This is a genomic window from Pseudoalteromonas haloplanktis ATCC 14393 (assembly GCF_000238355.1).
GTDB classification, from domain to species: Bacteria; Pseudomonadota; Gammaproteobacteria; order Enterobacterales; family Alteromonadaceae; genus Pseudoalteromonas; species Pseudoalteromonas haloplanktis.
The window spans coordinates 459,860-517,530 of record NZ_AHCA01000002.1; the positions used below are offsets into that span (position 1 = coordinate 459,860).

57 protein-coding genes and 1 other RNA gene (1 of these 58 cut by a window edge) are annotated in these 57,671 nt (G+C 40.4%); 31 read left to right on the forward strand and 27 right to left on the reverse strand.

Features of this window, described 5'->3' with window-relative positions; translation table 11 throughout:
• The first annotated feature begins 457 nt into the window (after window positions 1-457).
• A complete protein-coding gene (locus PHAL_RS0106180) occupies window positions 458-2,440 on the forward strand; it encodes a pectate lyase family protein (protein ID WP_016707555.1) in 1,983 nt (660 codons plus the stop codon).
• A 38-nt stretch (window positions 2,441-2,478) separates the two neighbouring features.
• On the opposite strand, the gene PHAL_RS0106185 is transcribed toward PHAL_RS0106180, so the two are convergent.
• From PHAL_RS0106185 to PHAL_RS0106205, 5 genes are all read right to left on the reverse strand, one after another.
• Window positions 2,479-3,042, reverse strand: coding sequence for a YgjV family protein (locus PHAL_RS0106185; RefSeq protein WP_016707556.1), 564 nt, complete (start codon window positions 3,040-3,042; stop codon window positions 2,479-2,481).
• Window positions 3,043-3,044: 2 nt separating this feature from the next.
• Window positions 3,045-3,263, reverse strand: a complete 219-nt coding sequence (locus PHAL_RS0106190) for a DUF6500 family protein (RefSeq protein ID WP_016707557.1) — start codon at window positions 3,261-3,263, stop codon at window positions 3,045-3,047.
• Between the two features lie 16 nt (window positions 3,264-3,279).
• Entirely contained in the window at window positions 3,280-3,711 is a 432-nt protein-coding gene (locus PHAL_RS0106195) for a GNAT family N-acetyltransferase (protein WP_016707558.1), read from the reverse strand.
• A 34-nt stretch (window positions 3,712-3,745) separates the two neighbouring features.
• Window positions 3,746-4,162, reverse strand: coding sequence for a hypothetical protein (locus PHAL_RS0106200; protein WP_016707559.1), 417 nt, complete (start codon window positions 4,160-4,162; stop codon window positions 3,746-3,748).
• Window positions 4,163-4,428: 266 nt separating this feature from the next.
• Window positions 4,429-4,617 carry a hypothetical protein gene (locus PHAL_RS0106205; protein ID WP_016707560.1) on the reverse strand — a complete coding sequence of 63 codons (189 nt, stop codon included), beginning with the start codon at window positions 4,615-4,617 and terminating at the stop codon, window positions 4,429-4,431.
• Window positions 4,618-4,774: 157 nt separating this feature from the next.
• Between PHAL_RS0106205 and PHAL_RS0106210 the strand changes: the two genes are divergently transcribed.
• A complete protein-coding gene (locus PHAL_RS0106210; RefSeq protein WP_029216053.1) occupies window positions 4,775-5,173 on the forward strand; it encodes a YkgJ family cysteine cluster protein in 399 nt (132 codons plus the stop codon).
• A 330-nt stretch (window positions 5,174-5,503) separates the two neighbouring features.
• A complete protein-coding gene (locus PHAL_RS0106215) occupies window positions 5,504-7,021 on the forward strand; it encodes a DUF3360 family protein (RefSeq protein WP_016707562.1) in 1,518 nt (505 codons plus the stop codon).
• Between the two features lie 74 nt (window positions 7,022-7,095).
• Here the strand turns inward: PHAL_RS0106215 and PHAL_RS0106220 are convergent, their stop codons facing one another.
• Together PHAL_RS0106220 and PHAL_RS0106225 are read right to left on the reverse strand one after the other, a co-directional pair.
• The gene (locus tag PHAL_RS0106220; protein ID WP_016707563.1) at window positions 7,096-7,968 is read right to left on the reverse strand and encodes an MYG1 family protein; all 873 of its coding nucleotides are present in this window, start codon (window positions 7,966-7,968) and stop codon (window positions 7,096-7,098) included.
• Between the two features lie 166 nt (window positions 7,969-8,134).
• Window positions 8,135-9,226, reverse strand: a complete 1,092-nt coding sequence (locus tag PHAL_RS0106225) for a mechanosensitive ion channel family protein (RefSeq protein WP_029216054.1) — start codon at window positions 9,224-9,226, stop codon at window positions 8,135-8,137.
• A gap of 187 nt (window positions 9,227-9,413) precedes the next feature.
• On the opposite strand from PHAL_RS0106225, the gene PHAL_RS0106230 reads away from it, so the two are divergent.
• The 3 genes from PHAL_RS0106230 to PHAL_RS0106240 all read left to right on the forward strand — a co-directional run bounded on the left by PHAL_RS0106230 (window position 9,414) and on the right by PHAL_RS0106240 (window position 12,297).
• The gene (locus PHAL_RS0106230; protein ID WP_016707565.1) at window positions 9,414-10,391 is read left to right on the forward strand and encodes a YihY/virulence factor BrkB family protein; all 978 of its coding nucleotides are present in this window, start codon (window positions 9,414-9,416) and stop codon (window positions 10,389-10,391) included.
• Between the two features lie 71 nt (window positions 10,392-10,462).
• The gene (locus PHAL_RS0106235) at window positions 10,463-11,305 is read left to right on the forward strand and encodes a pirin family protein (protein ID WP_016707566.1); all 843 of its coding nucleotides are present in this window, start codon (window positions 10,463-10,465) and stop codon (window positions 11,303-11,305) included.
• Between the two features lie 20 nt (window positions 11,306-11,325).
• Window positions 11,326-12,297, forward strand: a complete 972-nt coding sequence (locus tag PHAL_RS0106240; RefSeq protein ID WP_016707567.1) for a glutathione S-transferase family protein — start codon at window positions 11,326-11,328, stop codon at window positions 12,295-12,297.
• Window positions 12,298-12,364: 67 nt separating this feature from the next.
• On the opposite strand, the gene PHAL_RS0106245 is transcribed toward PHAL_RS0106240, so the two are convergent.
• Entirely contained in the window at window positions 12,365-12,940 is a 576-nt protein-coding gene (locus PHAL_RS0106245) for a hypothetical protein (protein ID WP_016707568.1), read from the reverse strand.
• A 97-nt stretch (window positions 12,941-13,037) separates the two neighbouring features.
• Complete coding sequence (locus PHAL_RS0106250; RefSeq protein WP_016707569.1) at window positions 13,038-13,748, reverse strand: enoyl-CoA hydratase/isomerase family protein; 711 nt, start codon at window positions 13,746-13,748, stop codon at window positions 13,038-13,040.
• A 212-nt stretch (window positions 13,749-13,960) separates the two neighbouring features.
• Here PHAL_RS0106250 and PHAL_RS0106255 point away from each other — a divergent pair, with 212 nt between their 5' ends.
• Window positions 13,961-14,611: an NAD(P)H-binding protein gene (locus PHAL_RS0106255; protein ID WP_016707570.1), complete on the forward strand. Its 651-nt coding sequence runs from the start codon at window positions 13,961-13,963 to the stop codon at window positions 14,609-14,611.
• A gap of 85 nt (window positions 14,612-14,696) precedes the next feature.
• On the opposite strand, the gene PHAL_RS0106260 is transcribed toward PHAL_RS0106255, so the two are convergent.
• The 5 genes from PHAL_RS0106260 to PHAL_RS0106280 all read right to left on the reverse strand — a co-directional run bounded on the left by PHAL_RS0106260 (window position 14,697) and on the right by PHAL_RS0106280 (window position 22,142).
• Window positions 14,697-17,936, reverse strand: coding sequence for a S41 family peptidase (locus tag PHAL_RS0106260; protein WP_016707571.1), 3,240 nt, complete (start codon window positions 17,934-17,936; stop codon window positions 14,697-14,699).
• A 129-nt stretch (window positions 17,937-18,065) separates the two neighbouring features.
• Complete coding sequence (locus tag PHAL_RS0106265) at window positions 18,066-18,590, reverse strand: hypothetical protein (RefSeq protein ID WP_016707572.1); 525 nt, start codon at window positions 18,588-18,590, stop codon at window positions 18,066-18,068.
• Between the two features lie 126 nt (window positions 18,591-18,716).
• On the reverse strand, window positions 18,717-19,193 hold the full coding sequence (locus PHAL_RS0106270) for an FKBP-type peptidyl-prolyl cis-trans isomerase (RefSeq protein ID WP_016707573.1): 477 nt from the start codon (window positions 19,191-19,193) through the stop codon (window positions 18,717-18,719).
• Between the two features lie 2 nt (window positions 19,194-19,195).
• Window positions 19,196-21,604 (reverse strand): Lon protease family protein, encoded by a 2,409-nt coding sequence (locus PHAL_RS0106275; RefSeq protein ID WP_016707574.1) that lies wholly within the window; start codon window positions 21,602-21,604, stop codon window positions 19,196-19,198.
• Between the two features lie 79 nt (window positions 21,605-21,683).
• Window positions 21,684-22,142 carry a zinc ribbon-containing protein gene (locus tag PHAL_RS0106280; protein WP_016707575.1) on the reverse strand — a complete coding sequence of 153 codons (459 nt, stop codon included), beginning with the start codon at window positions 22,140-22,142 and terminating at the stop codon, window positions 21,684-21,686.
• Window positions 22,143-22,327: 185 nt separating this feature from the next.
• Here PHAL_RS0106280 and leuS point away from each other — a divergent pair, with 185 nt between their 5' ends.
• From leuS to lipA, 13 genes are all read left to right on the forward strand, one after another.
• Window positions 22,328-24,916: a leucine--tRNA ligase gene (gene leuS / locus PHAL_RS0106285; RefSeq protein ID WP_016707576.1), complete on the forward strand. Its 2,589-nt coding sequence runs from the start codon at window positions 22,328-22,330 to the stop codon at window positions 24,914-24,916.
• A gap of 2 nt (window positions 24,917-24,918) precedes the next feature.
• Window positions 24,919-25,413: an LPS-assembly lipoprotein LptE gene (locus tag PHAL_RS0106290; protein WP_016707577.1), complete on the forward strand. Its 495-nt coding sequence runs from the start codon at window positions 24,919-24,921 to the stop codon at window positions 25,411-25,413.
• A complete protein-coding gene (holA, locus tag PHAL_RS0106295) occupies window positions 25,413-26,450 on the forward strand; it encodes a DNA polymerase III subunit delta (RefSeq protein ID WP_016707578.1) in 1,038 nt (345 codons plus the stop codon). Before PHAL_RS0106290 ends, holA begins: the two co-directional genes overlap by 1 nt.
• A 16-nt stretch (window positions 26,451-26,466) precedes the next feature.
• Window positions 26,467-27,102, forward strand: coding sequence for a nicotinate-nucleotide adenylyltransferase (gene nadD / locus PHAL_RS0106300; RefSeq protein WP_016707579.1), 636 nt, complete (start codon window positions 26,467-26,469; stop codon window positions 27,100-27,102).
• Window positions 27,103-27,155: 53 nt separating this feature from the next.
• Window positions 27,156-27,473 (forward strand): ribosome silencing factor, encoded by a 318-nt coding sequence (gene rsfS / locus PHAL_RS0106305; protein ID WP_016707580.1) that lies wholly within the window; start codon window positions 27,156-27,158, stop codon window positions 27,471-27,473.
• Between the two features lie 41 nt (window positions 27,474-27,514).
• Window positions 27,515-27,985, forward strand: a complete 471-nt coding sequence (rlmH, locus tag PHAL_RS0106310) for a 23S rRNA (pseudouridine(1915)-N(3))-methyltransferase RlmH (RefSeq protein ID WP_016707581.1) — start codon at window positions 27,515-27,517, stop codon at window positions 27,983-27,985.
• A 9-nt stretch (window positions 27,986-27,994) separates the two neighbouring features.
• Window positions 27,995-29,875, forward strand: coding sequence for a penicillin-binding protein 2 (gene mrdA, locus PHAL_RS0106315; RefSeq protein WP_016707582.1), 1,881 nt, complete (start codon window positions 27,995-27,997; stop codon window positions 29,873-29,875).
• Complete coding sequence (gene rodA / locus PHAL_RS0106320) at window positions 29,872-30,978, forward strand: rod shape-determining protein RodA (protein ID WP_085999740.1); 1,107 nt, start codon at window positions 29,872-29,874, stop codon at window positions 30,976-30,978. The genes mrdA and rodA overlap by 4 nt, the downstream gene beginning before the upstream one ends.
• Window positions 30,978-31,757, forward strand: coding sequence for a septal ring lytic transglycosylase RlpA family protein (locus PHAL_RS0106325; RefSeq protein ID WP_016707584.1), 780 nt, complete (start codon window positions 30,978-30,980; stop codon window positions 31,755-31,757). Before rodA ends, PHAL_RS0106325 begins: the two co-directional genes overlap by 1 nt.
• A 117-nt stretch (window positions 31,758-31,874) precedes the next feature.
• Window positions 31,875-33,035 carry a serine hydrolase gene (locus PHAL_RS0106330; protein ID WP_029216057.1) on the forward strand — a complete coding sequence of 387 codons (1,161 nt, stop codon included), beginning with the start codon at window positions 31,875-31,877 and terminating at the stop codon, window positions 33,033-33,035.
• A 341-nt stretch (window positions 33,036-33,376) separates the two neighbouring features.
• Window positions 33,377-33,655: a DUF493 family protein YbeD gene (gene ybeD, locus PHAL_RS0106340; protein ID WP_016707587.1), complete on the forward strand. Its 279-nt coding sequence runs from the start codon at window positions 33,377-33,379 to the stop codon at window positions 33,653-33,655.
• Between the two features lie 19 nt (window positions 33,656-33,674).
• On the forward strand, window positions 33,675-34,328 hold the full coding sequence (lipB, locus tag PHAL_RS0106345) for a lipoyl(octanoyl) transferase LipB (RefSeq protein WP_029216058.1): 654 nt from the start codon (window positions 33,675-33,677) through the stop codon (window positions 34,326-34,328).
• Window positions 34,325-35,290, forward strand: coding sequence for a lipoyl synthase (gene lipA, locus PHAL_RS0106350; RefSeq protein ID WP_016707589.1), 966 nt, complete (start codon window positions 34,325-34,327; stop codon window positions 35,288-35,290). Before lipB ends, lipA begins: the two co-directional genes overlap by 4 nt.
• A 164-nt stretch (window positions 35,291-35,454) precedes the next feature.
• Here lipA and PHAL_RS0106355 read toward each other — a convergent pair whose 3' ends face one another.
• From PHAL_RS0106355 to PHAL_RS0106370, 4 genes are all read right to left on the reverse strand, one after another.
• The gene (locus PHAL_RS0106355) at window positions 35,455-36,708 is read right to left on the reverse strand and encodes a VCBS domain-containing protein (protein ID WP_016707590.1); all 1,254 of its coding nucleotides are present in this window, start codon (window positions 36,706-36,708) and stop codon (window positions 35,455-35,457) included.
• 179 nt (window positions 36,709-36,887) lie between these two features.
• Entirely contained in the window at window positions 36,888-37,400 is a 513-nt protein-coding gene (locus PHAL_RS0106360; RefSeq protein WP_016707591.1) for a YdcF family protein, read from the reverse strand.
• A 112-nt stretch (window positions 37,401-37,512) separates the two neighbouring features.
• Window positions 37,513-38,331: a 2,5-didehydrogluconate reductase DkgB gene (gene dkgB, locus PHAL_RS0106365; protein ID WP_016707592.1), complete on the reverse strand. Its 819-nt coding sequence runs from the start codon at window positions 38,329-38,331 to the stop codon at window positions 37,513-37,515.
• 168 nt (window positions 38,332-38,499) lie between these two features.
• Window positions 38,500-39,672: an MFS transporter gene (locus PHAL_RS0106370; RefSeq protein WP_016707593.1), complete on the reverse strand. Its 1,173-nt coding sequence runs from the start codon at window positions 39,670-39,672 to the stop codon at window positions 38,500-38,502.
• Between the two features lie 116 nt (window positions 39,673-39,788).
• On the opposite strand from PHAL_RS0106370, the gene PHAL_RS0106375 reads away from it, so the two are divergent.
• The 3 genes from PHAL_RS0106375 (at window position 39,789) to tyrS (ending at window position 42,953) form a co-directional block, all read left to right on the forward strand.
• On the forward strand, window positions 39,789-40,676 hold the full coding sequence (locus tag PHAL_RS0106375; protein ID WP_016707594.1) for a LysR family transcriptional regulator: 888 nt from the start codon (window positions 39,789-39,791) through the stop codon (window positions 40,674-40,676).
• A 140-nt stretch (window positions 40,677-40,816) separates the two neighbouring features.
• Window positions 40,817-41,620: a LuxR C-terminal-related transcriptional regulator gene (locus tag PHAL_RS0106385; protein WP_016707596.1), complete on the forward strand. Its 804-nt coding sequence runs from the start codon at window positions 40,817-40,819 to the stop codon at window positions 41,618-41,620.
• Between the two features lie 76 nt (window positions 41,621-41,696).
• Window positions 41,697-42,953 carry a tyrosine--tRNA ligase gene (gene tyrS / locus PHAL_RS0106390; RefSeq protein ID WP_016707597.1) on the forward strand — a complete coding sequence of 419 codons (1,257 nt, stop codon included), beginning with the start codon at window positions 41,697-41,699 and terminating at the stop codon, window positions 42,951-42,953.
• 372 nt (window positions 42,954-43,325) lie between these two features.
• Here the strand turns inward: tyrS and PHAL_RS0106395 are convergent, their stop codons facing one another.
• On the reverse strand, window positions 43,326-44,330 hold the full coding sequence (locus PHAL_RS0106395; protein WP_016707598.1) for a transposase: 1,005 nt from the start codon (window positions 44,328-44,330) through the stop codon (window positions 43,326-43,328).
• 326 nt (window positions 44,331-44,656) lie between these two features.
• On the opposite strand from PHAL_RS0106395, the gene PHAL_RS0106400 reads away from it, so the two are divergent.
• From PHAL_RS0106400 to PHAL_RS0106425, 6 genes are all read left to right on the forward strand, one after another.
• Complete coding sequence (locus PHAL_RS0106400) at window positions 44,657-45,286, forward strand: ANTAR domain-containing response regulator (protein WP_036980574.1); 630 nt, start codon at window positions 44,657-44,659, stop codon at window positions 45,284-45,286.
• A gap of 9 nt (window positions 45,287-45,295) precedes the next feature.
• Entirely contained in the window at window positions 45,296-46,357 is a 1,062-nt protein-coding gene (locus PHAL_RS0106405) for a CmpA/NrtA family ABC transporter substrate-binding protein (RefSeq protein WP_016707600.1), read from the forward strand.
• Window positions 46,358-46,777: 420 nt separating this feature from the next.
• Entirely contained in the window at window positions 46,778-48,175 is a 1,398-nt protein-coding gene (locus tag PHAL_RS0106410) for a CmpA/NrtA family ABC transporter substrate-binding protein (RefSeq protein WP_016707601.1), read from the forward strand.
• A 100-nt stretch (window positions 48,176-48,275) separates the two neighbouring features.
• Window positions 48,276-49,232, forward strand: a complete 957-nt coding sequence (locus PHAL_RS0106415) for an ABC transporter permease (protein WP_050901569.1) — start codon at window positions 48,276-48,278, stop codon at window positions 49,230-49,232.
• A gap of 23 nt (window positions 49,233-49,255) precedes the next feature.
• Window positions 49,256-50,095 carry an ABC transporter ATP-binding protein gene (locus tag PHAL_RS0106420; protein ID WP_016707603.1) on the forward strand — a complete coding sequence of 280 codons (840 nt, stop codon included), beginning with the start codon at window positions 49,256-49,258 and terminating at the stop codon, window positions 50,093-50,095.
• A 39-nt stretch (window positions 50,096-50,134) separates the two neighbouring features.
• On the forward strand, window positions 50,135-51,313 hold the full coding sequence (locus PHAL_RS0106425; protein ID WP_016707604.1) for an alginate export family protein: 1,179 nt from the start codon (window positions 50,135-50,137) through the stop codon (window positions 51,311-51,313).
• A gap of 264 nt (window positions 51,314-51,577) precedes the next feature.
• On the opposite strand, the gene PHAL_RS0106430 is transcribed toward PHAL_RS0106425, so the two are convergent.
• On the reverse strand, window positions 51,578-52,045 hold the full coding sequence (locus PHAL_RS0106430; protein ID WP_016707605.1) for a nuclear transport factor 2 family protein: 468 nt from the start codon (window positions 52,043-52,045) through the stop codon (window positions 51,578-51,580).
• Between the two features lie 375 nt (window positions 52,046-52,420).
• Window positions 52,421-52,822 carry a hypothetical protein gene (locus PHAL_RS0106435; protein ID WP_016707606.1) on the reverse strand — a complete coding sequence of 134 codons (402 nt, stop codon included), beginning with the start codon at window positions 52,820-52,822 and terminating at the stop codon, window positions 52,421-52,423.
• A 404-nt stretch (window positions 52,823-53,226) separates the two neighbouring features.
• On the opposite strand from PHAL_RS0106435, the gene PHAL_RS24725 reads away from it, so the two are divergent.
• Window positions 53,227-53,433, forward strand: a complete 207-nt coding sequence (locus PHAL_RS24725; protein ID WP_232321850.1) for a hypothetical protein — start codon at window positions 53,227-53,229, stop codon at window positions 53,431-53,433.
• Here PHAL_RS24725 and PHAL_RS24730 read toward each other — a convergent pair.
• The 6 genes from PHAL_RS24730 to PHAL_RS0106465 all read right to left on the reverse strand — a co-directional run bounded on the left by PHAL_RS24730 (window position 53,397) and on the right by PHAL_RS0106465 (window position 57,174).
• Window positions 53,397-53,873, reverse strand: coding sequence for a hypothetical protein (locus tag PHAL_RS24730; RefSeq protein WP_016707607.1), 477 nt, complete (start codon window positions 53,871-53,873; stop codon window positions 53,397-53,399). The genes PHAL_RS24725 and PHAL_RS24730 overlap by 37 nt on opposite strands.
• Before the next feature lie 19 nt (window positions 53,874-53,892).
• Complete coding sequence (locus PHAL_RS0106445; RefSeq protein ID WP_036980515.1) at window positions 53,893-54,750, reverse strand: hypothetical protein; 858 nt, start codon at window positions 54,748-54,750, stop codon at window positions 53,893-53,895.
• A 21-nt stretch (window positions 54,751-54,771) separates the two neighbouring features.
• Complete coding sequence (locus tag PHAL_RS24735; protein ID WP_080571515.1) at window positions 54,772-54,993, reverse strand: hypothetical protein; 222 nt, start codon at window positions 54,991-54,993, stop codon at window positions 54,772-54,774.
• Window positions 54,978-55,274, reverse strand: a complete 297-nt coding sequence (locus PHAL_RS23795; RefSeq protein ID WP_080571516.1) for a DDE-type integrase/transposase/recombinase — start codon at window positions 55,272-55,274, stop codon at window positions 54,978-54,980. Before PHAL_RS23795 ends, PHAL_RS24735 begins: the two co-directional genes overlap by 16 nt.
• Window positions 55,275-56,079: 805 nt before the next feature.
• Window positions 56,080-56,176: signal recognition particle sRNA small type (gene ffs / locus PHAL_RS23805), an RNA gene on the reverse strand.
• A 131-nt stretch (window positions 56,177-56,307) separates the two neighbouring features.
• Complete coding sequence (locus PHAL_RS0106465; protein WP_016707613.1) at window positions 56,308-57,174, reverse strand: DUF3014 domain-containing protein; 867 nt, start codon at window positions 57,172-57,174, stop codon at window positions 56,308-56,310.
• Window positions 57,175-57,345: 171 nt separating this feature from the next.
• On the opposite strand from PHAL_RS0106465, the gene PHAL_RS0106470 reads away from it, so the two are divergent.
• A protein-coding gene (locus PHAL_RS0106470; protein WP_016707614.1) for a patatin-like phospholipase family protein crosses the window boundary here: on the forward strand, window positions 57,346-57,671 show its 5' end (the start). 820 nt of this gene lie beyond the right edge of the window; only the first 326 of its 1,146 coding nucleotides appear in the window; the start codon lies at window positions 57,346-57,348; the stop codon falls past the right edge of the window.

The window sequence follows — 57,671 nt, forward strand, 5'->3', positions numbered from 1 at the left end:
AACTTAGCTTTAAGAACAAACAACACTGTTATTTGTTATCTAAATACAGGATTTATATTAAATAGCTCGAGTATTATTCGCATAAAATCTAACGCCTCACCTTTCTGATCTTAAGAACACAAAAGGTACAAATGTTAATTAAAAAAACCACAGAGCTTAACCACCTTAAATGAACATACAAAAATAGATTGTTATTATTTTTATTTGTTTTAAATAATAACAAAAAACTTAAACCATTGATTTTAAATTATAAAAATAATTTAAATGTAATTTAAGTAAACCAAAATGGTGAACTTAAAACTAAAAATTCAGTAATTAGCGTTGCGTAATAAAGTATTTAGCGCAATAATGCCACCGGTAGCACTGATGTACAAGCATTAAAAACCTTGATTGTGTTAACACTTTTAACAATTTATTTAATTGTTTTGATCTGAACATACAATAATTAGGAACTACAATGAAGAAAAGTACTCTTTTTAACTACTGTGCACGGGCATTAGCCATTACAGCCGCAATCTATGGTAACGCAGCCATTGCAAACGCTTCAGGCTTTGCAGCAATAAATGGTGGAACTACGGGAGGAGCTGGCGGTGATACCGTGTATGCCACAACTGGCACACAAATTCATCAAGCTCTGTGTAATCGTCCATCAAGTGATACGCCGATAATTATTCACGTTGAAGGCACAATAAATCATGGTAATACCAGTAAAGTTTCAGGGGACAGCTGTAACACTGGACCGGATCTAATTGAACTAAAAGAAATCAGTAATGTGTCAATTATTGGGGTGGGAAGCGGCGCTCTATTTGATCAACTGGGTATTCATATTCGCTCCTCTTCAAATATTATTATTCAAAACGTCCACGTCAGAAATGTCAAAAAGTCAGGCTCTCCAACTTCTAATGGTGGAGATGCAATTGGTATGGAGTCAAATGTCAGTAATATCTGGGTTGACCACGTCACACTGGAAGCTAGCGGTGGTGAAAGTTCAGGCTATGACGCTTTATTCGACATGAAAAGTAACACAAAGTACGTGACATTATCGTACAGTATTTTACGTAACTCAGGACGCGGTGGTTTGGTTGGTTCAAGTGATAGTGACGATTCTAACGGCCCTGTGACCTTTCATCACAATTACTATGAAAACATCAATTCGCGTACACCTTTATTGAGACACGCCACAGCACATGCTTACAATAACTATTACAATGGACTTGTTTCATCAGGTATGAACCCTCGCATTGGCGGTAAAATGCGCGCCGAAAATAACTACTTTAAAAACTCCAAAGACCCACTTGGTACTTTCTATACAAATGATATGGGTTACTGGCAAGTCAGTGGCAATATCTGGGATAACATCGATTGGTCTGACGATGAAAGTAAACTGCATCCTGCAGGTCCCAACCCAACATCGACGACAACAATCACTATCCCTTATAGCTATCAATTAGATAATGCTCAGTGTATTCCCAGCATTATTACCGCAACAGCAGGAGCAAATAAGGGCTTACAAACATCTAACGGCCAATGTGGTACTACGCCGCCTACCGATCCAACGCCAGATCCGACACCAGATCCAACACCAACCCCTGAGCCGACTCCTTCTAGCGAAAACTTAGCACTCAACGCTGGTGTTGATGGTAGCTCAAAAGCCAGTGGCTCAAGCTATGGTAATGTGAATGATGGCGATTTTTCTACATACTGGTCGCCTTCGTCTACAACAGGTAGCATAAATATTAAAAACCTCAACACGACAATAAATGCCGTGAGAGTTATCGAAACAGCAGCGACTAAAGGACAGATCACGGCTTGGTCATTAGTAAATTATGACACTGGCGTAACACTGGCAAATGGTGGAGCAGTGCCTAATGTGATCAGCTTCTCAAATACTAACTTATCCAAAGTCAGTTTTGTGGTGCATTCTGCCAATGGTGTTCCTCAAATTGCAGAATTCGAAGTCTACAATGGCTACAGTGATGGGGCCAATAGCAATGTGACTAATACATTAGTTAATGGTACTTATCGTATTACACCAAAACACAGTGGTACTTCTTTAGATATTGCTAATTGCCAAACGGCAGATGGAAGCAATGTAAGGCAATGGTCATGGTTGAATAATGACTGTCAAAAGTTTGCAATTACAACTGTTGATGGTGTTTGGCATCGAATCTCGCCTGTAAATGCTCCATCAAAAGGCTTAGAGGTATATTCTCATTCAACTACACCAGGTGAGAATATCAATATCTGGAACTATACAGGAAGTTATAATCAGCAATTTCGTTTCCAAAGTGCAGGTGCTGGCAAATGGCGTATTATCAATCGAAATAGCGAGTTATGTTTAGATGTAGATGGTAATAAAGCAAGCGATGGGACAAATATACTGCAATGGACATGTATAGCAGGCGCTGAAAATCAAATGTTTGAGTTAATCAGACAATAATCAATTAGCAATGGAGGACTTGTATTAAGTCCTTCATTTTACACTGACTCCTTTAGCGTAGATCGTTGTTCATTCAGCCTATAGATAGTCATTAAGTTAATAACAATAACCATTGCCTCTAACAGCACACCACCAATTGAACCGACAATAATATTGTTTATCAACCATAAACATGAACCTGATAATAAAACCCAGCGCATGGTGATCCCAGTTAAGCAAAACAAAGCGTAACTGCCTAGGCATGCACCTAACACAGCAATATATTCAGTCCACTGCTGCGCTGTAAAATAGCCAATCAAAGCAGTTAATGTAACAAATATACACGCCAGCCAAGTTGCCTTAGATTTTATCGAAACCGCAGTTCGTGCTGCTGAAAATAAGCAGCATAAAGAAGATGTTACTGCATTTAATAAGTAAAAATGTAATGCATGATTCAAATTCATCACAATCATGATCAGTTTAAGACGGCGATCATCTTTTTGCATAAAACACAGCATCGCCAATAAAAAACTTAAAAAACCAAAACCTTGAGCAATAAATGCATCTGCCACCAGCAAAATACCCCTATGAAAGATATCTAAATCACCTGCAAAAAGCTGCACACTTACATATCATTTTCAATCATCATTTTAATCGTTTGTGCTTTAACAAAATGATCTAATTGATGAGTATGTATCCACCAAGTCGCGGCTTCCATTAATAACTCAGGGTCATCATTTTTATTTGCAAAAAAAGCATAAAAAGACAACCCCACATTGTCGCCTTTCGCCGCTATTTTTTTTGAGCACACAGTATGAATTTTATCTCTTAGTTCTTGGCGCATGTATACATTTACTCCGTTAATGGTTTAAACAGTAGTGCATTTCAATTAATTGGTGCTCGCCCACCACTTCGACATCTTTAACGTAATGAAAACCAAAGTGTTGGTAATAATCGCGTAAATAAGCGTGGGCATGAATTTCAATCACAGTAAGGCCAATCTTTGTTGCATGTGATAACAGCGCATTGATAACCCGCTTTGCCACCCCCGCTCCACGGTATTGTTTTAACACCGCAATTCTGGCCATAACAGCACACGACTTATCACGTTGGAGTAATCGTGCTGTTGCAACTAAAGAGCCGGCATCAGTCACTACAACATGAACTGCTTCAGTATCTAAGCCATCTAAATCTAATTGCTGTGGAATATTTTGTTCGACCACAAATACCTGATGACGTATAGCATGCGCTTGGGCAATTAATTCAGGGCTATTGCCTAACGTCACTTCCATTTATTTCCGCCTCTTAGATAACCCATTAAACACCCTATTTTAAGCTGCCTAATAACTCAGCTATTTCAGCTTTCAGCGCTTTATCAGGAATTTTATTTGCGCTAACTTGCGCAGCTTGTAAACTGGCAATCGCAGCTTCGGTTTGCCCAAGTTCGACATGCATAGTTGCCATAGCGTAACCTATAGACGACATATAATCTTTTGCATTAATAGCTGTTGCTTTGGCTAACGCTTTTTCATAGATCAACAAGGCATCTGCAAATTCATCGGTAAAATCAGCCAGTGTTTCCCACTGAACAGGATGATCTTTCTCAGTATTTTCATGTTCGATACACAGTGCTTTTAACTGCTCGTAAAGTGAATCAAAGCTCGCTTGCTGTTGCTGTTGCGCTGCATTCATTAGCTCTCCTGCGAGCTCCAACACTGATTTATACAGTTTTGTATTCATCATTTTATCATTACCTTTTGTTATAAATTACAGTTCAATAAATAGAGGGTTCTGAATTTAGCAATCTATTTAAGGCCAATAACTGGTTATTCTAATACACTCTACGCTGAAATGATTCACCCTAAGCGTCTTTAATAGAAACAACACAGACAAGCACAGTTGCTTTTGTAGACAGTATTTAAAATCCGAGGTAAGTTAATATACTGAACTGGTATTATTTGACTGTAGTAAACCTTATGCTCCCGACTACACACCAGTGTATCCCTCAGCTAGTGCTCACTAAAACCAATAAATAAAAACAATACGATAAAACCTAAGGTCGCCCCCGTCACAAATAGCAGGCCGCTTCTTGCCCCAAAGCGAGCGCTGCAACTTAGTGAAAGTAGGTTTACTGGCCCTGGCGTAATAGAGGCTGCTAAGGCAAATAATGCCATTGAGATGATCACAGAAAAAGTCATAAATGTACTTAAGTAATTAATTTACAGAGGAGTATTCATTTTCATCGGTGTGCCGTATTGAACAAAATTGACCTCATGTAATAATAATCGGCTGGTTTATCTGCCTTGAGCAACAATTACTGTATAGTGAGCACACAAACTTGTAGAAATGTTCATTATGAAAGAATGTAATCAGTGTGGTAAATGCTGTATTAAATACGGCGATGGCGATCTCAGTGCGACACAAGAGGAAATAGATCTGTGGGAAATTTTTAATCCGGATATTTTCGCATTTATTAAAAATAAGCAAATATGGCACGACCCACACACTGGGGAAAAACTAAGCCGATGCCCTTTTCTTGAACTTACCCCCAAAGCAACCCCCCATGAAGCAAATAAATACACCTGCAGTATTTACTTAGATAGACCAGAAGATTGTCGTCACTACCCTAGCCTGATCAGCGAAATGCTAAGGGACGAATGTGAAATGATCGAAATCATTGATTTAGAGAACTACAAAAAAGCACAAGCCAAGTTAGATTTAATAATGCAAGACAGCCGTCCTGCTGGTTATTGATTATTAACACTTTACTGCGCTTATTAGACTAAAGGTTTAGAGCCAATTGATTAGCCAGCAATTGCGCTATCAAACAGTCTCTTTCAACTTTTGACGCTAAAAACACACTTAAAACCATGATTTAAAACAACAATAATAATTCTCTCTCGACAGTTTTTAACTTAACACATACATCATTTGCAGCACTATGCTCGACCTTTGCCTAATCGTAATTCTTACGCGGCTACTTTACTGTGACAGTTCAATATATAGCATTTAAATCATCTCAATGAGTTGCTTTAAAAGCTGCTTTTTTATTTTGAGTAAGCAACTTATGTTGCAGGAGAAGTAATGACAACAACGCAAAAAGATGACTCTTCATCCCAAGCTGAGCAGGTAAGCGATACTCAAACCGTTTCCGATAGCTATAAAAATCTTCATAAACCCAGTTCTGAGTTTGCCAGTCGAGATGACTACCTTGAGCATGAACTGCAAATTATGCAGCCCAAGCGCTGGCGTCCTAATTTGCCTTTTCGCGACTACCGTTTCGAATTTGAAGACACAATCCCCGCGATGGCAGGTACCATAGGCAAAGTTGTAATGGTAGGTGCAATTGCCGCCACATTTGCAGCACCGCTTGGCTTAAGTGATGCCTTTGTGTTAGAAAACGTGCGCTATGAGCTGCTCATAGTGGCTATTTTTATCATCTTATTTTCTGGCTTTATTTTGCCCACTGCAAACTTAGCAGGAACGCACGGGCCATTGATCCCACTCATTCCTATTGTGGTCGCAGCGGGCGGTCACCCTATGGCATTCGGGCTGCTCATTGGCGCATTAGGATTGCTACTTGCCATCAGTAAAGGAGGTAGTTTACTCGCACGGCTCACTAGTAAAGGGGTATGCGGCGGGTTATTACTGTATTTGGGTTTTATTGGCACCGTATCACAGGTGAAAAAACTGTTTGCATGGGCAGAAGAAATTCAAATGACCCACATTGCTTTCATTGTTATTTTGGCCACTATATTACTGTATGCGTTACTCGAACATTTTAAAAAACGTTGGCTAGCTGTACCACTGAGTTGCTTGATTGGGGGCTTAACAGCTTTTGCTTTAGGCGCGCCGTTTGAATTTAAAACCGCGCCAGGTTTACCCAATATGAACCCAATGTATTGGTGGGGTGAAAACACCGGTTGGATGTTAGGTTTACCCACCCTTGAAAGCTTTGTGGTGGTATTACCGTTTGCAATACTTGCGGTAGCCATGTGGTCACCAGACTTTTTAGGGCACCAAGTGTTCCAAAAGATCAGCTACCCAAAACGTACTGAAAAAGTGCAAATGAATATCGACGATACGATGCTCAGTGCCTCGGTCAGACAAACGTTTGGTTCTATTTTAGGTGGCTCTAATTTCACCTCATCTTGGGGGACCTATATTGTGCCAGCTGCAATTGCTAAGCGCCCTATTCCAGCTGGTGCAATTTTAACTGCATTATTTTGTGTGATTGCTGGGGTATGGGGTTATCCAATGGATCTCGCGATTTGGCAGCCAGTATTGTGTGTGGCGTTAATTGTGGGGGTTTTTATCCCGTTATTGGAAGCTGGCATGGAAATGACTCGCGAAGGTAAAACCACGCAATCAGCTGCCATCGTGGTCTTTGCATCTACATTAGTAAATCCCGCGTTTGGCTGGTCGCTAACCATGTTGCTCGATAACTTAGGTTTGATTGGTTGTAAAGAGCGCAGCTCAGAACTTACTCATATGAGCCGCTGGATCATTCCACTGATCATGTTTGTGTTACTTACCAGCGTAATGGCCATGGTCGGCATGCTACCAGGTATTCCAGCCTTATTAGAAAACTTTAGGCATTAATACAAATAATATAAAAAGGGGAAACGTGTAAATACGCTTCCCTTTTTTATAATTATTTTAGGTACAACTATTTATTACTGATCGCTTAAGGCCATCGCTGCTAATTTCATGGTACTTGTAAATGATTCTGCCCCTGCGATAAACAAGCCATTATGGCAAAACATTGCATCATCAATACCCGTTTCAGTTTGAAACTCTTTATCGGATAAACCCGCCCATGCTTTTGGCAATGATTTTCGATCTTCGAATGAGCCAGGCTCCACTGGGACTGTTTGCAAAATCCATTTACCTGAGTGCGATGGATAAACCATATACAGCGCTTGTTGCGATAACGCATGCACTGTTTTTTTCCAAGGTGTATATTGCTCTAACACAATAACGCGAGGATCGTCTGCGTTTTCAATCGCTTTTGCAACAATTGCTTTGGCATTGATACTGCCACTGGCCGAGGCTATAAAGCGCGATAAAATACGCATTGCAAACTCAACCGCTTCATCAAAACAACGATCAAACTCACTTTCCTCTTGCCACGTTGGATTAAACATAGAAATAGTTTGGCTTAGACTGATCCCTTGCGACACACCTTCAACATGACCACAATCAATGGCATCAATAGTCGATACTAAAGAGGAATCAACAGCTTTAACGATATTTTCATCGCCATGGCACAGTTGTAAGCCATATTTTTGCCAAATTAAACCGAATGACGAGTATGGAATACCGTTTTCACGTTCACCTGCGCCACCACGCTGATGATGATCGAAGCGCCCTGTTTCTGGATCATATTCACCTCCCACATCAATCACTATATCAGCGTGTGCTATCAACTGCGCATCACGCGTACGTACGAGCTTAAAGTCAGGAAAAACATGCCTTAGTACTGCGATACTAAACACATCATCTGCATGAAAATTACCATTGTGGGTTACTACTGTTAAATCATTCATTATTTAGTGTCATTTTTAGAAAAGGGAAAAGAAGACGGTGTAATTTAAACAGATCCATTTAAGCACTTTGAGCAAGTTAAAATTACAAGCACAGCAGTATACGCTATCTGCACTGCGGCCACAAAGTAACGTACTATTTTTACAAATAAGTGAATAACAATAAGAACTAGATTATGTTATTACCTTGCTCCGGATCACGTGAGCTATCGGCCTGCTCTCGAATTTCATCAGCATCACTGCTCACATCATCAATATCAGTGTGCTTGTGAGCGGTTATCTTGGCTTTTTTCTCTGGAACTGCAGGCTGTGGCGGTTGCTTTTGTGGCTGCTCACTCGTTGGTGTATTTAAAATAATTCGCTCTCGAGCATCATCAGGCATGCTAATACCGTGCTCAATAAAGCTGTTAACCATCTCTCGCATTAACTGTGATGCCACTTTAACTGTGCTGTGTTGCTCACTGTTAACCCAAAAGTATATGGTTAAGTTGATAGTGGCAGAGCCCAGTTCATCAAGTAACACTTGCGGGGCTGGATCGTTTAGCACCGCCTCTTGTTGATTCATTAGGCTAACAGCAAATTGTTGAGTTGCGCGTATGTCGTTGTCATAGCCTATACCTAACTTAAAATGGCCACGCATTTTGGGATTTGCAGTCAGATTTTTAATCACATTTTTATACACTGTCGCATTAGGAATTTGAATGTGGTTGCCATCAAAATCAACTAAGGTAGTCGCACGTGCAGTAACTTTTTTAACCACGCCTAAACGACCATCAACTTCAATCACATCATCTATACGAAAAGGCCGCTGTACGCTCAACAGCATACTTGATATAAAATTCTCAGCAATATCTCTAAATGCAAAACCTAAGATCAGACCCACTAAGCCAGTACCACTCATCACCGCCACGGCAAACTCACTTAAGCCTGCTAGCCGTAAAAACAGATAAACACCAAACAAAATAATCACAATGCTGATGAAGCGACGAGTGACAACATGCAGTAGCCGGCTTTCACTCACATAACTGATGGGCTTAACAAATAAATAAGACAGCGGCCTCGCAAGTAAATAACACACGACTATCGCGACAACACCCAAGGTAAGCGCAGGTAACATTTGCCAAGCGCTTTGTAAAAAATGCGCGATCTGTACATTGATTGCTTGCCAAGATACAGGATCGATAGCAACGGGTTCGGCAGTAACCTTAAGTGAAGGTAAAAAAATAAATAATTGATTTTTAATAACATTAATGATTTCCATATGCATACCTAAGTGTTGTGCGGCTAAAAGTATTAACACTAATATTGAATGAATATAGCAAATAAAGCGCCAATTTAAGCTGGCAAGCACTTTGCACTAATCTCTAACGTCTAACGTCTAACGTCTAATGATCTTAATAAATAACGTTTAATAAATAGTGACTAAAAAATCTAAGCAAGGAAAGAATATGACACAGAAACAGCGCGGCTTTACAGCCGATAAGCCAACAGATATTCCATTGCTTGGCTGGTGGGATATCTGCAAACGGGTTTATCACAGTATGTCGCAAGATAACTTATCGTTTGTTGCCGCAGGCGTCGCTTTTTATGCATTATTGGCTATTTTCCCTGCTCTGGCTGCCTGTGTCTCCGTGTATGCTTATTTCACTTCGACTGCGGATATCAGTGAACATATTAGTAAATTTATTACCCTATTACCGCCAAGCAGCCGCGAAATTCTTATGCAGCAAGTATCAGAGGTCACTCAACAATCACAAAAAGTGCTAAGTATTAGTGCAATAGGTACGCTGTTACTAACAGTTTGGAGTAGCAGTAAAGGCTGCCAAGCGTTGATCACTGCTTGCAACATTACCTACCATGAACATAACAAAAGGCAGTTCTTCAAAGCACTATTAATCCGTTTTCTATTTTCTCTTGGCGCTATCTTTGTTGCAGTGGTCGCATTGTTGATCATTGGTATTTTACCTATTGTGCTCAATATTGTTGGCCTAAAAGACAGTATTGATACAGTAATCAAGCTACTCACTTGGCCATTACTGGCTGCAACCTTTCATTTCGCATTGGCGTTCGTATATCGTTATGCCCCCCATAGAAAACCCGCCAAATGGCGCTGGGTTACAACAGGATCAATCATAGCAACAGGACTTTGGATAATTGCATCACTCGGATTTTCATATTATGTATCGCAATTTGCTTCATACAATGAGACATATGGTTCGCTTGGTGGTGTAGTGATCATGTTGATGTGGCTGTATATCAGCGCTTATATTATTATTTTCGGCGCAGCCATCAATGCCAGTACTGAACAACAAACCATGCTTGATAGCACTATTGGCCCTGATCGTGAGTCTGGCCAACGTGGTGCCTTTGTAGCCGATCACTTAACCAAACAACAGCACGAACATTCTTCTAAAGCGAATGAATAGTGCTATTTTTACCCATGGTTGTTTAATTTTAATATGTTTAAATGGGCATATACACAATTCGGAGCAAAGCAATGAAAGTAATTAAACAACTCAATAGTCATGCCACCCAAGATGGTGATGGCGTAAGCATCAGCCGAATTCCAGGGTTTGACGGTAAACATTTAGATCCTTTTTTAATGATCGACGAATTAAAATCCGACGACCACAGTGATTTTATGGGGGGCTTTCCGGCGCATCCACATAGAGGGATCGAAACCTTTACTTATATTATTAAAGGTGGCTTTGAACACCAAGATCAAATGGGCAACAAAAAAGCTATTCGCGCCGGTGATGTGCAATGGATGAGTACCGGCTTTGGCGTTATTCACAGCGAAATGCCGCTTGCTGACGCGATAGAAGGCATGCATGGTTTTCAAATTTGGCTCAATATGCCAAGCACTGAAAAACTCAGAGCACCGAAATATCAAGATACTACCGAGCACCCTGCACCTGTGCATAAAAATGCTCAAGGTGTTGAACTAAAAGCACTGGCTGGCAGTTGGCAGTTTAACCAGCGCACTCAGGTTTCTAGCTTACAGGAGCTGGCTGCCAATGGCATGTTAGCGGATGTTACTGTGCCTGGCGGCGCTGAATTTACTCACCCACCGCTTACTCAAACCAAGGTGATGATTTATATTCACAGCGGCTCAATCAACACTGAGCAAGGTGGCCCTGTAATGGCGGGGAGTTTACTGATTTTAGAGCCTGGCAGTGATATTAAATTTAATTCTCAAACCGGCGCAGGGGTGCTTATTTTAGCCGGTGATCCACTTAATGAACCGATTGCCCACATGGGCCCGTTTGTAATGAATACGCAAGCACAACTCAAAGAAGCAATCAGTGATTATCAAAGCGGTAAATTTGGTAGCTTTTAAAATATGATAAGGAGTCAATAATGGGATTACTAGTCAAGGGTAACTGGCAAGACAAGTGGTACGACACCGACAAAAGCGATGGTGAGTTCAAACGTGAATCTGCGCAATTACGCAACTGGGTAACCAAAGATGGCAGCGCAGGCGCAACGGGAGAAGCTGGTTTTAAAGCTGAAAAAAGCCGATATCACTTGTATGTGTCATTAGCCTGCCCGTGGGCGCATCGCACCTTAATTTTTAGAAAGTTAAAAGGCCTTGAAGACTATATTGACGTGTCTGTAGTCAGCCCAGATATGCTCGATAACGGTTGGACATTTGATAAAAATAATCACAGCACAGGGGATGCGTTATTTGATAAGCAATTTATGCATCAAATTTACACGCAAAATAAAGCGGATTATTCTGGACGAGTTACCATACCGGTACTTTGGGATAAGCAGCAAAATAAAATTGTGAGCAATGAATCCGCAGAAATCATTCGCATGTTTAATAGCGCGTTTAATCATTTAACAGGCAATGAACTCGACTTTTACCCCGCTCACTTGCAGCCTCAAATTGATGAAATAAATGAGCTGGTATACAACAACATTAACAATGGCGTATACCGTACCGGCTTTGCAACCACGCAAAAAGCCTATGAAGAGGCATTTAATGACTTGTTCAGCGCGCTGGATAAAATAGAAAGTATTTTACTCAAGCAGCGTTACTTAGTGGCTGACACATTAACTGAAGCAGATTGGCGACTGTTTACCACCTTGATCCGCTTTGATAGCGTGTATGTTGGGCATTTTAAATGTAACCTGCGTACCATCGAAAGTTACCCTGCACTCAGTGAATATTTGCGTGAGCTTTATCAAGTCGCAGGAGTAAAAGAAACGGTTGATTTTTATCATATTAAACGGCACTACTATTTTAGCCACACCATGATAAACCCCACCCAAGTGGTGCCAAAAGGTCCCAATATAGATTTTTCGCGTCAACATAAGCGCGGCTAACTTAACCCATAAAATTAACCCCTGTAAAATGGCAGGGGTTAATCAAACGTGTTGTTTTTAAAACAACTCACCATTGTATTTCATTGATAATAAAGCCAAAATAACTTTGCTCTCCGACCAGGTTTACTCTTTTGTTCTTGAGCGTTAATAATTCGGCTTTATCTAAATACCATCGTACTGAATATGTTTCTTCATTTGCTAAATTAGCAAACCTGAGCTTTACACAATGCGCCTCATAGTCACTACTACATGTTGTTGCCTCTACTAATAAATATTCTTGCGACCAATACTCTGCTAAACGGTACTGTGCCCACAACTGTATTGGGATATTAATAAACGTCCAAAAATAGAAGTAAATAAATACTGGCGAAAAAAGCAGCGTAAAATACTTAACTAAGCGCCCCTGAGCAATAAAATGCGCATCTAGGCTTTTTTTCACTTCAGAAAAGTTTTTAAAACGACTAAAAAAGTAACCAAGCGTCAGCACTGTAAGCGAGGGCAAAACCCACTTAAGAATAAAATTATAATTAGCGTTAGGAATAAATGCGGGATCAACACTTTCATACCAGATAAAAAAACCTAAGGGCAAAAAACAGGTGAGCAATAGTATTAAAATAATCCAAAAAGGCTGAGGCTTTGCCATAGAAATTTAAAATCCTTATAAATTATAACCTGATGTGGTGTAAATAGTGTTTAATATACAATCTGGTGCAGTGTAATTTGAGTAAAACTTACCTCATTCAAACCATTAAAGCTAAATTCTCTATAAAAGGTTTATTTTCTTCATCGATGATTTGAACGATCTCTTTGTGTAAGCGTTTTTTATGCTCGGCAAAAATAGCGCGCTTTTTATCGAACGTCGCGGCAAACGCCATTGCATCGGTAAATAAGCTGTGATGATCTGCTGAGGCTTTTTCAATAACATGATCGGTTGCAAGTTCAGTCCCTGTAACGCGTCGACCGGTTAACTTCATTTCATTAAAACGGTAATAAGGAATGGCTTTTTTTACAAAGGCGATCATACCCGGTAAAAATGGAATTGATAAATCCACTTCAGGAAAGCAAAAGAAACCACGATCGCCGCGCATAAATCTAAAGTCACACGCGCACGCTAAAATAGCGCCATTACCAAACGCATGGCCATTAATCGCTGCTATTACTGGCATAGGAAACAGTAATAAGGTTTTAAATACATCGTCCATGTCATACATAAAAGTGCGTATTTCATCGGCTTTTTTAGCTTTCATCGCAGGTACCAACCACTCGGTATCAATGCCTAAGCTCCAGCATTTTTCATCACTTGAGGTGATCACTAAGGCTTTATGGTGTTGATCTGCAACAACCTCTACCAGTGTTTGCTTTAATTGCTTTGCAAACTGTGGGTTATGGCGATTCTCACCGTTTGTGAGGGTTAACACAGCAACTGTATCATGAGTGGTTAATGTCATCATCGTCAAACGCCCGCCTATAATTATCGATTATCACGTTACTGCCATAGTTACAACGCAGTAAACACAGTAATACATAATGCCATGCTTAATATAGATGTTGTAGCTTCGTTTTTTAATTATTCCCCACTCGGTCTTTTTCGCAATAACGACCCAAAACGTGTTATAACAAAGGCGCTTATTAAATAGAGTGTAGTGCAACCAATGGGGAAAATGTGAACAAAACCGCAATTGTTATTGGCGCAACAGGCTTAGTCGGCAGTCAATTAGTTAAGCAGCTTGTAGAGCATGTACATATCAGCCAAGTCATTACGCTCACTCGCCGCCCAGCCCCATGCAAAAATAAAAAAGTAACGAACCATGTGGTTGACTTTGACCATTTAGCCCAGCACGCACTATTATTTAAAGGCGATGTATTATTTTCATGTTTGGGCACCACAAAAAAAACCGCGGGCTCTATTACTGCGCAGCGTAAGGTTGATTTTGACTACCAATTTCAAGTTGCTGAACTCGCGGTAAATATGGGTGTTACGCATTACTTATTGGTGTCATCCAGTGGTGCAAATGCACACAGTAGTAACGCATATTTGAAAATGAAAGGTGAGCTTGAAAATGCAGTGAAGAAACTACCGTTCAAACGCATCAGCATTATTCAACCTTCTTTGTTACTTGGCCAACGCGATGGTGATTTTCGTATCGGTGAAAAAATAGGGAGTGTACTTTTACCCGTTTTGTCTATGCTGCCAGGACTTAAAAAGTTTAAGCCGATTACGGGCGAACAAGTCGCTGTAAAGATGTGTAACGTATGCACACAAGAAGGTGTGGGGGTTGAATATTTCACATTAAATGAGTTGTTTGAGAGTTAAACTGACACACGCGTATTTAAATACAAAACTTAGCGTAAAAAATCGATAAAAAAGCCAGCAAACGCTGGCTTTTAAATAATACGATTTACTTACCAAACTCGGTTGGTGCCGGTGGCACAACCAACGGTTTTTTCGGATTTGCTTTAAGCTCTTTTAACAGCTCTTCAACGGCACGTTCAACCGACGGATCTTGCCCCGCTTGAATAAGCTCTGGACGGTCTATCACTTCGATATCTGGGCTTACACCTTCGTTTTCGATGATCCAGTTACCGTCGTTGTCAAGTATTCTAAAGGTGGCAGCAATCACTGAGCCACCATCAACTAAGCTTGGATTACCAGAGATACCAATTAAGCCACCCCAAGTACGGGTACCAATGAGTTTACCTAAGCCCGCTTGGCGGAAATAATACGGCAATGCGTCACCACCTGAACTTGAATAACCATTGATCAGCATGGCTTTTGGTCCATCATGGGCAAACTGCGGAGTTTTAGTCGGTTCAACACCACGACGCTTCCAATAGTTAAGCGGCTTACGCGCAAGCCAAGTGATCATGTGCTCAGGAATAAACCCACCGCCGTTGTAACGATCATCAATGATCATTGCTTCTTTTGTTGTTTGCGGTAAAAAGTTTTTAAACAATGCACGGTTACCTTCGTAATGGGTATTAGGTAAGTGAACATACCCTATGCGCCCATCAGAAAGCTTATCTACATACTCAGCACGGCTTTGCGTCCACTGTAAGTAACGTAAACCAGTTTCACTGGCAATCGGTTTAACAGACACTTTCCAGCTGCTTTTAACACTTGGCGACTTACTCAGTAATAACTCAACCGGTTTGCCTTGGGTGTTTTCAAGTAACTCATAAAAGTTAACGACGTCTTTTACTGAGCGACCATTCACCGCAATAATATAGTCGCCTACGCTTGCGTTAACGCCCGTTTCGTTTAGTGGTGAACGGAAGTTTTCGTGCCAGTTCTCACCTTTAAAGATGTTCTCAATTTTTACATAACCAGATTTATGCGCGCTAATTTCAGCACCAAGTAAACCATGTTGCAAACGTTCAGAACGCGGCATATCACCAGAATTTACATAGATATGTCCTGAGTTAATCTCACCGGCGATTTCACTTAACACGTAATCGAGATCAGCGCGATGTGCGATTGCATCCGCCATCGGCTGATAACGTTTTAAAATCGCATCCCAATCTTGACCATGATGATTTTCGTCATAAAACCAATCACGCAGAGTACGCCAGCCTTCACGGTACATTTGTGCCCACTCGGTTTGCGGGTCAATTTTTAGCATCATGTCATTAAGGTTCAGTTGCGTGGCTTTTAAATCTTGTTTTGCAGCAGGCTTAATAACACTGTAGTTATCGCCAGCACGGGCAATGATATGCTCGCTATTGGCTGATACTTTATAGCGACTAACACCACCAGCAACAGTGACTATCTCACCATCCACAGCACTGGGGATAAGCTTGAGTTCACCACCTGATAAAGTTAATACCCCACCTTTAACACCGCTTAATGCACCGTAGTTGCCAGCGGGTGCATTGAGGGCCACCGCACGCTGCATAAAACCTTTGCTATCAATACGATTGCTTGGCGCTTTAGACGAGGTATCATCGTCATCTTCCTTATTATCAACAATGCTGATTTCATCGGTCAAAGGGCTATTTAGCGGTTTGATTTTATTGTTTACCGCCACCGCGTAAATTCGCGTGGCATTATTAAACATATAGTCAAACTCATAACTACTAAACGTTAAATTAAAATCACGCTCAGAGGTAAAATACAATTGTTGACCATCTGGCGAAAACGTTGGATTTCTCTCACTGCTCATATCGTCAGTCAAACGCGTTAAATCTTTTTCTTTGATATTGTAATGCCAAAGTGACGCATAACGGTTTTCGTTGTTTTTAACAAACACAATATCTTCACTATTTGGTGACCAAATATACGTGATTAAGCCATCTTCTTCATACTTTGCGGTATCAATTTTATGTTGCTTGCCCGTTTTTATATCAAGCCACCAAAGCGTATGGTTTTGATCAGCAAACAAGAGCTTTTTATTATCCGGCGACCAAACTGGGTCAAAACGCCAAATAGTGCCATTACTCGTTAGCTGTTTAACCTGATTATTATTTGCGCGGTCTTGTAAGTAAATCTCGTATTCACCGCTTTCATCACTCATATAGGCAACATAACGGCCATTCGGTGACCACGATGCTGCAATTTCTCGCCCTTTTGGCGTGTAACTGAGATTACGGGTTGGGCCATGTTTAACAGGCACTGAAAACAACTCACCACGAGCACTAAATAACACGCGTTTACCATCGTGGGATATATCCATTGAATCAATAAAACCAGCTACATTTTTGCTGTATGGCATAGTGTATTCACGGTTACCCTGCACATTGATAGTCAGTTTTTGTGTCTGTCCAGAGGCGTCATCAAAGCGATATAAATAACCACCATTTTCATAGACGACAGCATCAGGCCCAGCTGATGGCCAAAGTACATCAAACTCACTGTGATTAGTGACTTTTACAGGCGCTTTGCCGTCTTGGTGCTTATATAAGTTTAGGGTATAGTCTTTATCAGAAACATAGTAAATGTTGTCATGCACCCAGATCGGTTGCTGCTCAGTTGCAGGATCATTGGTTAGTTGTTTTGACGTATTATTTTCTAAGTTATAAATCCATACGTCTTGCGCGCGACCACCGCGGCTGCGTTTCCAAGTACGAAACTCGCGATCAATGGGGGTATATAAATACTGTTTGCCATCAGGCGATAACATGCCGCCACCGGTTTCAGGGATTGCTAATGGCTGCTCCAACCCGCCATCAACTGGTACCATATAAGGGCGGCCAACGCGTTTACCATAGGGCGTACGATTAGCTCTAAATACAATATGCTTGCCGTCAGGCGTCCAATCAAGCACACGATAATCGAATCCACCACGTGGTGGCATCACCCCCACATCATTATAATAAGTTAACTGTTTCAACTGAGAGCCGTCACGGTTCATCACATACACTTGGCGGCTGCCATTATATTGCGCTGAAAAAGCTATTTTATTGCCATCAGGGGAAAACTTAGGAAAGGTTTCAAAACCAATATGATCAGTTAAGCGTGTGCTTTCGCCCGTTTTTATATTAGCGATGTAAATATCACCTGCATAAACAAAGGTGACTGATTCTTTATGAATATCCGGGAAACGCAATAAGCGCGTATCGTGCGTTTCATAGGCGAGCGCAACTGATGAGATTGCAGGCGTAACTGCAACAGCGAGTGCCGTTAGTAAAGTACGTAATTTCAACGAGACCATCCTTTTATGCCCAACTATTGAGCGGTTGTTATTTTATATCATCATAACAACTTAAGGATGGATTGCAGCTTTGTGCGATAAATTACTGTAACAGAGTGTAAATAACGTTATATACACTGTTTAAAGTTTATATTCTTCGTTATCTCGCTTTTTAAGTTCTGTAATGACCATATCCATCATCTGTTGCTTAACTTCTGCTTGCTTAGATTGCAGTTCATTAAGCTGCTGCATCAAGATATCTATTTGTTCTTGTTGCTGGGATTCTCTGTAGCGCTTAACGCCCGTATGCTCAGGTGCTATTTTTAAACTTTGCTGTTCTTCGCTTTGTTCAGATTTAACCACCTCTGCAGTGGCACTTTCTAGCTGCAGGTGGCGTTGGATTGGGTCTTGTTTGAGTTTACTAATTTGCGCTTGCAGTACATTAATCTTTTGCTCTAAATCGTCGTATACTTGTTCTAAGTTTTCATATTGTCCCGCAAAGCTGGCATCTTCATCGCTGTATTGTTGCGCCTTGGCATCTAAAAACTCAGACAGCGTATATTGAGGCTCATCATCTTCTTGCACACGCTTTTCTGCTAAATGTTTCTCGTAGTTACTTTGAAAGCTTTTAGCTTCGGGAAGGTTAAATACCGGTGATATCTTCATTATTTCATCCTGAAATGGTCTTAATAAAGGTATCGGCATAAAATAACAAAACTTTAAGACAACTACTTTGCCACTAAGCAATAAAATTAAAGGCAATGATTTAAATCGCCGCCTTTAAAAATCCTGTTAAGATTCTATTTTTAGCAACTCTACCTCAAATATCAATAATGATGCGGGTGGAATACTGCCAACACGCTTTTCGCCGTAGGCAAGTTGATGAGGAATATAAAAAGTAAATTTGTCGCCTTCACTCATCAATTGTAAGCCCTCTGTCCAGCCTTTTATCACTTGGTGTAAGCCAAAGCTGATCGGGCTATTACGATCGACAGAGCTGTCAAATACAGTGCCATCAAGCAAAGTACCGTGATAATGCACGTTCACCATGCTGGTTGGGCTCGGTTTTGCTTCATTACCACTGCGCTGCACAATTTTATATTGCAGGCCTGAGGCAGTTTCAACGACGCCCTCCACCTTACTATTAGCCACTAAAAAGTCGGCCTCTATTTGCGCATTTTCAAGTGCTTGTTGCTTTGCTTTTTTACTACTTTGAAAAATTAAAAAGCATAAAATGGCGATAATCACCGCCAACATAATGTTGATCATAACTATTCTTTCTCGTGTTCTTTTTCGTCGTTATCGCCATTAACGATATCAGCAATTTCACTTAATCGTGCCAAAGCAATACCATTGACTGAATTGTCTGGGTATTGTCCGTCTTTAAGCTCACCAGCGGGAATATCCATTAATAAGTTAAGTGCTTGGTCAACAGTTTCAACGGCATAGATATGAAACTTGCCCAACTCTACCGCATTAAGAATTTCATCATCTAGCACTAAGTTGACTTGATTCGACTTAGGAATGATGACACCTTGCTCAGACGTTAAACCACGCATTTTACACAGCTTAAAAAAGCCTTCTATTTTCTCATTTACGCCACCAATGGCTTGCACATCACCATGTTGGTTAATTGATCCAGTCAATGCGATCGATTGGCTAATAGGCAGGCTGGTGATTGCGGAGATCAATGCACAAAGCTCCGCGAGCGATGCGCTATCGCCATCAATGTAACCATAGCTTTGTTCAATAGCGATATTAGCGCTGAGCGTTAAACTAAACTGCTGGGCGTATTTATTGCCTAAGTATCCCGTCAATAGCATCACGCCTTTTGAGTGAATCGCTTTGCCAAGTTCAGCTTCGCGCTCAACATCTATAACCCCATCAGCGCCTGCATATACAGTGGCAGTTATACGCGCAGGTGTACCAAAAGAAGTATCACCTATGTGCAACACAGTTAAACCATTTACCTTACCTACCGCATGACCGTCGGTGGCAATTAATGTGTGCCCTTCTTTAATATCGCTGAGCATGTTTTCACTTATTTGCCCGGTGCGATATTGTTTACCTTCAATAGCTTCATCAATGTGATGTGCATCAATAAGGCTAAGATTATCTTGCTTGGTATAAAAACTGGCTTCTGCGACTAGCTCCAATACATCGGCAAAACGAGCCGATAACTTATTATGATGCTCTGCTTGGCGATAACTAAACTTAAGTAAACGCGCCATTGCTGATTCCGTTAAGCTACACTTTAGCGTCCCTTCACAATACTCAAGCACTTTAGTAATAAATTGATACTGCAATTTATCGCTGCTAGGTAAGTAATAATCAAAATCAGCAAGCACTCTAAACAACTCAGCAAATTCTTCGTCGTACTCACCGATGGTGTAATACAGCTCGCGAGAGCCCAATAAAATAATTTTCACATCCAGCGGAATTAGCTGCGGGCGTAACGTAAAACTGCTGCCAACGGCGCTGTCTTGATACGGTAAGTCATTTTTAATTTGATGGGTTTTTAGAGATAATTTTAAGCCATCCCATACTTGTGGATTCGCCATTACTTTTTCAGCGTCCATGATCAAGTAACCGCCATTCGCCCGATGCAACGCACCTGGCTGAATTGAACGATAACTGGTGATCAACGAGCCTTGTGAGGTCGCATACTCAATTTTGCCAAAAATATTACCAAAGGTTGGATTTGGTTCATACACGACCGGCGCTGCATCGCCTTCTTTAAACTCCACCAAAATATTAGGCGCAAAAAAGTCTGTTAACATGCCTTTGCGGTCAAAGTCTTCTTTGTTTTCATCGCTTACATCTTCGTCGTCAAGCCACTCAAGCACTGCGTCGATAATTTCTACGCGAATATCTTTTAAATAACGTAGCACGCCGATGTGAGCGGCATATTTATGTTCAAGATCTTTAAGTAAGGGTTTGGTGGCAAGTTCAGCTGTCGATTTTTTTAAATTACGCAGTTTTTCAGATGATTCGCGCTTCCAACGTGGTAGCTCAATAAGCGCTTCAATTAACGCATCTTCGAGCTTTTCGATAACTTCGTAAAATTGTTCACGTAATTCATCATCAAGCTCAGCAAATTCAGCATCACTTAACTGTTTGCCATCAATAAGCGGGGCAAAGCCCACCACACTTTTTTCTTCTATTAGGGCAACGCTTTGTTCCAAAGCTGCTATTTCAACTTCAGTAATTGCACTATCGTAGGCGTCGTTGAATTCACGATCGATTTTTTTCTTTTTACGCTGATAAGCTGGGTTATCGAATGCCGCTGGAAAGGTGTCGAGTACTTCGTCAATAAATGAGTCAATGTCATCGGCAAGTTGTTTGCTTTGACCTGCTTGCATAAATAACGCAATAGGCTCACGGTGGTCATCATAATTATTGACATATAACCATTCGTTTGGTGTCGGACGCCCTTTGCTGTGCGCTTCAAGCTTATCTTTTACTAATGTAAAACGACCATGAGCAGCTTCGCCCATTACATATACGTTGTAACCAGGTAGTTCCATTCCGAGTGAAAAATCAAGTGCGCTTTGCGCACGTTGTTGACCAATAAAAGTCAAGGTTTCTGGATATGGATTGCTCATGCACGTTTGCACATGATTAAGTGAAATTGTCGGCGCAAGGGCCGACACAGGTAATGGCAGCAATTTTTTCGTCATTCTAACTTCTTTTTATACCAACATATTCGTTGATTTTAGGGTGGTGTCAGTACACATAAAAGCACTGCTCACTAAGCATTTAAGGTTGTAGTGCCTTGCGGCTAAAGTAAATACCATCACATTCAGGACAAGCTGTAATTTGCGTTGCATGGTAAATATCATAACTATGTTGGCAATTCTTACATACTAATGTGCCCATGGCTATCCATTCACCTTGGTGATAGACCCCATTGTGCTTAAAATCTTGATCTAATGCGCGCCACTCCAGCTGAGTTTTGTCTTCAATATGAGATAATTCAAACCACAAAGACTCTTTAAGTTCTTGCCACGCAAGAGAATCATAGTGTTGATCATGTTCTTGAATATGGTCAATATCACGCTTTAAATATTCTCGGTATAAAGTGAGTTTTTGTTGCCCTAAATCTTTGAGCGCTTGTTCGGATTCAATGAACTTGTCCATTGCATCTTTCAGCTCGTGCTCTTTTACATCTTTTAACCACGTACTCAAGTCTGTTAACCACGTTTTATAATCAGCCATTGTGTGCTCCTAGAAAAATGATGAAAAATCAACACTCAGATTAGATAAGTATAGGTTAACCTGCCCTGAAAACTAATTTAGTTGCGAATTTATAAAAAGCGCCAATTTGGCGCTGTGAATAGCGCTTTTTTTGGGGTATCCTATCGACAATTTTTTATTAGTTTGCAAGAAGTCTGGAATCGTAGATGCAAGAGCAATATAACCCACAAGACATAGAGTCAAAAGTCCAAGCCTACTGGGAAGAAAACCAAGTATTTAAAGCCACTGAAGATGAAAGCAAAGAAAAGTATTATTGCCTTTCTATGTTCCCTTACCCAAGTGGCCGACTCCACATGGGTCATGTGCGTAACTACACAATTGGTGATGTTGTTTCTCGCTTCCAACGCTTGCAAGGCAAAAACGTTATGCAACCTATGGGTTGGGATGCGTTTGGGTTACCTGCTGAAAATGCGGCTATTAAAAACAAAACAGCCCCAGCAAAATGGACCTACGAAAACATTGATTACATGCGTACCCAACTTAAGCAATTAGGTTTTGGTTATGACTGGGATCGTGAAATCGCGACCTGCCACCCTGACTATTACAAATGGGAACAATGGTTTTTCACTAAGCTGTACGAAAAAGGCTTAGTGTACAAAAAAATGTCAACGGTAAACTGGGACCCAGTGGATCAAACCGTGCTTGCAAACGAACAAGTGATCGATGGTCGCGGTTGGCGCTCAGGCGCTGTGGTTGAGCAAAAAGAAATTCCACAATGGTTTATTAAAATTACTGACTACGCACAAGAGCTACTTGACGACTTAGACAAGTTAGAAGATTGGCCTGAGCAAGTTAAAACTATGCAACGTAACTGGATTGGCCGCTCAGAAGGGCTAGATATCGAGTTTACCCGTACAGATAACAACGAAAAGTTTAGCGTATATACAACTCGCCCTGATACTTTCATGGGAGTTACATACCTCGCTGTTGCCGGTGCCCACCCAATTGCACAAGAAGCAGCTAAAAATAGCGATGCAGTTGCACGCTTTGTTGAAGAGTGTAAAAACACCAAAGTTGCTGAAGCAGACATGGCAACCATGGAGAAAAAAGGCATTGCAACGGGCTTTTTTGCAACTCACCCATTAACCGGTGAGCAAGTGCCTATTTGGGTTGCTAACTTTGTATTGATGCATTACGGCTCAGGCGCTGTAATGGCAGTACCTGCACACGACCAACGTGACTACGAATTTGCAAGCGCTTATGGTTTAGATATCAAACAGGTAATTGCACCTGCTGCAGGCTCTGAGCTTGAAGTTAACTTAAAAGAAGAAGCATTCACTGAAAAAGGCGTGTTAGTTAATTCAGGTGAATTTGATGGCCTTGATTTTGACAGCGCGTTTAACGCTGTTGCCGATAAACTTGAAGCCCTTGGCGTGGGTGAGCGTAAAGTAAACTTCCGCCTACGTGACTGGGGTGTAAGCCGCCAGCGTTATTGGGGATCACCCATCCCTATGCTTAGCGACGAAAACGGTAACGAGCTTGCTGCAACTGAAGATATGCTGCCGGTACGCTTACCAGAAGACGTAGTAATGAACGGTGTTACCTCACCAATCAAAGCAGATCCACAGTGGGCTAAAACAACAGTCAATGGCGCGCCTGCATTTCATGAAACAGATACCTTTGATACCTTTATGGAATCTTCTTGGTATTACGCACGTTACTGCAGCCCACGCCATGACGAGGGCATGCTTGACCCTGCGGCGGCAAACTACTGGTTACCAGTAAACCAATACATCGGTGGTATTGAACACGCAATCTTACACTTATTGTACTCACGTTTTTTCCACAAGTTATTACGTGATTTTGGTCTAGTAAACTCAGATGAGCCATTTGATCGCTTATTATGTCAAGGCATGGTATTAGCTGAAACTTTCTATCGTAAAGATGAGAAAGGCGGCGATGTGTGGATTTCACCAAGTGATGTTGAAACTGAAACCGACGAAAAAGGCCGTGTTACTAAAGCGTGGCATAAAACCGACGGCGAACCCGTATTCTCATCGGGTATGAGCAAAATGTCGAAGTCGAAAAATAACGGTATCGACCCGCAACAAGTTATTGCCCAGTACGGCGCGGATACGGTACGTTTATTTATGATGTTTACTGCACCACCGGAGCAAACGCTTGAATGGTCTGATTCAGGTGTTGAAGGCGCGCATCGTTTTATCAAACGTATTTGGAAATACGCTGTTGACGTCAATACTGTTGGTTTCCAAGCCCTTGATAAATCAGCTCTCAACAACAATCAAAAAGTTTTACGTCGTGAGTTGCACAAAGCGATTGCAAAAGTGACTGATGATATTGAACGCCGTCAAACATTTAATACTGCGATTGCTGCAATTATGGAAATCTCAAACAAATTGTTAAAAGCACCTTTAGCTGATAAACAAGATGTTGCGATTGCTAACGAAGCACTTGAAGCATTATTAATCATGCTTGCGCCAATCACTCCGCATTTGTCGCATCAATTGTGGCAAGAGCTTGGTAAAGAAGGGGACATTTTAGCTGCATCTTGGCCTGTTGTTGACGAATCAGCCCTTGTTGAAGATGAAAAGCTTATCATTGTGCAAGTTAACGGTAAACTGCGTGCTAAATTGACCGTACCAGCCGATGCCACTAAAGAACAAGTAGAAGCTCAAGCTTTTGCTGAGCCTAACGTGTCTAAATTCACTGATGGCGTTACTATCCGCAAAGTAATTTACGTACCAGGTAAACTACTTAACGTGGTTGCTAACTAATTATGGCTGCTATTCATGCCATAAAAAACGGACTAGCCTTAGCGCTAGTCTGTTTTTTGTTATCAAGCTGTGGCTTTCATCTTAAAAAAGCATCAAGCCTACCGGATGATTTAACCACCCTCACATTAAGCGGTGATGATGAAAAATCAGCGTTATTCGCGATGCTTGAAAAAGAGCTGACATTGAGCAAAGTTGAGTTACTCAGCACACCTAAAAAAGACGTAGCGCAACTGTATTTATTTAAAGACCGTTTAGAACGTCAAACATTGTCATTATTTAAAAATGGCCAAGTTGCCGAGTACGAACTAGCTTACAGCGTACGTTATCTACTCAAGCGCCCAGGTAAAGATGCAATCGAACAGAGTTTTGAGCTGTATCGTAATTACCAAGACGACCCTGATAACGCACTTGCTAAAGCGAAGGAATTGGAGCTATTGCTTAATGAAATTCGTATGCAAGCCAGTCGTCGTATCACTCGAGAGCTGTCGCAACTGTAATGCGCTGTTATGCGAATCAATTACCGAATGAATTAAAAAAAGGCATGCAGCCCTTTTATTTAGTGTTTGGTGAAGAACCCTTTCAAGTTGCACAATGCGCCCAGCAAATTCGCCACACAGCTAAACAGCAAGGCTTTGATGAAGTTATTAAATTTACTTTAATGCCAGGCTTTGATTGGCAAGAGCTGATTGCACAATATCAAAGCATGTCATTATTCAGTGCTCGTACGTTAATAGAGCTGGATCTAAACTTTCAGAAACCAGGCACTGTTGGTAGTCAAACTTTTAAGCAGTTAGTTGAACTTAACAACCCTGATACCCTACTGATCATTACAGGTGCAAAAGCCAGCCAAGATATTCAACGCAGTGCCTGGTTTAAAGCGTTGGATAAATTCGGCATTTTTGTCCCCTGCTACCCACTCACTGGCAACCATTTAAGTCGTTGGTTAGACGAGCAATGCCAGCGCTTGCAGATCAATATGCAAAACGACGCAAAACGCACTTTAATAGAAGCGACTGAAGGTAATTTATTAGCCTGCTTTCAAGAACTTGAAAAACTGTCACTGTTGCATGGCACTGCGACGATTGATCAGCAACAAGTATTGCAAGGGTTATTAAATCAAGCCAAGTTTGATATTTTTGATCTAACCGATGCATTGCTGCATGGTAATAGCCGCCAAGCAATTAAAGTACTGAATAAGCTGGCAGGTGATAACACCGAAGCTGTCAGTATTTTATGGGCTATTACTAAAGAAGCAAATTTGTTACTTACCTTGCAGTTAGGCTTACAACAAGGTGAACAGTTAGCAAGTTTATTTAAACAAAAAGCAATTTGGAAAAATCAACAAGGGCCAATTCAACAAGCACTTAGTCGTTTATCAATCGCAACCCTTGAGCAAATTACTCAGCTTTTGGCACAATTTGATGCCAGTTATAAGCAAGGTAATTTAGTTAAACCCTATCAAGCGCTAGCGCATATTTGTTTAGTTTTTTGCCAACCATTAGCGTTTCCTTTGCCTGCGCATCCACTCAACTAATTATTAGGCGTTTATGATGATTGCATTGTTTGGTGGTACTTTCGACCCCGTTCACTTAGGTCATATTAATATGGCCAAGCATTGTGTAAAACACTTTAACTTAGCAACCTTGTATTTTATGCCATGTGCAATCCCGGCCCATAAAGCGGCTCCAGGGATCAGTACGGCACATCGAATTGCAATGCTCAAGGCTGCTATTGCGCCATACCCTTATTTTCAACTCGACTTACGAGAATTAAATCGCACAGGCCCATCCTATTCATTATTAAGCTTGCAAGAGCTACGTGCGCAATACCCTCAACAACCAATCTTGTTCTTAATTGGTATGGACTCCTTTAATAGCTTAGATAAATGGTATCAGTGGCAAACAATTACCCAGCTATGCCATATAGTGGTTTTTCAACGTCCGGGGCTAAAATGCAGCGCTCATGGTGAATTAAAAGCCTACCAACAAGCCAGCGAATGCAATGATAGCACCGAGCTCACAACACAACCGGGCGGCAAATTATACTTTTTAACGGGTGAAGAACTGGCCATTGCCTCAAGTGATATACGTGATGCAATAAAAAAAGGTATAAATTACAATGAACTTCTCCCTAAGGCAGTGGGTCAGTATATTCAACAACAGCAACTTTATCTAAGTGATGAATAAATACTGGTTGCGTGATAAAATAACAGCTATTCACTTTTTAATGAGATAACACCTTGGATACGAAACAACTACTTGCCTTTGCAATAGACAAAATCGACGATATGAAAGCACGTGACGTGGTTAATATAGACGTAACTGCAAGCTCAGACATTACCGACTACATGGTTGTATGCTCTGGCACATCAAAGCGTCATGTACTGTCAATTGCAGACCATTTAGCAAAAGAAGCTCGTCACGCAGGTCAAGAACCACTCGGTTACGAAGGCCAAACAGATGGTGAATGGGCACTGGTTGATTTAGGCGATGTAATCGTACACGTAATGCAAGATCACGCACGTAGCTATTACGACCTCGAAAAACTATGGAGCTAAGCTAAACGCTCACTAATTTTACTAGAGTTTGGATGTAACACGTGAAGATACAAATGATTGCCGTTGGTACCAAAATGCCAGCATGGGTAGAAGCGGGTTTTACTGAATATCAGCGCCGCTTTCCAAAAGATATGGCGTTGGAATTAATTGAAATACCCGCGGGTAAACGTGGCAAAAATGCAGATATTAAGCGAATACTGCATATTGAAGGTGAAAAAACCTTAGCCGCCATCCCGAAAGGCAATCGTATTGTTACACTTGAAGTAACAGGTAAAGCGCTTGATACTCACCAATTAGCAAAAGACATGGAAAAGTGGCAACTGGATGGCCGCGATGTGAGTTTGCTAATTGGCGGACCTGAAGGCTTAGCACCAGAGTGTATTGCAGCTTCAGAGCAAAAGTGGTCACTCTCAAATTTGACCCTGCCCCATCCATTGGTGCGTATTATTGTTGCAGAAAGTCTTTATAGAGGCTGGAGCTTAAACAATAACCACCCGTATCATCGCGAGTAGTCATCACGCATGCGAAAACACAGGCCCACGATTAGGGATCACTCTGCAGAGGCAAATCTATTTGCTCGCCGTGCTTTTGTGGGCTTTGTGTTTGTCACTATTTTAGTTGCGGTGTTATTGTCAAATTTATACACCATTCAAGTAGATGATCATCAAGACTACCAAACTCGCTCTAACGATAACCGCATTAAAGTTATTCCGATCGCACCTAATCGCGGTCTAATTTACGATCGTAATGGTGTATTACTCGCTGAAAATAAACCCGTCTATAATCTAGAGGTTATTCCTGAAGAAGTGGATGATCTTGATGCATCCCTGTCTGCCTTAACGCAATTTATTGATATTTCAGATCAGCAAAAAAGCGATTTTATAGACGATATCAAACATAACCGCCGTTTTAAAAGCCAGGTACTAAAAGCACGCTTAACAGAGCTTGAAGTGGCCCGTTTTTCGGTCAATCAGCATAAATTCCCAGGTTTTAGCATCGAAGCACGGTTAGCACGTTATTATCCGTATGCTGACACCCTAACCCATGCGTTAGGTTATGTTGCTAAACTCAATAAAAAAGAACTGGCTAAACTCGAGTCTGAAGATCAAGGCACTAACTACCGTGCCACCCATGATATTGGCAAACTGGGGATTGAAAAATACTATGAGCAATTGCTACATGGTCAAGTTGGCTCACAACGTGTTGAAGTAAATAACCGTGGCCGCGTAATTCGTACCTTAAGTATGACACCACCACAACCCGGCCACGATTTAGTGTTGACTTTAGATATCGGATTACAACAAATTGCACAACATGCCTTTAAAGATATGCGTGGCGCTGTGGTTGTCATGGATGCCAAAGACGGTGGCGTATTGGCGTTATATTCTAACCCAAGCTACGACCCCAATTTATTTGTTCATGGTATTAGCAGCAAAAATTACAAAGCGTTGTTAAATCCAGATAGACCACTGATCAATCGCACCACACAAGGGCGCTATGCTCCCGCATCTACGGTCAAACCTCACTTAGCTATCTTGGCACTTGAAGAGGGTTTAGTCACCGAGCATACCACTATTTGGGACCCCGGATTTTTTCAAATACCGAATGTGGACCATAAATGGCGAGATTGGAAACGCTGGGGCCATGGCCATGTTGATGTTTACAAGGCGATTGAAGAATCATGTGATACGTATTTTTATGATACGGCTTATCGTTTAGGTATCACTAAAATTAGTGACTTTATGGCGCAATTTGGTTTTGGTGATTTAACCGGTATCGATATTCATGAAGAAACCACCGCGATTCTCCCTTCAAAAGAATGGAAAGAAGCGCGATTTAAAGAGTCATGGTGGCGAGGAGATACAATTTCAGTCGGCATTGGACAAGGTTACTGGACAGCCACACCAATGCAAATTGCCAATGCACTCAATATTTTAGTAAATAAAGGGATTAACCGCCCTCCTCACTTAGTGCAAGTTGCTAAGCAAGAAAATCAGGTTGTACAAATTAATAATGAAGAAAAGCCACCAGTGATACTCAAGGATCCAAACCATTGGCAAATTGCCTTAGATGCGATGCATAATACAGTTACCAAAGTGACCGGTACTGCTCATAAAGCATTTAGAGGGGTAAGCTATGACCCTGCTGGTAAAACAGGCACTGCTCAATTAGTTAGTATTGCCCAAGGTGAGCGTTATGATGCAAAATCGCTAAAAGAGCGCCACCGTGACAATGCCATTTATGTTGGATTTGCACCTTATGATGACCCACAAATTGTGGTGTCTATCGTTGTTGAAAATACCGGCGGTGGTAGTACCGTAGGTGCACCTATCGCCCGTCAGTTAATGGATTACTATTTCTCGGCTAATCCCATCAATATCGCTCAGAATGAGGCGCCATAATGCAGCTTGATGATAAACGTTCTATGTGGGATAAATTGCATCTAGATCTGCCATTATTACTGGCATTATTTACCTTAATGGCTGCCAGTTTGGCTATTGTCTACAGTGCCAGCGGCCAAGACAGCGCAATGATGATCCGCCATGCCACGCGTATGGCTGGCGCAATTATTGGCATGTTTGTGTTAGCACAGCTTTCACCTGCCACACTAAAGCGCTTAGTTTTCCCACTGTATTGTGCTGGTTTATTAATGCTTGTTGGTGTGTTAATTTTTGGTGTCAGTTCAAAAGGCGCCCAACGTTGGCTTGATTTAGGAGTTACCCGCTTTCAGCCATCTGAGCTCATGAAAATAGCCGTCCCCATGATGGTTGCTTGGTACATTGGCCGTAATCACTTACCGCCTAAAGCCGTGCATTTAGTTGTTGGTTTTGCCATAGTTATGATCCCAACATTGCTTATTAAAGAACAACCCGACTTAGGCACCTCAATATTGATAGCCAGCTCAGGTGTATTTGTGTTGTTCTTATCTGGGTTAAGTTGGCGGTTAATTGGTTTTTTAAGCGCCTTAGTGGCACTTGCTGCCTGGCCATTTTGGCACTACGGCATGCATGACTATCAAAAGCAACGCGTTTTAACCTTATTTAATCCTGAAAGTGACCCGCTTGGCTCTGGCTACCATATCATTCAATCAAAAATTGCCATTGGTTCAGGGGGGATTGAAGGGAAAGGCTGGTTACAAGGTACGCAGTCACAATTAGAGTTTTTACCTGAGCGCCACACTGATTTTATATTTTCAGTATTAAGTGAAGAGTTTGGTTTATTTGGGGTGTGCTTATTACTCTGTATGTACTTATTTATCGTTGGCCGTGGCTTGTATATTGCGGTTAATGCGCAAGATGCTTTTGGCAAGTTATTAGCCGGTGCCCTCACCCTCACTTTTTTTGTTTATGTGTTCGTAAATATAGGCATGGTATCAGGCCTGCTGCCTGTTGTTGGTGTACCCCTACCGCTTATAAGTTACGGCGGTACTTCGATGGTCACCTTAATGGCAGGATTTGGCATTATTATGTCTATCGCTACGGATAAAAGGATGTTACTGAAATAATGCACTCTTTAGTAAAGTTAATTACGCTCACTTTTTTCACCATTTTTTTAGCCGCATGCAGTAGCTCAGGTAGTAAAACCGATCATAGCAGCCGTTATAGTATGCGCCATGACGCTGCACCGTTGCGTGTACCAACCGAATTAGAAATGCAAGATGCCGTTGTAGTCCCCGTTACCAAAAGTGCTAGCGCAGGCCGTCCATACACCGTACTCGGTAAAAACTACACTCCAATGTTAGATGAAACTGGTTATAGTGAAGAAGGTATCGCATCTTGGTATGGCCGTAAGTTTCATGGTTATCATACCTCCAATGGTGAGGTGTACGATATGTTCGCGATGACCGCAGCGCATAAAACGCTCCCTTTACCTAGCTTTGTAAAAGTAACCAATACCAGTAACGGGAAATCTGTCATTGTCCGTGTCAATGACCGTGGTCCATTTCATGATGATCGTTTAATCGATTTATCCTACGCAGCTGCGTACAAACTGGGTTACTACCATCATGGTACAGCGAAGGTTAAGCTTGAGGCGGTTACTATGGCCGATTCAACTGCGCGACAGAGTTACATCCAAGTGGCGGCAGGAAGTACCTTAAAGAATATTGAAGCACTGGCGTACACCCTAAGACAGCAATATCAATTACCCACCAATATCGTGGAAAAAGATGCAATTTATAGATTGCGCTTAGGACCAATTAAAGACGCTGAACAAGCACAGCAAGTACTTGAAAAATTAAAACTGGATCAATTTCAAAACGCGTTCTTGCTTTACAGTCAATAAGACTAATACCCAAACTCCCCCCAGTGAGTTAGTTTAAAAACGACACTCGCATCTCGGGGTCGTTTGGGTATAGAATGGAGTAACGCGAATCTTTAACTTTAACCATTAATGAGTATGATGAAATCTATTAAATACAAAATTCTCAACGGTGTGTGCGCCTTAGTATGCTCTGCTGCCGTTTTCTCAGCGACCGCCCAAATCATCCCAGCCCCTCCTCAAGTTAATGCAAAAGGTTATTTTCTTGTTGACTTTACAACAGGCAAAGTGATTGCCGAAGGCGAGCCTGATACCCGCCTTGCTCCAGCTAGTTTAACTAAAATGATGACCAGCTATGTGATCGGCACCGAGATCAAAGCAGGTAACATTGCACCAACTGATATGGTTACGGTAAGTGAAAAAGCATGGGCTAAAAACTTCCCTGAATCATCAAAGATGTTTATCGAAGTCGGTAAGCAAATTAGTGTTGATGATCTAAATCATGGAATCATAGTGCAATCTGGCAATGATGCCTGTGTAGCTATGGCCGAACATATCGCCGGGAGCGAAAGCGCATTTGCGGATCTAATGAATGCACACGCTGATAAATTAGGTATGAGCAATACTCATTTTATTAACAGCCATGGTTTAGATACCGATGAGCATTTCACAACACCACGCGATATGGCAACGTTAGGCGCAGCGCTGATACGTGATGTACCAGATGAGTACGCCGTGTATGCAGAAAAATCATTTACTTTTAATGGTATTAAACAATACAACCGTAACTCACTGTTATGGGATGAAAGCTTAAACGTTGACGGTATCAAAACAGGCCATACTTCAGAGGCAGGTTACAGCCTAGTTACCTCAGCGACTAAAGACGACATGCGTTTAATTGCTGTTGTTATGGGCACCTCGAGTGAGCGAGCTCGTAAAGTTGAAAGCAAAAAGTTACTTAACTATGGTTTCCGTTTCTTTGAAACAATTACACCATATAAAGCAGGCGACAGCTTTGCTGAGCAACGTATTTGGATGGGTAATAAAGAAAACGTATCTCTCGGTATTTTAGAGGATACACCAATTACTATTCCGCGTGGTCAGCGTAAAAATTTAAAAGCAGACTTCAAACTTGATAAAGTATTAGAAGCTCCTCTAGCTAAAGGCTCTACGGTAGGCACTTTATCGTTACAGTTAGAAGGCGAAGTTATTGCGCAGTATCCGCTAGTAACACTTGAAGAAGTTGAAGAAGGTAGCTTCTTTAGTAAAATTTATGATTACCTACGTTTACAAATAATGTAATACATAGTTAAAGAATATAAGCGCCTTGCACTGCAAGGCGTTTTTTTTTGCTTTAAAAATGGTAGAATGCGCCCCATATCTAACCGACAAATAATCTGAATAGCAATTACATTACTTATGTAAGCAATTATAGTGCAAAAAACGTCGCTTAGTGCAGCTAAGTATTGAGCTTATCGACTTGTTTTTACATCAAAAATTTACCGTGATTGGTGGTAATTTAAAGCACTCAAGCCAATGCGCTAATAATGCAATTGTTATTATGGTCGAGAGCAGATTAACAGAACGGTTTATTGTTTAGCTAAGTAAAACTAAACACACATTAAGTATGAGGAGTCAACGTCGTGGCTACACCGGTAAAAAATACTAAATTTGATGAATATTTAGAGTACCCTTGCCCATTTACATTTCGTGTAATGGGGTTGGCAAACGTCAACTTAACAGATCAAATTCTAACTAAGTTACAACCTATTGCACCTGGCGACTATGCTCCTAAAGTAAAACCCAGTAGTAAAGGTAATTACGAGTCAGTTAGCCTTGTAGTTACAGTAACCAGCGGCGCTCATATTGAAGAAATTTACAACGTTATCAGTGCGATTGATGACGTACGACACATGCTTTAAGCGCAAAGCGGAGTCAGCAGTGAGCGAAAACACCCTAATCGTCCGTCAACTAGGTAGACAGCGTTACATGCCAATATGGCAAAAAATGCAAAACTATACCGACGTACGTACTGAACATGATGCAGATGAAATCTGGCTCGTTGAACATGAGCCCGTATTCACGCAAGGCCAAGCCGGTAAAGATGAACATCTACTTGCGCCAGGCGACATAGAAGTGATCAAAGTTGATCGCGGTGGTCAAGTCACCTATCACGGACCAGGTCAGCAAATGATGTACGTTTTATTTAACTTACGTCGCTTAAAAATTGGCGTGCGAGAACTGGTCACTTGGCTTGAAGAGTGTATTATCGATACACTCAATGATTATGGCATTGCAGCCTACGCCAAAGCAGATGCACCAGGGGTGTATGTTAACGACAGCAAAATAGCATCATTAGGGCTTCGCGTTCGTCGCGGTTGTTCTTTTCATGGTCTAGCACTGAATGTAAACATGGATATGAGCCCATTTCTGCGCATTAACCCATGTGGTTATGCGGGCATGAATATGGTGCAAACAACCGACTTAAACGGCCCAGAAAATCTTGCACAAGCAGGTACTGGACTCGTAAAACACATGATAAAAAAACTTAATGCAACTGCCGTTAAGTATACTGAAGGGTTTGAAAACGAATGAATAAACCAGTCAAGATGGAACCAGGGGTAAAACTGCGTGACGCTGAAAAAATGGCGTTGATCCCAGTCAAAGTATTGCCGACTGAAAAAAACGAGATGTTGCGTAAGCCAGAATGGCTAAAAATTCGCTTACCTAAATCAACCGAACGTATCGACGGCATTAAACAAGCCATGCGTAAACATGGTTTGCATTCAGTGTGTGAAGAGGCTTCATGCCCTAACCTATCTGAATGCTTTAACCACGGTACAGCAACCTTTATGATTTTAGGCGCTATTTGTACGCGTCGTTGCCCATTTTGTGATGTTGCACACGGTCGTCCATTAAAACCTGACGCCGCGGAGCCTGAAAAACTCGCATTAACAATTAAAGATATGAAGCTAAGTTATGTAGTGATCACCTCTGTAGATCGTGATGATTTACGTGATGGCGGCGCACAACATTTTGCTGACTGTATTCGCGAAATTCGCAAACATAATCCAAAAATCACTATTGAGATTTTAGTACCCGATTTCCGTGGCCGTATGGACCGCGCACTAGAGATTTTAATTGAAACACCACCTGATGTTTTCAATCATAACCTTGAAACTGCCCCACGATTATACAAACTTGCCCGTCCAGGTGCTGACTACAAATGGTCATTAGAATTACTGCGTCGCTTTAAAGAAGCCCACCCAGAAGTGAAAACTAAATCTGGCTTAATGGTTGGTCTTGGTGAAGAAATTAGTGAAATCGAAGAAGTGTTACGTGATTTACGTGCGCACAACGTCGACATGCTTACTGTAGGTCAATACCTACAACCTTCTAAGCACCACTTACCGGTCAAACGCTACGTGCCACCAGCTGAGTTTGACGCACTGAAAGAATACGCCGATGAAATTGGCTTCACTCATGCAGCATCAGGGCCATTTGTTCGTTCAAGCTACCACGCTGATCAACAAGCCGCAGGCAAAGAAGTAAAGTAACCACCTCGGTCACGATTGAAAAAGCCGTTAGTGATGCATAAGCAACTAACGGCTTTTTTATGCGATTGATGCGCCTTTTTATCGCAATACTGTTGGGTTATTAACTATTATAGCTTGTTAAAATGGTTAAATATTTAACTCGATACTCTAGGCCTTAAACGAGATCACTCAGCGGATAAAGTTCCTTTTTTAATCGAAAAATCAGCAAATCTTACTTGCTCTTCATCAGCGCGAAGGCTGTCTGTTTCAACTATTGAGCGATATATGCCCCATTTAGGCCGTGCAAAGTCTTTCTCGCTAAAGCCACGCCACATATCTATATTTTGTTCGTGAATATTAAATATCTCTTGTTTATCGCTTAAACGGGTTAATGTCATTGCAAACTGACCGTTTTCACTAAAAGTTGCTTGCACAAACACCTCAACCCATTCATCTGTAATCAGTGACCAATCAGTTTCAATAAGATTTTTATCAAGCCCTGTGCTCTTCCCACTTTCATCAAAGCCGGCACTATAGCGTACTTGTAATTGATTACCTGTACTGTTTTTTTGAGCTCCAGAGAGAGTAATTATGGGTTGATCGTCATTACCATTGGTATTGTCGTTACTCTCGTTTCGTGCCTTTATTTGAAAGAAATGGCTAAATTTACTCGTGAGTTCAAGCTCACTACTTACTTTAAATTTCCAACTATATTGGAATGTTTCATCTTTATAAGCGAGCGTCGAATCTGGTGACTTATCATATGCTTTGATTTCGTTGCGTTGTCTATCACTTGGACCGCTATCTTTGTCTTGATCGTCATCACGATGCGCTAAAAAAACAAAATGACTTCCAACTGTCGTATCTGTATCTTCTATAATGTGTAACACACCTTGGTGGTTTCCTTCATACATATCAGGAGACTCAATAGAGCCTTTAGCAAATACATTCTCAATTAGAGTGTACGCATCGGCTCCTTGATCAACACCATCCGATTTTAATACAACCTCAGATATTGCAATAAACCCCATTAAAGCGTCTCTATCACCTCCTTCAATTGTAATTGTGATTTGTGCTGTTGTTCCATCAATAGCAGTTACCGTAACAACATCTTCTAATAACTGGCCTTTTGCTAAAGTAGAAATATCATGGTTATCAACATCCACAAAATATGACCAATTCCCCTCTTCATCAAGATTAAAAAAACCATAAGATGAAGGTGAATTGGTCTGAACATTAAAGAAATCTTCCCCAGACTGCGCATCAGTAATATTTAACTTACCATTGATATTTAAAACTGTAGTGTTATTTAACTTTCCTATTTTTTCGCCACTTATAACTGCCGGATCTTGCTTAGCAATTGCAGTATCGGCTGTACTCTTAGTATCAGAACTACCACACCCAGCTAGAGCACTTGATAAAACAGACACATAAAACATAGTCCTTAGTTTGGAATTACAGTTAATCACAGGCAGTCACTCACATAATTGGTATGCCAATAATATAAATTTTAACTTACCAATTAACAACAAAAATTTAACTTTTGATTTTTCTAGCTCGTCGTTTGGGTTGCAATATTACTAAAGGAGATGTACTAAAATAACTTATGTAAGCTGGGCTAATGAGTATGAGGGCTTTTAAGTTTTTCCACATTACTTCTTTCTCGCTCCATAGCATGTTTTTCGTGGGCGACTAGTTGTTCAAGTTCTGCCTCTGGTAATGGCGTAATTGCCGCTTCGCAGCTAAACTCAATATGCGGTAAAACATGCGAAAACACATAATACACGCGCGCTATATGAAATTCAGAGCTAACTAAGATAGCTTTTTTGGCCTCAGCGCTTGCTAAAATAGGCTCAGCAAGTGTGGCATCTTCAAATGTAAAGCGGCTTAACGCAACCGGCAAAAATGCATTTTCAGGCACGCCAAGTTTAATTAAATAAGCTTTAGTTAAATCGCCATGTGCAGTATTAGTCGTATTGAAATGTGCCCCAAAACCACCAGTACAAAGTAATTTAGAATATGGCTGCTGCAAAAATACTTGATACGCCTTGTCACACCGGCTTTTGGCAATCGCCGTTAAACTACCATCGCTATTATTAGGTGCACCTAACAGAATAATTACACTGCTCATACTGATCCTTGTTACTGAAACTCAACCATTTCACTAAACAATATTCTTTATTTTGCTAATTAGAATAAAAGTGCAGACCGGCTGCACTTTTAATTAATATTATCAAACAAGCCTATTGATCCCACTCAGGGGCAAAGTCTGGCGTTGCTTGGCGATCACTACAATCGAGCGCATCAATACGGGCAATATCTTCCTCGTCCAGTTTTAATGCTTTGTCATTAAAGTTATCAACTAAATTTTTACGCTTAGTTGATGATGGAATGGTGGTCATACCGTTGGCATTTTCCCATGCAATCACCACTTGCGCAGGACTTGCGCCGTGCTTATTAGCAATATCAATTATTGTTTCATCGCTTAACACTTTACCAACTACAAATGGCATATAAGCAGTGACATGAATGTCATGTTGCTGACAAAATGCCCGTAGTTTAGTGTTAGTTAAATATGGGTGCACTTCTATTTGATTGGTAAATATTTCCCGTGAGTCCAGTGTTTGCATAGCCTCTTTTAAATTCGCTATGGTGAAGTTAGAAACCCCAATATGCTTAGTTAAGCCAAGCTCTTTTGCCTTTAATAATTGCGTTAAATACTCGCTCATTGGTTCATTGTTTGATGGCGCAGGCCAATGGATCAACAATAAATCGACCGAATCAAGCTTAAGTTTCACCAGCGACTCTTGCACACTGTCTATAAAATCATTTTTGTTGAGTTTGTTATTCCACACTTTAGTGGTAATAAATAACTCATCTCGTGGAATATTACTGTCTTTTATCGCTTGGCCAACTTGCTCTTCGTTACCATAAATTTGTGCTGTATCAATATGGCGAAAACCCACCTCTAATGCCATTTTTACAGATTCATACGCGGTTTTACCTTCAAGACGAAATGTTCCCATGCCTAACTCCGGCATTTCTGTTACACGCTGTGTCATGATTTAATCCTTCTAAAATAATCGGTTTAAAATACAAACTTGTTAAATTTCTAACTAAAGTTTTTCGAAATACACCTACTACTTTTTAATTTAAAATTTTGACCTCAAGTAAGGTATGAGGTCATTAACTTTAGTTTCAAGAGCTGGTGTGAAGTTAAAGAAAACACCTTATGTATGCTGCAACTCACGCTTGTCTAATAAGCCATTGTAACGAGTGACCAACAGTGCCAACACTGAAATAACAGCACCAATCCACGCAGTGTCTTGCAAACTCATATTCTCTACGACACTGCCGCCAATAATTGACCCTAGGGCAATACCAATGTTAAACGCAGCAATGTTTAACCCTGATGCCACATCTACCGCGTTTGGTGCGTGTTGTTGCGCTTGTTTAACAACATACAATTGCAATCCTGGAACATTACCAAATGCGAATGCGCCCCAGACTAAAATAGTCAAAACCGCAGCAACTTTTGAGCCCATCGTAAAAGTAAATAGCAATAGAATAATGCTAAGTGCACTAAAAATAAGCGTTAGCGCACTGATCGGCCCACGCTGGTCAGCTAGTTTTCCACCCCATATATTTCCTACTGCTACAGATCCCCCATAAACCAACATGATTAAACCAATAACTGAAGGCGTAAACCCCGTATGCTGCTCTAATATAGGTGCTAAATACGTAAACGCGGTGAACGTGCCGCCATAACCAAGTATTGTCATTAAATAAACCAGCAGTAAACGCGGTTTGATCAACACGTGTAATTGTTCTTTAAATGTTGCCGGTGCTGACTGCTTTAGATTGTTAGGTACCAACATAGCGCTACCAATTAATGCAATTAAGCCAAGCATCGACACCACTAAAAATGTTGCCCGCCAGCCAAAGTGCTGACCAATCCAGGTACCCAATGGCACACCGGTTACCAATGCAACAGTAAGGCCTGTAAACATAATGGCAATGGCACTTGCTTCTTTATTTTTACTAACCAAACCGGTAGCAATCATTGAGCCAATAGAGAAAAACACCCCGTGAGCAAGCCCTGTTAATATGCGCGCTATGATCAGAGTTTCGTAGCTGGGCGCTTGCCATGCAAGCAAATTACCGATCACAAATAACGTCATTAAACTCATCAATACAATTTTGCGATTCCAGCGCCCAGTCAAAGCTGTCAATACCGGCGCACCGATAGCCACACCCACAGCATATAAACTAACTAACAACCCTGCGCAGGGCAGACTAACACCTAAGTCTCCCGCAATGGTAGGTACTAAACCAACGATCACAAACTCTGTAGTTCCTATCGCAAACGCGCTTAAAGTAAGCGCCCATAAAGCCAATGGCATCATTACATCCTCACAATTAAAGTAGGTGCACAGTTTGGCTAAAAAAACATTTGCAAAAAATAGCGTAAATGACAAAATACTTTTGTCAATTATGCAAATATAAAGTGGTAACTTTAATGGCTGTGCACGCTAAAACAGAAGATCTAGAAACCTTTATCACTGTGGTTGATTGTGGTAGTTTTTCTGCCGCTGCCAACTTACTGGATCAGCACGTTGCAAAAGTATCGCGGGCTGTCTCTCGACTAGAAAACACGTTGCAATCTACTTTATTAAATAGAACAACACGCCGCATAGAGCTGACAGAAGAAGGTCATACCTTCATTCAATACGCCCGAGAAGGGTTAAATACACTTTATTCAGGCGAAGAAGCTATTAAGCTATTAAAAAAGGCACCGAGTGGCCGCCTGCGGATCGATGCCGCAAGCCCATTTGTACTGCATCAGCTTATGCCATTAGTTCCAGAGTTTAGAAAACACTACCCACAGATAACACTCGACATTACATCACACGATAATATTATTGATTTATTAGAGCGAAAAACCGACTTAGCCATTCGTATTGGTGAGTTAAAAGACTCAAATCTGCACGCTCGTAAGCTAGGAAATAGTAAACTACGAATAGTAGCTGGGGCTGATTACTTAAAACATGCCCCACCCATTCGTACTAGCGCGGATTTGCAAAACCATACCCTGTTAGGATTTACTGATGCTGCAAAGCTCAATCAATGGCCATTGCTTGAGCCTGTAAAATTAACCTTTGATCTTTGTGCAAGTAGTGGCGAAACAATCAGACAACTGTGTATTGCAAACCAAGGCATCGCCCTACTTTCAAACTTTATGGTAACTGATGACATAAAAGAAAATAAGCTAATCGAACTACTACCCGAATCGCTCATTACACCAAATAATCGCGAGCCTGTTCATGGGGTGTATTATAAAAGCGGTGCTGTGTCGTCTCGTATTACGGCATTTTTAGACTTTATACAACCACGGCTAAGTTTATAAGCTTGAATTAAAATAGAGCCGAAAATCGCGGCTCATAATAAATGAAAATAACGACCAAACGCGCGTGCGTTAACCCCTTGGTTAATTAAGCGTAACTCATTAAACTGTGTGTACATGCAGCACTTTATAAACGATAAATCATGCCAGATAACCATTTTCTCAGCCTAGTATCTGAAACTATCTCAGCACTGAATACACCTAAATTTAGTGCCAAAATAATGCAACTGACCCATGCATGCCTAGCGTTTGATTGTGCAGTAATACTTGGTTGTAAAGAAGCTAAACGCCCTATTTATCTGTATGATTCAATTGAAAAAGAGCGGGAACTACTGTTTCAGCGTTATTTAACCAATGATTATCAAAATGATCCCTTTATACGGTATTTAAATACTCATCAGCAGCAAGGAATTTTTACACTTAAAGAAGTTATTAGCAAAGATTTAGACTACCACGCTTATTGCCGACGCTTTTACCAACAAACTGGGTGGAAAGATGAACTGGGTATATTCATCGAAATAGAGCCTGAACTTTGGGTGATCATTTGCTTAGGTTTTATAAATGATAAAAACCATATCAGTATAAAGCGACTATCTGAGCTTAAACCATATTTTTGTATCATCGAGTCTTTATGTCGACAGCACTGGAAAAGAGCCGACTTTCATTTAGCTGAGCCGATCAAAGACCATTTAGGCGGCACTCAGGTGCATGCCTCAGTGCAACATGCATTAACGACTTTTGGTCGGGATATACTAACTAAAAGAGAACAAGAAATAACAGTGCTAATTGCACAAGGCTACGATAGTAAAGAAATAGCATTAAAGCTGGCGATCAGCGAAGGAACAGTTAAAAATCACCGAAAACGTATTTACCAGCAGCTCAACATTGCATCTTTAAGTGAGTTTTTTCAATTGTTTTATAACCACCTAATTACCCTACCAAAGTAAAAACTATCCCTATTGGGATATAGTAAACCGGCGCTCTGATTATTAGTCTGAATAAAATTTTTAGACGGACAGAAACATGACGTTATTAAATGATCTACAAGCCAGAGGGCTCATTGCCCAAGCAAGTAATTTAGAACAACTGCAACAAGCTTTACAACAACCGCAAGTGCTTTACTGCGGATTTGATCCTACTGCCGATAGCCTACATATCGGTCATTTAGTGCCACTACTCATGCTTAAGCGTTTTCAAGATGCAGGCCATCAAGCAATTGCTTTAATTGGTGGGGCAACAGGCATGATTGGTGATCCCAGTTTTAAAGCAACTGAGCGCAGCTTAAACACTGAGCAAACAGTGGCTCTATGGGTTAAAAAACTGACCCAACAAATACAACAATTAATGCACAGCGACAAGAAACCATTGCTGATTGCTAATAATACCGACTGGATGAGCAACATCAATATTATTGATTTCTTCCGTGATATCGGAAAACACTTTTCAATAAACTCAATGATCAACCGCGAGTCAGTGAAACAGCGACTTAATCGTCCAGAACAAGGAATATCGTTCACCGAGTTTAGCTACGCACTACTGCAGTCATTTGATTTTGCACAACTTAATAAACAGTTTAATTGTCGATTGCAGATCGGTGGCAATGATCAATGGGGAAATATTATCAGTGGTATAGACCTCACAAGAAGACAAAATAACGAAACTGTATATGGGTTAACTTTACCATTGATCACAAAATCAGATGGCAAAAAATTCGGTAAAACTGAAACAGGTACTGTGTGGCTTGATCCAACAAAAACCTCCCCGTTCGCGTTTTACCAATTTTGGCTCAGCGTTGATGATGCTGATGTATACAACTTTCTACGCTACTACACTTTTTTAAACTGCGATGAAATTGATAATATAAAAGCCTGCGATGAGCTCAGCCAAACTAAGCCCGAAGCACAAAAGATTTTAGCTCAACAAATAACGCTTTTTGTTCACGGCGAAGCTGCACTGGCAAGTGCCGAACGCATCACTGACGCGCTATTTAGTGGTTGTGTACAAACGCTAAGTTTAAGTGAATTAAAGCAGCTCGAATTTGATGGCGTCCCCTGTATACAATCACCTCAAAGCGACCTTGTTGAGTTATTAATTGCAGCTAATCTCGCAAGCTCTAGACGCATAGCCAGAGAACTCATTAGTAATAACGCAATAAGCGTTAATGGTGAAAAAGTTAACCAAATCGAAAGTACAGCAATGCAATTGCCGTTATTTGATCAATACTGGTTAATTCAAAAAGGCAAAAAACACGTCTGTTTAATTAAAAGAGTGATGTCGTAAAATCGTTTTCACTATAAAAGTACAGAGCTACAAATCGGGGCATTACGTATCTTTTGCCCCACTTTCCTTAAAATATACAGTTAAACATCACTCACAACATGTAGATAAAAAGAATAACAATAAATAATAAAGAGGACAGGCATAAAATAAAGAAATAAAAGGACAGGCATCTTTTATACTTTAACTGTACTAGCGTCAAAAATCACTTCAAGTTTATTAACATTCACCCGTCTTTTTTATACATTTTCAGTTTTTTCACAGAGATTATTCAAAGCTTTACATTTTTGGATAGAATATTAGGCTGCAGAGCAAGCCTTTGCTAGACGGGTGCTTTATCGGAGATTATTTTTCAATTACATGGCAAACTTAGTGCTACCCCGCCCCTTTATACCATTTGACATCGTTGCTTGCCGCATGTTGCTTGAGACGCTGTTTGCTGCCTGCAAAATTTGAATATTGATGCCTGAATCGCTTTACAGATTCAAGCCATTGCGCTTCATCTATATTCAATGTGAGCAGTACTTTCGGCACGGTGTTGTTGAGATGCCCTTTTTTATTTGGATCTATGTGACGACCACTCCAGTCCACTAATTCAATGTAATCTAGCAAAGCAATAGGGATTGTGTGTTTTATATGATTACCACCAAATGGTTTTAGCTGTGCAGGTTGACTTTCATGCTGAATACTATCGTTTTTCTTTAAGGATTTATTTGCTTTAACTGCACTTGTGGTAAAGGCTTTTAAATGCGCTAGTCGCTCTTGAATTGAAGTGTAATCGCTGTCCTCAAGTGTATCTACTATATTTGCTCTGATGGGGTTTAAATCGACATAAGCCATGCAACTAAGCACTGCTGTTTGATCTAATAAAGCTTGTGACTTATAACGTCCTTCCCAGTACTTGCCTGTGCAGTTATCCTCTTTATTGGCTTCACGGGCTATGTACTCATTAAGGTTTTTCATATACCAGCTAATGTCATACAACCTTTCTCGCCATTTAGCGATTATCTCATTAAAAAATAGTAAATTGGCTTCATCAAACTGCTCACCATTTAAGAAGCGGTCAACTAATATATGGCCATTATAAAGTTGATACCAGCGCTCAATGACTTCAATATCAGACCACTCCAGTGCTTGTCGCCTATTCACGTTTACTACTAAGTGGTAATGATTACTCATAATCGCATAAGCTGCTATTTCAATAGCAAACACGCTACTTAATAACTTTATTCGTTCTATAAGCCACTCCCTACGATGATCAAAATTTTTTCCTGTATGTTTATCATTACCACATAAGTATGCTTGCCTGACACAGCGAGCTATTAAGTGGTAGTAAGATGTGGATGCTAAATCAATAAGGTTTTTTCTCGCACGAGTCATAATATAAAGCTCATTAATCACTGTATACAATAACAGTAGTTAATGCTGTGGATTTTGCAAAACATTCGTGTGCATTCATTGAAATTGGCTTTCCTTACTTACTAAAAATTTGTGCCTGTCCTTTTATTTTTCTCTTTTATTTTACAGTGGATTAAAACATCTGTTGTTACTGTGAGCGATTATGGCGCATCATTGCATCATTAAATCGCACAATCGTTTTGCAATCGCTAGCGTTGTAATTTAACGTCATGATATTTAAAAACTTTGTCACAAGGCATAAATGTTGCTTGTTTCTCTTTAGTCTCTTATTTCCTGTATTAACTAAATTGAAAAAGAACACACTTACTTTATCATCAGTCACCAAGCAAGCAGCCCACACTAAATTAAAGGTGCTACTGGCAGAAAAAAACCAAGCAAAAGCAACGGTTTTGATGAATGTATTAAGTAATGATCACTATGATATTTTTCATATTGCCCATTCTGGCATGCCTTTACTCAAAGATGTAGAGCAACTTGATCCTGACATTATCATAATCGATATTGAATCACCTGATCGCGACATGCTTGAAAACCTAAACCAAATATCACAATTTGCCCCCAAGCCCATTGTGGTTTTTTCTGAACATCAAAATCCTAGCACCACAATAAATCAATTGGTTAAATCAGGTGTGAGTGCCTATGTTATTGGTGAAGTAAGCCATCAACGCGTGCGGTCAATTATCGATGTAGCGATCGCTCGTTTTGCCGTATTTCAAGATCTAAAGCAAGAACTCGCTGCCACAAAGCAAAAATTATCGAGTCAAAAAAACATTGAAAAAGCAAAGCTCTGGTTGATGGAAAACAAACAATTGTCTGAAACCCAGGCCTATCATTTCATTCGAAAAACAGCGATGGACAATAGTCAAAAAATGGATGATGTCGCTAGAAATATTTTATCTGTTGCCAGCATTCTTTAGAGAACCAAAATGATTTCTAATATTGAAAAAAAAGAGTTAACCCTCGGTTTTATGCCCTTAACAGATAGCGCCCCAGTTGTTGTTGCTTATGAGATGGGCTTTTTTGCTAAATGGGGACTTACAGTTACTTTATCTAAACAAAACTCATGGGCCTCATTACGAGACAAGCTACACACAGGTGTTATTGACGCAGCCCAAATGCTTGCCCCTATGCCAATAGCAAGCAACCTTGGTCTATACGGAGAGCGCTCAACGGTTATAACACCACTGATATTAAGTCGAAATGGTAACGGCATAACCATTTCCAGTTCATTGTATAATAAAATCCTCGCACAACATCAAGTAACTCAGTTACCTATGCCATTCGAGGCCAATATTCTCAAGCATGAAATAGCTCAAAGAGCACTGATAAATGAAAAACTAACTTTTGCTGTCGTTTTTCCTTACAGCTGTCATTATTATCAACTGACAGACTGGCTTAAACGTAGTGACATAGCAGTATCTGAAATTAATTTGCTGATAGTACCACCATCAAATATGGTGCCATCTTTGCAATCTGGTGATTTAGATGGTTTTTGTGTAGGAGGACCATGGAATGCCAAAGCTGTAAGAGAAGCCGTAGGTGTTACAGGCGTAACATCGGCAGATTTATTACAAGATATCCCCGAAAAAGTACTCGGCCTAATGGCAAGCTGGCAACAACAATACCCAAATACCACCAACGCATTGATCTGCGCTTTATATGAAGCCTGCCAATGGCTAGAAAGCATCCCCAATCGTTTTGAAGCTGCCCGACTTTTAACTCGCGCTAAGTATTTAGATACTCCAATCGATGTGATCGCCCCTTCCTTACTAGGCAGTTGCTTAACGTTTAATAATCATCCCCCCCGCTTAGTGCCAAGTTATAACCAATTTTCGGACTTAAACAATACTGATTTTAATGCACCAGAGTCACACTACGGGGAGAAAATTGCTGACATGATGTTAAACAATGGCCATATCAATCCTGAGCAACGAGCCCAGTTAGATATTGCGACTATTTATCGCAAAGACCTTTTTCAGCACAAATAAAGCCGTTTAATACCCCTTAACTATGGCCTGCTCTGTGCAAGATATTTTCGCGCAGAGTATCAATAACCAAATTAACTTGCAGACTTTCAAAAATGCACCAGCTTAATGCAAACCATTCCCCTTAATGAATCATAATTCAAAATTACAACGAGTAAATCATCCCACGTAAAAACATAACATACTGTATAGATTAAATATTTTAAAAATGGCATACACTATGCTTTATCCAAGTAAATGATGTTTATGTTAATGAGGCCAACAGCGGTTTTATTAACAGCTTAATAAACTAATTTAAAAAACTTATTCCGTTAAAACTAATCGCACTGCAAAGCCGTAGTCATTTTTAGTTTGGCATAGTAGCCCACAGCAATTCAGATTTATCTGCGTTGCTGTGGGCTTTTTTTTTATTTGGAGAAAAGTATGTTGAAAATACGCTTAAAAAAGAAATGCAAAAAATTATGCCACGCTGTGATAGCGGGTATTTGCATATCAGGCTCATTACTCACCACATCTTTACTGGCTGCTGAGTTAGGTTACCCCGAAAAAGAAGAGTTAACATTTGGCTTTATAAAATTAACCGACATGGCCCCCATCGCTATCGCTTACGAAAAAGGCTTTTTTGAAGACGAAGGCTTATACGTCACCATTGAAGCACAAGCGAACTGGAAAGTACTCCTTGATGGTGTTATTGATGGCCGACTAGACGGCGCGCACATGCTTGCCGGGCAACCCATAGCAGCCACCATTGGATATGGTACAAAAGCCGAGATAATTACCCCCTTCTCAATGGATTTAAATGGTAACGCGATTACCGTCTCCAATGAAATATGGGCACAAATGAAAGGTAATATTCCCAAGCAAGCTGACGGTAAACCCGTTCATCCAATCAAAGCCGATGCGCTAAAACCCGTAGTAGAAAAATACCTAGATGCAGGTAAACCTTTCAATATGGGCATGGTTTTTCCTGTGTCAACGCATAACTATGAACTTCGTTACTGGTTAGCGGCAGGCAATATTCACCCTGGATTCTATGCGCCTCATAAAGGTGATACCTCTGGTAAAATTAACGCACAAGCTCTGCTATCAGTAACCCCTCCTCCGCAAATGCCCGCAACCATGGAAGCCGGTACTATTTATGGCTACTGCGTGGGCGAACCTTGGAACCAACAAGCTGTCTTTAAAGGTATCGGTGTACCAGTGGTTACTGACTATGAAATTTGGAAAAATAACCCTGAAAAAGTATTTGGTATTACTAAAGCTTTTTCTGAAAAGTACCCAAATACCACCATCCGCTTAACCCGCGCACTCATTCGTGCAGCAAAATGGTTAGACGAAAACGACAATGCTAACCGCCCCGAAGCTGTAAAAATATTATCACAATCTAACTATGTTGGCGCTGACCGCGAAGTCATCGCAAACAGCATGACAGGTACATTTGAATACGAAAAAGGCGATAAACGCGCAGTACCTGACTTCAACGTCTTCTTTCGCTACAACGCAACCTACCCGTATTACTCTGATGCTATCTGGTATTTAACCCAAATGCGTCGCTGGGGGCAAATCAGCGAAGACAAGCCAGACAGTTGGTACAAAGATGTTGCAGCAAAAGTATACCGTCCAGATATTTACATGGCAGCAGCACAATCGTTAGTTGCAGACAAACTGTTATTAAAAAGCGATTTTGCAGATCTCGTTGATGAAGATGGCTATCGCGAGCCGCAAAAACACTTTATCGACAATATTGTTTACGACGGGACAACACCAAACGACTACATCAATAAATTCAAGATAGGCTTAAAAGCAGGTGACAAGCTTTAACCTTTTTATCTAATAAATAACAGTAATGCACAGCTTAGCAGTGCATTAAGGAACGATCATGACAGCGATATTGAGCAAAAAAATAGTGGGGAGTCAACCCATGACTATTAAGGGTCTTTTTACTGCATTTTTTACCACAAAGGCAAAAGCAATAATTCTACCGACAGTCGGTATTATATGCTTTTTATTATTTTGGTCACTCACAGCCAGCAGCATCGATACCTCATTAGGTAAGTTCCCTGGGCCAAGTTCAGTTGCAACACAAATAAGTAACTTGATTAATGAACATAATACTGAGCGCGAAAAAGAAGCTGCATTTTATTTACGCCAAGAACAAAGAAATGAAGCGCGGATGGCAAAAGATCCAAGCTACGAGCCAAAAATACGTGCTTATACCGGTAAAGAAACATTTTTAGATCAAATAATAACAAGTTTACTCACTGTATTAAGTGGCTTTTTATTAGCCGCAATAATAGCCATACCATTAGGTATTGCGATTGGTTTAAGTAAAAACCTTAACATGGCAATCAACCCTATTATTCAAATTTTTAAGCCCGTTTCTCCCTTAGCTTGGCTACCTCTGGTGACCATGGTCGTCAGTGCTTTGTATGTATCACCAGAGCCTTTATTTGCCAAATCATTCATCAACTCCTTGATCACTGTAACGTTGTGTAGCATCTGGCCAATGGTTATTAACACTTCGTTTGGTGTTGCATCAATGAACCAAGATTGGGTCAACGTAAGTAAAGTGTTAAGCCTGCCAAGATTAGTACATATTCAAAAAATTGTTATTCCTGCTTCTATCCCAGCCATTTTTACCGGTATGAGAATGTCATTAGGTGTTGCCTGGATGGTTTTAATTGCCGCCGAAATGCTGGCACAAAACCCAGGACTTGGGAAATTTGTATGGGACGAATTTCAAAACGGCAGTTCACAATCACTCAGCCGTATTATGACAGCCGTCATTGTGATTGGTCTGATTGGCTTCATGCTAGATCGCACTATGTTACAGCTGCAAAAAAAGCTCTCTTGGGACAAATCAAGCGCGCAACGTTAGCCACTAAATTCTGAGGAAATAAAATGAGTATAATTTTAGATATCAGCAAAGTAGACATGGTTTTTCCCACACCAAAGGGAGACTTCACCGCATTAAAAGGGGTTGATTTACAGATCAAAAAAGGCGAGTTCATCTCTTTAATCGGTCACTCTGGGTGTGGTAAATCAACGGTACTAAATATTGTTGCCTGCTTACATAAAGCCACCAAAGGCGGCGTGTTATTAAACAACAAAGAAGTGACTGAGCCCGGCCCTGAGCGAGCTGTTGTATTTCAAAACCATTCATTATTACCTTGGCTCACATGCTATGAAAATATAGAGCTGGCTGTAAAACGTGTTTTCAAAAATGAAATGTCTCCAGCCCAAATGACGCAATGGATTGAACACAACCTAAATTTAGTACACATGGATCATGCCAAAGATAAGCGCCCAGACGAAATATCGGGGGGTATGAAACAGCGGATCGGTATAGCAAGAGCCCTTGCAATGAAACCCGAAGTACTCTTAATGGACGAACCATTTGGGGCCTTAGACGCATTAACCCGCGCGCACATGCAAGACTCACTAATGGAAATTCAGCAAAAGCTCAATAATACCGTGATCATGATCACTCATGACGTTGACGAAGCCGTTTTATTATCTGATCGCATCGTTATGATGACCAATGGTCCTGCGGCAACAATTGGCGAAATATTAGAGGTAAATTTACCACACCCAAGAGACCGCTTAGCCTTGGCCGAAAACCCAGAATATAACCGTCTGCGCTCTGCTGTATTAACTTTCTTGTATGAAAAACAAAGAAAAATAGAAGTGATACCAACATCAACAGCAACCCCTAAGCAAAAACAATCTGATGTTGCCTAAGAGCTAAAAAATAAAACATAAAAATTCTAAGGGAAAAACATGACATTTCGAGCAAAACTATCAAAAGTAACCACCTTACTATTATTAACTGGCACAACGGCAACGACTTACGCCAATACGCAATCAAAAACAACCCTCGACTTCAACATACGTTATGAAGGGGTACAGCAAGACAACATCTTAAAAGACGCATCAGCTTTAACAATAAGTACACGCTTAAATTATACCAGCGCCGACTACCAAGGTTTTTCTGGGGTAATTGAGTTTGAAGATTCACGACAGCTCGCAGGGGTTAATAATTATAACGATGCCATCGGCAACAACCTGCTTTATTCAGTTATCGCCGATCCAGAAACCACAGAGCTTGACCAAGCATTGTTACAATATAAATCAGACAAACTCACCGCTAAAGTAGGCCGCCAAATTATTGCCCTAGACAATCAACGCTATGTGGGCCATGTTGGCTGGCGCCAAGATAGGCAAACTTTTGATGCCGCAACCCTTAATTACACTGCAACCAGCAAAATAAACACAAGTTATAGCTACATAAACAAACGTAACCGTATATTTGCTGAAGAAAAAGATCTGCATTCCAATGATCACCTGTTACATATAAATTATAAAACAGAGTTAGGACTACTCACCGGCTATAGCTACCTATTAGAAGTCGATGAAGGCACACCAAATAGCTTAGATACCTACGGACTAAGCTTCAAAGGTAAAAAAGATAACTTTGCCTATTTAGCTGAATATGCAAGTCAAGAAGCTAACGACAATGGCAGTGATCACACAGCAGATTATATTGCCCTTGAAGGCGCCTATAGCTTTAACACTGTGACTGTAAAGTTAGGCGGCGAAGTTCTCGGCAGTGATAATGCTCTATATAGTTTTTCAACCCCCTTGGCAACTTTGCATAAATTCAACGGCTGGGCAGACCAATTTTTAACGACACCAAAGGAAGGTTTAGTCGATTTATACGCCTCCGTTTCAGGGAAAGTCCTCGGTGGTGCTTGGTCATTGGTTTATCATGATTACAGTGCAGACGAAGCAACACCAACAGTTGATAATTTAGGAAGTGAAATTAACGCTGTATTTACTAGAAAATTTGCGAAAAACCTAACCGTAGGTATTAAATATGCCGCCTATTCGGCAGGAGATGTTGGTGCTGGTAAAGTAGATACTGATAAAATTTGGTTGTGGCTGGGCGCTAAATTTTAATACCGTGTGTATTAAATAAGTAGCCTATTTAAGCTTATGAACTACTTGGTGTATAAATTATCATAATCGGGTTTAGTGGCTACGCTCGGTAAAGTGAAGAAGATAAAAAGGCAATAAGGACAAGGCATATATTTTTGCTATTTTGCTTCTTAGTGAATGTTGCAAAAAATTGTGCCTGTCCTATTTTATAATTTAATTTATAAAAACGGTCAAAAAAAACACTGGTAACTCTTGATAGAGTTAGGCTCATATATGTGATGTGAACTATTGCCCGTATCTACGAATTACAGATACCTTACCATCTTCAAGCTCTAAAACATCTAAAACTTCTTTGCTATAACTAAACTCTGAACCGTCAGAACGTAAGCCTTTTGCAGAGAACGCATGTTTAAGGGCTACCACGTTATAACCAACGATATACTCTATTATTTTACCTTTGTATTCTGTATGTACACCTAAATAACGAGACATTCCTTTACGCATTAATTCTTTGCCGTCTGGCTCTCTAGAGTCATCAGGCGCATTTGGAAAATGTTGGTTACCAACATCATCAGTTAATAGTGACAAATACTGTTCTAAATCATCTTTAGATGCATTAGGTTTTTGTGTGTTTGTCATAGCTTGATGATAATTTTTAACAAAGTTATCGTAATCAAATTCATCGCTACTGGCTAAAGTCGCTGTTGAAATAACAGAAATTAAGATAGTTAAAATTGATAAACATTTTTTCATTGGTACTCCTTGCCTTAAATTACTCGTTTTTAATTTATTTTTATTGGTGCATTAACCATAGCCGAGTTCCTATTTTGATTCAATCGACAACTGACTTGAAAAACTCCGGTATTAGCCTTCAAGTTCATTCTCATTTACTGCTCATTCCCTTCTCTTTGTGCAAAAGATCTTTAATTGAATTATTCACAAAGAGGTTAAGAGACGCTGCGCTTAAGAGGAAAATAAACAAATGCAGTGCTAGTAATGTAAGCTACTTACTTAACAACCACATCGACAGACGAAGTAAACGAATTTGCTTATTGAATTAGAGTTAATTTTGAACTGACCGTCAATTTAAAAAACGCTCAAAAAGAATACTAGTGCCTATTGACAGAGTTAAGGCTCATATGTGTTAGGTGCAAAACCACACGCACCTGCATTAGTTAAAATTTGTTTTTTTGTACTTTCCGCTTTTTCTATAGAGTCAAAGCCTGCCATTCTGAAATTTTTAGATAACGGTGCTTGCAAAGTAGCTGATGGAAAACCAATATCATTTTCCCGAGCATCTACCATTATAAATTTGCGCCCTAGATTCTTTTGAGTAATGTTATTTAAATTCAAACCTTCAGAAGTAGTTAACTCAATATAAATATTCCAATATCCCTTAAAACTTGATTCCTTTATAGAGATATTTTCAATGCATTCGGAAGAAATTTTATAAACCAACAGCCCTCCGGTGGCACTAACTATACCTGTAAAGAGTGAAGTTGTAATAATGAAACTAGATAATATGCGCATACGTCCTTTGCACCTAATGAGCCTGTAGAATAACTCGTTTTTAATTTATTTTTATTGGTGCATTAACCATAGCCGAGTTCCTATTTTGATTCAATCGACAACTGACTTTTACATAAAATACAAAAAGAGGATTTGCTGTTGCCTTAATGTGCGTTTTGGAAGGTATAACAGGTGTTTGAGTGGCTTATTTGTCAGAGATAGCAGCTAACCCTTTATTAGCTCATCGTGTTTTCACATATCAATATTAGCCTTCAAGTTCATCCTCATTTACTGCTCATTCTCTTCTCTTTGTGCAAAAGATCTTTAATTGAATTATACACAAAGAGGTTAAGAGACGCTGCGGCTTTAGAGTAATACAGATTCTAGACCAAAAAAATTTACGCGGCTGGGTATACTACTACCTAATAGCCAACGCTTATCAGCTTACTGTAGATTTGAATCACTGGATACGCAGCAAGATAAGAATATGCAACTGGCAACTACAAATAAAAATGACTACAAATAAAAAGGACAGGCATATTTTGTTGTTAAAATTTAATAACTCTCTCCTCGTTAATAACGTTGTAGTTGCTTTTTACACACTGTTTGTTGCAAAACGTAGAGTTGAGTAGCTTAGAAGGAGTTTTAGGCAAAAAATATAATCTAGCGGTTTAATTTTTATCAATAACTTAATTGTATCATTGTATTTTTTCTGACTATTCACTTGAAGAAGCTTCCAGTCTTCACTCAACCTGCGCCTTTGTACTATTGCACGTCGATGGTTGCAGCTTGTTGCTTTAACCGTTGTTTGCTGCCTGAAACGTTGAATTGATTCAAGCCAGTACGCTTCTTCTATACTCAAATTGAGCAGCACTTCTGGCACAGCCTTGTTGATAAATCCTTTTTTCTTTGGATCTATGTGAACTAGCAATGCAGCTGAAGGAGCAAAGAAAATTGAGGAAGAAATGAATAAAACTTTAGATTGCTCTAAACACCCAAGGCCACCAGTATGTGATTTCGGATTTAATATTGGGGGAGGAGTTAGTTTATAACTAATAAAGGGGTACTTCACCCCTTTAACTTTAATAGTATTATTTTATTTTCATAGAGCTATTCTGTTTTGTAAAGAAATACATCGTATCTTCAAAAGCAACAAATGGTGCTGACACCTTATAGACTGTGCTACTTCCCCAAGTGCTAAAGCTTTGTGGGACTACAGCAAAACCTGACGTTGCAATAGTAATTGGTGAAGCAAATTGGTAGTCACTTAGCAATGTTGTGGTGATTACGCTTTTGACATTGTTGTTGTAATTAACCTTACCTGTCGCTTCAACAGAAACTTGTATTTCGCATGCATTATTATATTCAGGTTTTAAGTTTAGAATGTTCCCCGCGGTTTTGGCCTTTTGATAGTCAATTTTAGGAGTATCAGCCGAATCGCACATTTCACCATTAAATATAAGTATGAAATTATTGTCATGGTGATCCGCTGCTACTCTTGCCAAACCTAAAAAATTAGCATTATCCATATTATCAAATGTTTTTGTTAACTCACTCTCAACGGTAGTAACAACGCTGGCATCAACATTTTGTTCGTCTATATCTGCAAGAAAAACAAGCATAGGCTTCCAGTTGAATGCGCGGTCAGCTTCTGATTGCGCACCTAAACTCCCCGCTAAATCCACTAAGCCACCAGTAAGAAAAGATAGAGCATATTCAGTACCAACAAGAACACCATTCGATTTGAATTGTGCGTCTTCTGGTAAGTCAACGTCTGATAACCCCGCTGTTTTACGTGTCATATTAGCCACATTCAATGCAAAGCTAGCATTAGAGTCAAACTCATATATTTCATTTGATTCCAGCTTGATAATAGGTGGCTGAGTAGCCATGCAAGCCACCAGCGAAAAACTTGAAATTGTAAGAAGTTTTTTTTTTATAATATTCATAATGTAATAATTCTCTAAACATTAAGTGACTGTATTAAAACATAAATACATTTGGACTTCCCAGCTTTCACTAGGTAGTTTACAACTCAGAATAGTACGCTTCCTCAAACTTAGCAGGTGAAGCACCGCCTGTGTGTGAATGGCGCTTTTTGGATTGTAACGCATTTCTATAAAATTAAATATCTCAGCTTTCTCATCCTCGCGTGTTGAGTATATATTACGCTTAATTATTCGCTTTTTAATTGTCGTAAAAAAGCTTTCAGCACCGCATTATCATCACAATTCCCAGCGCGGCTCATAGTAGACACAAGATTATTCTCTTTCATAAATACGAGATAGTCAGCGCTACCGTATTGACTACCTTGGTCACTATGAACCAGTACCTCAGCGTTCGGCTGACGTTGATATACGGCAATTAAGAGTGCATTTATAACAAGGTGTTTATCCATATTTTTATCCATCGACCAACCCACAATACGCCTAGAAAATAAGTCCATCACTGTTGCCACATATAAAAACCTCATAGTTTCTTATATAAATTATGTAACTCACCCATGATTGATTCGGCACAGGCGGGTTGTATTGGCGTGCTAATATGTTACCTATAATCCGCGATGCCTTACCACCTTTAATATGTCGACGCTTATACCCAATTTGGGCTTTAAGCTTATGTTGTCGTATTATCTTCGCAACACGCTGCATTACTCACCAGCGTCAAGCAAATCAACATGTATTCAAGGGCTACCATACGTGCCGCCACTGTCTACATAAAACGCTTTAATGAACTTCAACAAGCGATTATTTTCAAGCGTTCTATTACTTTTATGCTGTTTTTACCACGCAAAAAAACCACTACAATGCAGTTTAAAAAGACGGCACATTGTTGTGATAGAAATCTCATCTTGGTGGTCACGAATGAAGCCGTACTTTACTTGGGGTTGCTGGCAAAGTATCTTGCGTCTTTTTTATAATATCCCGTTCCTCCGTGACACGCTTTAACTCAGCCTCTAATTTAGCGGGGTGGACTTCCCAGCTTTCACTAGACAGTTGTTCTCGGCAATTGCTCCTGTATCCATGCAGTCGTACATGAAAAATTTATAACGCAGTTTGCGCTTTATTTAGCTCGCTAGAATAGTTTTAATATTTTAGTCGATTGGTATTAGATCAAAAGTATGATGAAAGAATATGCCTGTTTGATTAAAAAAGATGCTATTACAATTTTGATGAGGATTCACCAGAAAGGCATTATAAGAAACTAGTATTAGTAAATTTTAGATGGATAAAAAAATGGGAAATGTACAACACCCAAATGAGGAATTTGGGTGGCAGTCTTACCAGCCACATCTCGGCACACACGTCACAAACTGTGGCTGCTCCCTTCCGGGCCTGACCAGGTTCGCCTGCTAGTGTTGCGAGAGGACCAATAAGACTACCATTGAGGGCCTTGGTTGGCGCGGGAGGGATTATCTCTACTTTTGGGGTGTTATTCAAGGGTAAACGCAAAAAGAAAGTGCGATTGCATGTTAAACATACAATCGCACTGTTTTTTAAACGATTTTATTGTTTCTCTAACTCTGCTTTTACGTTACGCAGTACTGCTTTTACTTTTTTCATATTTTCTGGCCCCATGCGCAGTAGCTGTTTTTGCGCAGCTGGCAGGCGTTCCCATTCTGAGTAAGCATATTGGTAAGTGACAGAGTCACGTAATAATGGCATATCGCCTTTTGGCTCTGGAGTATCTAATAATAGCTCTATCGCCTCTTCAAGTGTTTGATTAAACGCATCACCTTGATAGCCAATTTCTGCATACGCATCATTGATCAATGGCTTGTACTCATCGTATAAACGCACAATTTGCGCTGCGCTCATGCTGGTAAATATTTTTACGTAAGGTGTATAGCGTTCATAGCTGTTTGGATCGACAGTAAGAATATCACCTTCTATCACGCTAAAGCTTTCTTCTGGGCGCTCAACTGGCGCATGCTTAGCCGCTACTTTACCTTTGGCTAAGTTATCTATAAATACTACACCACGGCGAATAACGTCGTCTGTTATAAGCAAGCTCATTGCTTGATCACTTAAGTAGTCATCAATACTGGCAACCACCACGGTATCACTCTCGTTAAGAGTTGGTAATGGTGCGACTTCAGGCTCAGGTTCAACCTGTCTTTGCTCTGGGCGTTGCACTACTTCTGGCTCAGGCAAGGTTTCAGGTTCTGCAATCTCTTGCGGCTCTGGAGCTTGATACTCGGGCATGACTGGTTCATCTATCGTCTGCTCAACAATCGGTTGCGGTTTTTCTTCTGGACTGAGTAAAATATACCCTGCTACACAGGCGATGATAATTAACACACCGACCGCAAACAATAAGTTGTTATTTGGTGGACGCTTTTCTGTATCTGGCTGTGGTGATTGATCTGACATACAAACTCCATAAAAAATTTAAATGCATAACACTTAGAGGTATCTAAGTTACTATAATTCATTGCTTAGCGATAATTTTTATTCTCAAGCTAAGGTATCCTTTGATTCTTCTAGCTTAAAGACTTACAGTTAATAAATAAAGTAAAGACGCTCAACGGTTTAATTGCAACTATGAAAATCAAGCAGGTCAATCAAAATAAACCAAAAGTCGCACTACTTCTGACCGGCGGTGGTGCACGCGCGGCCTATCAAGTTGGGGTGCTTAAAGCCCTTGCTCACAGTATGCCACGTACAGCTCCCTTACCATTTACTATTATTAATGGCACCTCTGCGGGCGCGATCAATTCAGCTGCATTGGCAAGTTATGCGTCGTGTGCGCATTTAGCTGTTCGTAAATTGGAATCAGTGTGGAAAAACTTTTCGACCTCCATGGTATATAAAAGTGATTTTATCAGTGTGTTTGGTCATTTAACTCGTAATATACTGACCAGCTTTCA

Bases quoted from the DNA above. Each gene is read 5' to 3' on its own strand.
- PHAL_RS0106180 (WP_016707555.1), top strand. From the start codon at position 458: ATGAAGAAAAGTACTCTTTTTAACTACTGTGCACGGGCATTAGCCATT.
- PHAL_RS0106190 (WP_016707557.1), bottom strand. From the start codon at position 3,263: ATGCGCCAAGAACTAAGAGATAAAATTCATACTGTGTGCTCAAAAAAA.
- PHAL_RS0106195 (WP_016707558.1), bottom strand. From the start codon at position 3,711: ATGGAAGTGACGTTAGGCAATAGCCCTGAATTAATTGCCCAAGCGCAT.
- PHAL_RS0106200 (WP_016707559.1), bottom strand. From the start codon at position 4,162: ATGATGAATACAAAACTGTATAAATCAGTGTTGGAGCTCGCAGGAGAG.
- PHAL_RS0106205 (WP_016707560.1), bottom strand. From the start codon at position 4,617: ATGACTTTTTCTGTGATCATCTCAATGGCATTATTTGCCTTAGCAGCC.
- PHAL_RS0106210 (WP_029216053.1), top strand. From the start codon at position 4,775: ATGAAAGAATGTAATCAGTGTGGTAAATGCTGTATTAAATACGGCGAT.
- PHAL_RS0106215 (WP_016707562.1), top strand. From the start codon at position 5,504: ATGACAACAACGCAAAAAGATGACTCTTCATCCCAAGCTGAGCAGGTA.
- PHAL_RS0106220 (WP_016707563.1), bottom strand. From the start codon at position 7,968: ATGAATGATTTAACAGTAGTAACCCACAATGGTAATTTTCATGCAGAT.
- PHAL_RS0106225 (WP_029216054.1), bottom strand. From the start codon at position 9,226: ATGGAAATCATTAATGTTATTAAAAATCAATTATTTATTTTTTTACCT.
- PHAL_RS0106230 (WP_016707565.1), top strand. From the start codon at position 9,414: ATGACACAGAAACAGCGCGGCTTTACAGCCGATAAGCCAACAGATATT.
- PHAL_RS0106235 (WP_016707566.1), top strand. From the start codon at position 10,463: ATGAAAGTAATTAAACAACTCAATAGTCATGCCACCCAAGATGGTGAT.
- PHAL_RS0106240 (WP_016707567.1), top strand. From the start codon at position 11,326: ATGGGATTACTAGTCAAGGGTAACTGGCAAGACAAGTGGTACGACACC.
- PHAL_RS0106245 (WP_016707568.1), bottom strand. From the start codon at position 12,940: ATGGCAAAGCCTCAGCCTTTTTGGATTATTTTAATACTATTGCTCACC.
- PHAL_RS0106250 (WP_016707569.1), bottom strand. From the start codon at position 13,748: ATGATGACATTAACCACTCATGATACAGTTGCTGTGTTAACCCTCACA.
- PHAL_RS0106265 (WP_016707572.1), bottom strand. From the start codon at position 18,590: ATGAAGATATCACCGGTATTTAACCTTCCCGAAGCTAAAAGCTTTCAA.
- PHAL_RS0106270 (WP_016707573.1), bottom strand. From the start codon at position 19,193: ATGATCAACATTATGTTGGCGGTGATTATCGCCATTTTATGCTTTTTA.
- PHAL_RS0106275 (WP_016707574.1), bottom strand. From the start codon at position 21,604: ATGACGAAAAAATTGCTGCCATTACCTGTGTCGGCCCTTGCGCCGACA.
- PHAL_RS0106280 (WP_016707575.1), bottom strand. From the start codon at position 22,142: ATGGCTGATTATAAAACGTGGTTAACAGACTTGAGTACGTGGTTAAAA.
- leuS (WP_016707576.1), top strand. From the start codon at position 22,328: ATGCAAGAGCAATATAACCCACAAGACATAGAGTCAAAAGTCCAAGCC.
- PHAL_RS0106290 (WP_016707577.1), top strand. From the start codon at position 24,919: ATGGCTGCTATTCATGCCATAAAAAACGGACTAGCCTTAGCGCTAGTC.
- holA (WP_016707578.1), top strand. From the start codon at position 25,413: ATGCGCTGTTATGCGAATCAATTACCGAATGAATTAAAAAAAGGCATG.
- nadD (WP_016707579.1), top strand. From the start codon at position 26,467: ATGATTGCATTGTTTGGTGGTACTTTCGACCCCGTTCACTTAGGTCAT.
- mrdA (WP_016707582.1), top strand. From the start codon at position 27,995: ATGCGAAAACACAGGCCCACGATTAGGGATCACTCTGCAGAGGCAAAT.
- PHAL_RS0106325 (WP_016707584.1), top strand. From the start codon at position 30,978: ATGCACTCTTTAGTAAAGTTAATTACGCTCACTTTTTTCACCATTTTT.
- PHAL_RS0106330 (WP_029216057.1), top strand. From the start codon at position 31,875: ATGAAATCTATTAAATACAAAATTCTCAACGGTGTGTGCGCCTTAGTA.
- lipA (WP_016707589.1), top strand. From the start codon at position 34,325: ATGAATAAACCAGTCAAGATGGAACCAGGGGTAAAACTGCGTGACGCT.
- PHAL_RS0106355 (WP_016707590.1), bottom strand. From the start codon at position 36,708: ATGTTTTATGTGTCTGTTTTATCAAGTGCTCTAGCTGGGTGTGGTAGT.
- PHAL_RS0106360 (WP_016707591.1), bottom strand. From the start codon at position 37,400: ATGAGCAGTGTAATTATTCTGTTAGGTGCACCTAATAATAGCGATGGT.
- dkgB (WP_016707592.1), bottom strand. From the start codon at position 38,331: ATGACACAGCGTGTAACAGAAATGCCGGAGTTAGGCATGGGAACATTT.
- PHAL_RS0106370 (WP_016707593.1), bottom strand. From the start codon at position 39,672: ATGCCATTGGCTTTATGGGCGCTTACTTTAAGCGCGTTTGCGATAGGA.
- PHAL_RS0106375 (WP_016707594.1), top strand. From the start codon at position 39,789: ATGGCTGTGCACGCTAAAACAGAAGATCTAGAAACCTTTATCACTGTG.
- PHAL_RS0106385 (WP_016707596.1), top strand. From the start codon at position 40,817: ATGCCAGATAACCATTTTCTCAGCCTAGTATCTGAAACTATCTCAGCA.
- tyrS (WP_016707597.1), top strand. From the start codon at position 41,697: ATGACGTTATTAAATGATCTACAAGCCAGAGGGCTCATTGCCCAAGCA.
- PHAL_RS0106395 (WP_016707598.1), bottom strand. From the start codon at position 44,330: ATGACTCGTGCGAGAAAAAACCTTATTGATTTAGCATCCACATCTTAC.
- PHAL_RS0106405 (WP_016707600.1), top strand. From the start codon at position 45,296: ATGATTTCTAATATTGAAAAAAAAGAGTTAACCCTCGGTTTTATGCCC.
- PHAL_RS0106410 (WP_016707601.1), top strand. From the start codon at position 46,778: ATGTTGAAAATACGCTTAAAAAAGAAATGCAAAAAATTATGCCACGCT.
- PHAL_RS0106415 (WP_050901569.1), top strand. From the start codon at position 48,276: ATGACTATTAAGGGTCTTTTTACTGCATTTTTTACCACAAAGGCAAAA.
- PHAL_RS0106420 (WP_016707603.1), top strand. From the start codon at position 49,256: ATGAGTATAATTTTAGATATCAGCAAAGTAGACATGGTTTTTCCCACA.
- PHAL_RS0106425 (WP_016707604.1), top strand. From the start codon at position 50,135: ATGACATTTCGAGCAAAACTATCAAAAGTAACCACCTTACTATTATTA.
- PHAL_RS0106430 (WP_016707605.1), bottom strand. From the start codon at position 52,045: ATGAAAAAATGTTTATCAATTTTAACTATCTTAATTTCTGTTATTTCA.
- PHAL_RS0106435 (WP_016707606.1), bottom strand. From the start codon at position 52,822: ATGCGCATATTATCTAGTTTCATTATTACAACTTCACTCTTTACAGGT.
- PHAL_RS0106445 (WP_036980515.1), bottom strand. From the start codon at position 54,750: ATGAATATTATAAAAAAAAAACTTCTTACAATTTCAAGTTTTTCGCTG.
- PHAL_RS23795 (WP_080571516.1), bottom strand. From the start codon at position 55,274: ATGAGGTTTTTATATGTGGCAACAGTGATGGACTTATTTTCTAGGCGT.
- PHAL_RS0106465 (WP_016707613.1), bottom strand. From the start codon at position 57,174: ATGTCAGATCAATCACCACAGCCAGATACAGAAAAGCGTCCACCAAAT.